We start from the raw sequence: 54,571 nt of genomic DNA, 5'->3' as shown, positions 1-54,571 counted from the left end.
CGCCGCCAGCTGCGGTTCTTCGCGATAATCGCTGGCGCTGAACCAGACCCGCTCGCCGTCGTCGATCAGGCGCAGCTGAAAAAGTGTTCCCAGTAGCGCCGGGTACTGCATCGCCAGGCGCAAAGCGTCACCTAAGGTGGCACTGGAGAGCAGGGCGTAACCGAGCATGCCGTAGCAGGAGACATGCATGCGCCGGCCCAGCTCCAGGCCCACTTCGCGGCGCTGGCCACGGCATTGGCACACACCAGCATCTCCTGGCGGGTGGTGATGCGTGAGTCGGCGCGGCCCAGGTCTGCCGGGCTGATGCCGCTGCCGGCAAGCAGCGCTTCATCGCCGGGGCCCTGGCCTTGAAAGGCCTGCAGAACCAGGGACACGGCGTTGAGGGTGGTGAGGTGTGAATGGAGCATGCTCGGCTTCTTTCGGCAGGTTGGCCAAACAAGTCGAGCAATTTGTATGCCTTCAGTCGCTTATAGCAATTCCCCGCAAAGATCCTGCTCCACCAGGCGCCGAACCTCGGCAACCGGCAAACCGCTGCCCAGCAACAGCTGCAACTTGCCGAACAGTGCTTCACGGGTCATGCCGCCTCCCGACAGCACACCGACCTGGCGCAAGCGGCTGCCGGCCTGGTAGACATCCAGTTCAACCCCGCCTTCATGGCACTGGGTGATGGCGACCACGACGATGCCACGTGCCTGAGCCTCGGCCAGGGCGGCGAGAAAGTCGGGGTTGTCGGACGGGCCGGTGCCACTGCCAAAGCATTCCAGGATCAAGCCTTGTGCGCCGCTGGCCAGCGCGGCCTGCAACAGGGGGGCGCCAAACCCTGGCACCAGGGGCAGCACCGCGACATTGGCGACCTGTTTCGGTTGGCGATAGTCGAGCGCGGCGGGCAGGGGTTGCGGCGCGCCAGCGCCGGCAAAACGCTTGAGGGTAACGAACGGATGACGGCCAAAGCTGCGCACCTTGGCGGTATGGTGCGGGGCCAGCAGTTCACCGTGAAAGAACAGTTGCACACCGGGCGGGACGCCTGCAGCCAGGGCCTGTAGCGCCCCGGTGAGATTTTCCCAGGCATCGCTGTCGGCGACACCGGCTGGCAGCATGGAGCCGGTGAACAGCACCGGGATCTGCAGGCCCAGCAACTGGAAGCCCATGGCCGCAGCGCTGTAAGCCAGGGTATCGGTACCGTGCAGCACCAGCACGGCATCGCAGCTTTGCCCGTCGACCGCATCGATGATCGCCGCACGCAGGCGCTGCCAGTAGTGCGGGGTCATGTTGGCGCTGTCGATCAGCGGTAGCAGCTCACGGAACTGCCAGACGGGAATAGCGGCCTGCCCAGCCAGTTGCTCGCGCATCCGTTGCTCGAAGCCCGAGGCGGGGGCCAGGCCGTTGGCGCTGGCTTGCATGCCGATGGTGCCGCCGGTGTACAGCACCAAGATATTGCGGGCTGGTTGCGCAGTTGCCATTCGCCTGTCTCCGTGGTCGGCTTGAGATAAGCCGACCACAGTACGCCATCACTGTGCAGGCTGTCAGCGCTTGGCGTCTTCGACCTTGGCTGGCCAGGCTTTGGTGTCGAGGTCCAGGTCGGCGAACTTGGCCGAATCGAACACCGGCGTTTTTACCCCGGCAGCGCGCTGGTCGTCGTAGTCGCGCAGCACGCGCATGGCCACCTTGAACAGCAGGGCCAGGGCGATCAGGTTGACGAAGGCCAGGCAGGTCATGGTGATGTCGGCGAACGCGAACACCGTGCCCAGGTTCTGCACCGCGCCCCAGAAGATCAGTAGCAACACCAGTGCGCGGTAGCCGATCAGGGCCTTGCGGTTGTCACCGACCAGAAAGCGCAGGTTGCTCTCGCCCAGGTAGTAGTTGTAGAGGATCGAGGTGAACACGAACAGCGCCAGGGCGACGCTGATGAACATCCGTCCCCAGTCACCGACCACGGCAGCCAGCGAGTTCTGGGTCAACGCGATGCCGTCCCCTTCGAAGCCCGGGGTGTAGAAGCCCGAGAGCAGGATCAGCAAGGCCGTGCAGGTGCAGATGATGAAGGTGTCGAGGAATACTGAGAAGGCCTGGACCACGCCCTGGGCAATCGGGTGTTCGACCTGGGCCACGGCGGCGACGTTGGGTGCGCTGCCAAGGCCGGCTTCGTTGGCGAAAACGCCGCGCTTGACGCCCATGATGATGGCGCTGCCGACCAGGCCACCGAAGGCCTGATCCAGGCCGAAGGCGCTTTTGACGATGGTCATCAGCATGCCCGGCACCTGATCGAACTGCAGCACGATCACGTAAATGGTTACGGCGATGTAAACCAGGGTCTTGACCGGTACCAGCAGGTCGGCGACGGCGGCGATACGCTTGATGCCGCCGATGAACACCAGGCCCAGCAGCAGCGCCAGGGCGATACCGGTGTAGGTGGTATCGAACTGGAAGGCGTTGTTCAGCGAGTGGGTCACGGCGTGGGCCTGCAGGCCGTTGAAGGCGAAGCCGAAGGTGACCAGCAGCAGGAAGGCCATGACCATGCCCAGCCAGCGCTTGCCCAGGCCATGTTCGATGTAATACGACGGGCCGCCGCGGTACTGGCCTTCACTGTCGCAGCGTTTGTACAGCTGGCCGAGGGTGCATTCGATGAAGCTGCTGGACATGCCGACCAGCGCGGTTACCCACATCCAGAACACCGCACCGGGGCCGCCGAGGGTCACGGCGATGCCGACACCTGCGATATTGCCCGCACCGACACGGCCGGCGAGGCTGAGCATCAGCGCCTGGAACGAGCTCAGTTGTTCGCTGCTGCTGCGCAGGCTGTCGCGAAATACCGAGAACATATGGGTGAAATAACGCAGCTGAACGAAACGCGAGCGGATCGTGAAGTAACTGCCCAGACCGACAATGAGCACGATCAGTACCTTGCCCGATAGGAAGTCGTTGATGACTTCAAGCATGGAGTGTTCCTCGCTTTTAATGACTTTTACTGCATGTCGCGCCAAGGAGCTGGCACGCAAGAGGGCGGGCACTATACCGATGCGAGCGCCGCGCGTCTGCCTTGGCGTGGCGGATATGCCCTGTGGTCGCCACCGTGGGAGCTGGCGTTGCCAGCGATGCGGCCGACGCGTAGCAGCTGAAACCGTGCTGATTTCATCGCCGGCAAGGCCGGCTCCCACAGGGATTGAAGGTGCGGCAGGAGGGCATAAAAAAAGGGCCCGGGGAATGATCCCTGGGCCCTCAAAAGGTGAGAGGTGTCTAGTCCCTCGACCTGGTGAGCGTGTTACAGCATCGGTTACGCCTTGAGCGGCACCAGACGCGGAGCAATCATGTTTTCCGGACGCAGGATGTCGTTGAGCATCTCTTCGTCCAGCAGGCCTTCTTCACGTACCAGTTCCAGCACGCCACGGCCGCTTTCCAGGGCGATGGCAGCGATACGGGTAGCGTTTTCATAGCCGATGTACGGGTTCAGGGCGGTGACCAGGCCGATCGAGTGCTCGACCAGTTCACGGCAGCGTTGTTCGTTGGCGGTGATGCCGACGATGCAGTGCTCGCGCAGCATGTCCATGGCGCGTTGCAGCAGGCGGATCGAGTCGAAGATCTTGTAGGCGATCAGCGGCTCCATGACGTTCAGCTGCAGTTGGCCACCTTCGGCCGCGACGGTCAGGGCCAGGTCGTTGCCCATGATGGCGAAGGCCACCTGGTTGACCGCTTCCGGGATAACCGGGTTGACCTTGCCTGGCATGATCGAGCTGCCTGGCTGACGCGCTGGCAGGTTGATTTCGTTGATGCCGGTGCGTGGGCCGCTGGACAGCAGGCGCAGGTCGTTGCAGATCTTCGACAGCTTGACCGCAGTACGCTTGAGCATGCCCGAGAACAGGACGAAGGCGCCCATGTCCGAGGTGGCTTCGATCAGGTCGGCAGCCGGTACCAGCGGCTGGCCGCTGATGGTGGCCAGGCGCTGAACGGCCAGGGCCTGGTAGCCAGGGTCGGCGTTGATGCCGGTACCGATGGCGGTACCCCCCAGGTTGATTTCGGTCAGCAGCTCTGGCGCCAGGGAACGCAGACGGTTGAGGTCTTCGGTCATGGTGGTGGCGAAGGCGCGGAATTCCTGGCCCAGGGTCATCGGCACAGCGTCCTGCAGCTGGGTACGGCCCATCTTCAGTACGTGATCGAATTCCTGACCTTTGGCAGCGAAGGCCTGGATCAGGCTGTCGAGGCTGGCCAGCAGGGCGTCGTGACCCAGCAGCAGACCCAGACGGATCGCGGTCGGGTAGGCGTCGTTGGTCGACTGCGCCATGTTCACGTCGTTGTTCGGGTGCAGGTACTTGTACTCGCCCTTCTGGTGGCCCATGGCCTCCAGCGCGATGTTGGCGATCACTTCGTTGGCGTTCATGTTGGTAGACGTACCAGCACCGCCTTGAATCATGTCGACCACGAACTGCTCGTGGTAGTCGCCGCGGATCAGACGGGCGCAAGCCTCGCTGATGGCAGCGTGCTTGGCATCGCTCAGGTGACCCAGCTCGCGGTTGGCGTCGGCAGCAGCCTGTTTGACCATGGCCAGGGCCACAACCAGTTTAGGGTAGTGCGACAGCGGAACGCCGGAGAGGTGGAAGTTGTTGGCAGCACGCAGAGTCTGGATACCGTAGTAGGCATCAGCAGGGACTTCGAGGGTGCCAAGCAGATCTTTTTCGACACGGAACGATGCAGCAGCGGACATGATAGATATCATCTCGAGTTTGACCCGGCACATGCCGGAATGGCGCCAATCCTAGGCTTGCGCCGATTTTGCGGCCAATGCTGTTACACGCTAACCTATGCATAAACGGCATACGGGTTGATGTGACGTCAACTGCCGATCGAGCGTGTTCAATTTTGGTGCATGCCTGGAGAGCTCATGAACCTTGAGAGCAAATGGCTGGAAGATTTCAGTGCCCTGGCCGCGACCCGCAGCTTTTCCCAGGCCGCCGAGCGCCGCTTCGTCACCCAGCCGGCCTTCAGCCGGCGTATTCGCAGCCTTGAGGCGGCGCTGGGGCTGACCCTGGTCAACCGCTCGCGTACGCCTATTGAGTTGACGGCGGCGGGGCAATTGTTCCTGGTGACGGCGCGTACGGTGGTGGATCAGTTGGGCGAAGTGTTGCGCCACCTGCATCACCTGGAAGGCGGGCAGGGCGAGGTGATCCAGGTGTCGGCGGCGCACTCGCTGGCGCTGGGGTTCTTTCCGCGCTGGATCGCGCAACTGCGCAACGACGGCCTGAACATCGCCACGCGCCTGGTGGCAACCAACGTCGGCGATGCGGTGCATGCCCTGCGTGAAGGCGGCTGCGACCTGATGCTGGCCTTCTACGACCCCGATGCAGCCTTGCAAATGGATGCGGAGATCTTCCCGTCGCTGCATCTGGGCCATACCGAGATGCTGCCTGTGTGCGCCGCCGATGCCGAGGGCAAGCCGCTGTTCGATCTGGAAGGCGAGGGCAGTGTGCCGTTGCTGGCCTACAGCGCCGGGGCGTTTCTCGGTCGTTCGGTCAATCTGTTGTTGCGTCAGCGCAACCTGCGTTTTACCACCGTCTATGAAACGGCGATGGCCGACAGCCTCAAGAGCATGGCCCTTGAAGGCCTGGGTATCGCCTGGGTGCCACGGCTGTCGGCGCGGGCCGAGCTTGAGCGCGGTGAGCTGGTGATTTGCGGCGGTAGCCAGTGGCATGTGCCGCTGGAAATCCGCCTGTATCGCTGCGCCCTGGTGCGCAAGGCCAACGTGCGCCTGCTGTGGCGCAAGCTTGAGGGCGGTTCGCCAGCAGCCGGGGCTTGACCCAAAAGTCAGCCAAAGCCCCGAAAAATAAGGCCGACAGTTGGTCGTCAGGGTGCATCCAAGGCGTTGCTTTGCGGTATACTGCGCGGCCTTCGGTCGGCATGCCCGGCCCTAATTCGTATAACAAGCCACGCCGGTCGTCCCGCGTGGCTTGTTGTTTTTTGACGCGCCTGCGGGCGCCCAAGAGAAGAGGCTCGACGATGAGTGCACTGGTTGGCGTGATCATGGGCTCCAAGTCCGATTGGTCCACCCTTAGCCACACCGCCGATATGCTGGAAAAACTCGGCATTCCCTACGAGGTCAAGGTGGTGTCTGCCCACCGGACCCCGGACCTGCTGTTCCAGTATGCCGAAGAGGCCGAAGGCCGTGGCATCGAGGTGATCATCGCCGGCGCCGGTGGCGCTGCCCACCTGCCAGGCATGTGTGCGGCCAAGACCCACCTGCCGGTGCTGGGCGTGCCGGTACAGTCGTCGATGCTCTCCGGGGTCGACTCGCTGCTGTCGATCGTGCAGATGCCAGCCGGTATTCCGGTTGCCACCCTGGCCATTGGCAAGGCCGGCGCGATCAACGCCGCGCTGCTCTCGGCAAGCATCCTTGGCGCCAAGCACCCGCAGTTCCACACGGTGCTCAAACAGTTCCGCGCTGAGCAGACAGACAACGTTCTGGACCATCCAGATCCGCGCCAGGCTTGAGGTCAAAAGCATGAAAATCGGTGTAATCGGTGGCGGCCAGCTGGGCCGCATGTTGGCTCTGGCGGGTACTCCGCTGGGCATGAACTTCGCTTTCCTCGACCCGGCTCCAGATGCCTGCGCGGCGCCTCTGGGCGAGCACCTGCGTGCCGATTACGGTGACCAGGACCACCTGCGACAGTTGGCCGACGAAGTTGACCTGGTGACCTTCGAATTCGAAAGCGTCCCGGCTGAAACCGTGGCCTTCCTGTCGCAGTTCGTGCCGGTCTACCCGAGTGCCGAATCCCTGCGTATCGCCCGCGATCGCTGGTTCGAAAAGAGCATGTTCAAGGACCTGGGCATTCCCACCCCGGCCTTCGCCGATATCCAGTCGCAAGCCGACCTGGATACCGCCGTTGCCAGCATCGGCCTGCCTGCCGTACTCAAGACCCGCACCCTGGGTTATGACGGCAAGGGGCAGAAAGTGCTGCGAACTGCCGAGGATGTTGTGGGTACCTTCGCCGAACTGGGCAGCGTCCCGTGCCTGCTCGAAGGCTTCGTACCGTTCACCGGCGAAGTGTCGCTGATCGCCGTGCGCGCCCGTGATGGCGAAACCCGTTTCTACCCGTTGGTGCACAACACCCACGAGAGCGGCATCCTGCGCCTGTCGGTGGCCAGCGAAGACCACTTGCTCCAGAACCTGGCCGAAGACTACGCCGGTCGCGTGCTCAAGCAGCTCGACTATGTCGGCGTGCTGGCTTTCGAGTTCTTTGAAGTCGATGGTGGCCTCAAGGCCAACGAGATTGCTCCACGGGTGCATAACTCCGGGCACTGGACCATCGAAGGCGCCGAGTGCAGCCAGTTCGAAAACCATCTGCGTGCCGTTGCCGGTTTGCCGCTGGGTTCGACCGCCAAGGTCGGCGAAAGCGCGATGCTCAACTTCATCGGTGAAGTGCCGGCGGTCGACAAGGTGATTGCCATCGACGAATGCCACCTGCACCACTACGGCAAGGCCTTCAAGGTCGGGCGCAAGGTTGGCCACGCCACCCTGCGTTGCGACGACCTGGCGACCCTGGAACAAAAAATCCAGCAAGTCGAAGCCCTGATCAAGGGCTGAAGGGAACCTTCCCGCTCCGCTATCCCTCTGATGGCAGGATGCCAAAGCGCTGGCTAGGCTTTGGCATGCGCCATTTAACTCAGAGGGATTGCCATGGGTATCATCGGAACCATCTTCATCGGCCTGATCGTCGGTCTGCTGGCACGCTTTCTAAAGCCTGGCGACGACAGCATGGGCTGGATCATGACCATTCTGCTGGGTATTGCCGGTTCGCTTGCCGCGACCTACGGCGGCCAGGCGCTGGGCATCTATCAGGCCGGAGAGGGTGCGGGTTTCCTCGGCGCGCTGGTGGGCGCGATTGTCCTGTTGGTGATCTACGGCCTGGTCGTCAAAAAGAGCTGACGGCAGGCTAGAATGCTCGGCACCGAACTCCTTCGTTGCCGAGCTTTTTCATGCGCCGTGTATTACTCCTCTCCCTATTGCTGCTGAGCGGCCTGGCCCGGGCTGAAATGCCGGAAACCGACTGGCTGGAACTGATGCCCAAGTCGGACCAGAAAGCCCTCGAGCAGATGCCCGAAATCGACCATAACTCTCCGGAAGCCATGGGCACCTTCACCGAAAAGGGTGGCCTGAAGCAGAGCCAGGGCCTGCCGGCGGTCATGTATTCGACCAAGACCGTGGCAGCCATGAACGGCAAGCAAATTCGCTTGGGCGGCTATCCGGTACCGCTGGAAACCGACGCCAAGGGCAACAGCACGCTGTTCTTCCTGGTGCCTTACCCGGGCGCCTGTATCCATGTGCCGCCACCGCCACCGAACCAACTGGTGCTGGTGCGCTATCCCAAGGGCTTGAAGCTCGACGATATCTACACGCCGCTGTGGGTCAACGGTACCTTGAAGGTGGAGAAGGTCAGCAATGACCTGGCCGATGCGGCCTATGCAATGGATGCGGCCAAGGTGCGGGTGGTGGAGGACGCTGATCTGTGAATGATCGCGGGGCAAGCCCGCTCCTGCAGGAGCGGGCTTGCCCCGCGATAGCGATCTAGAGCGCTTCGCTAGCGATTGTCAGGCTCAGCGAATGGGTCGCGCCCGGCGCCAGTGTGACCAGGTCATCCACCACGTTGGCGGTTTCGATGCAGAGCATGCGCTGCCAGCCATCGTCGGCCATGTCTGGCAGTTCGGCGGCGCGCGCGGTCCAGGGGTTCCAGACCACGGCCGTACGCGAACCCTGCGCGGTTAGCACAATGCGCCGCTGCCAGGCCGGGTCGACAATACTCAGTTGGTCCGGCGCCTGCAGGTAGATGCGGTCGGTCTCGCCGGCAAAACCAAGATGGCCTTGCTGCTTGCGTTGCTCCCAGTTGGCCAGGGTCTCGATGTAGTCAAGGCCATCGACACCTTCAACCTGCACCTGACGCACATCGCCGACGGCGAAGTAGCTGTGCAACGCCTGGCTGAGGGTGACCGCAACGTTGTCGAGGTTGTAGCTGGAGAGGGTAATGCTCAGTTGCTCGCCCATGACAATGCTCAGCGTGAGCTCGACATTATGGGGCCAGCCGGGGAGGTCGCCCTGGGTCTCGGGCAGGGTGAATTCGACGCGGATATCGTCGTCGCCGCTGGTGATCCCCAGCAATTGCCAGTCACGACCGCGGACCAGGCCATGGGCAGGGCCGTCTTCCGCGTGATACATGGCCTGCACCGCTTCGGGGTTGCGCTTGAAAATGCCAAACCAGGGCCAGCACACCGGAACACCGGCGCGCACGGATTTGCCCTGCTTGAAGATGGCCTGGTCACTGAGCCACAACAAAGGCGGCTCGCCGAGGCGCTGATAGCTCAGCACCTGCGCGCCCTGCTGGGCTACCAGCAGTTCGGCAGTGTCGCTGGTGATGCGCCAGCAATTGAGCTCGCCGTGCTGTTCGGATTCGACCTTGGGTGTGGACATGCGCTTTATCTCGTTGGTTTGCCGTACGGCTTTGGACCGCTTGCATGCCTTCGAGTTTACCGCGCAGCGGTCTCAGCGACGAGGAGGAACCGAGCGGGTGCGACCGCTGCCGTCGATGGCGACGAACACGAATACCGCTTCGGTAACCTTGCGCCATTCACTGGACAGCGGATCGTCGCTCCATACTTCGACCATCATCTGGATCGAGCTACGGCCAATTTCCAGGGTCTGGGTATAGAAGGACAATTGCGCGCCGACCGCCACTGGCACCAGGAATGCCATGCGATCGATGGCCACGGTGGCGACACGGCCGCCAGCGACACGGCTGGCCATTGCGGTGCCGGCCAGGTCCATCTGGGCGACCAGCCAACCGCCGAAAATATCGCCGAAACCGTTGGTTTCACGGGGCAATGCAGTGATCTGCAAGGCCAGGTCGCCTTGCGGGATAGGATCTTCTTGTTCGAGTTCAATCATGCCGGGGGTGCCTCTGACCCATGACGCTTCGTTGGTTGGCGCTATGAAAGACGCCTCGAAAAACGATTCAGCACAACTATTCTACGCTGCTTTCGCTTTGCCAGGCGGCGAAGGGAAACTCTGCGAAACCGACTAAGCATACCTAGCGGCGTTTTCGCACAACATCCTTCAGAAGACGCAACCCTTTCCTACAAGCGGCCAGTATATAGAGCCGAAAGCGCAGCGACGACCATGCAGTCATGAATACTTGTATTGAATTTGTACTGCTATGTGCTTTTTCCAGCAATTTGCTATCGTTCCAGGCTTCCCAGGCCCAAACCCGCGCGCCAGGCGGCCTGCACCCCCAATAAGAAATGCCAACAAGAGAGCCCTATGACCTCCGTGCCCGGCAGTATCGCGCAGCCTTCGAGGCCGCTGACCCGCAGTGACTACAAGACCCTGTCGCTTTCCGCCCTGGGCGGTGCGCTGGAATTCTACGATTTCATCATCTTCGTGTTCTTCGCCACGGTCGTCGGCAAGCTGTTCTTTCCCGCCGAAATGCCCGAATGGCTGCGTTTGATGCAAACGTTTGGCATCTTCGCCGCCGGCTACCTGGCGCGGCCACTGGGTGGCATCGTCATGGCCCACTTCGGCGACCTGTTGGGGCGCAAGAAGATGTTCACCCTGAGCATCTTCATGATGGCCGTACCGACGCTGATCATGGGCCTGCTGCCGACCTACGCGCAGATCGGCCTGTGGGCGCCGATCCTGCTGCTGGTGATGCGGGTGATCCAGGGCGCGGCGATTGGTGGTGAAGTGCCGGGCGCCTGGGTGTTCGTCTCCGAGCACGTGCCGGCACGCAACACCGGTTATGCCTGCGGCACGCTGACGGCAGGCCTGACCGCCGGGATCCTGCTCGGCTCGCTGGTGGCGACCCTGATCAACACGGTTTATAGCCAGCAGGAGGTCGCCGACTACGCCTGGCGTATCCCGTTCCTGCTCGGTGGGGTATTTGGCCTGTTCGCCGTGTACCTGCGCCGCTGGCTGCATGAAACACCGGTATTCGCCGAGATGCAGGCGCGCAAGGCGCTGGCTGAGGAGGTACCGCTGCGCGCCGTGCTGCGTGATCACCGTGGCGCCATTGTCCTGTCGATGTTGCTGACCTGGCTGCTGTCGGCCGGCATCGTCGTGGTGATCCTGATGACTCCGGCGCTGTTGCAGAGCCTCTATCAGGTCAGCCCCACCGATTCGCTGAAGGCCAATAGCCTGGCCATCGTCCTGCTCAGCCTGGGGTGCATCGGCACCGGGACACTGGCCGACCGTTTTGGCGCTGGCCGGGTGTTTATCGTCGGTAGCCTGGCGTTGCTGGTGACCTCCTGGACCTTCTATCACACCTTGCCCACCCATCCCGAATGGCTGTTCCCCCTGTATGCCCTGACCGGCCTGTGTGTCGGCATTGTCGGCGCCGTGCCTTACGTGATGGTCAAAGCCTTTCCGCCTGTAGTCCGTTTCAGCGGCCTGTCGTTTTCCTACAACCTGGCCTACGCGATCTTTGGCGGTCTGACGCCGATGGTGGTCACCGCGCTGCTCAAGCTCAGCCCGATGGCGCCTGCCTATTATGTCGCTGGCATCTGCGCCATTGGTCTGTTGGTGGGAATTTATCTGACGGCGAAAAAGCGCTGAAAGCGCTCTAAAACAAGCCTCGCAACATTTTGCAAAGGCCATCACCGCTCGCCGGTGATGGCCTTTCATCTAATTGTCACATTCGATTCATAGAGTAGTCATACGGCCTGCAGATACTTGGGCCCGATCCATCTCACCCCAATTCCTGCTAGGAGCAAGGCATGAAACTGAAGCGTTTGATGGCGGCCCTGACTTTCGTCGCCGCTGGCGTTGCCACCGCCAATGCGGTTGCCGCTGTTGACCCTGCTATTCCGACCTACACCAAGACCACCGGTGTGTCGGGCAACCTCTCCAGCGTCGGTTCCGATACCCTGGCCAACCTGATGACCCTGTGGGCTGAGGCCTACAAAAAGGAATATCCGAACGTAAACATCCAGATTCAGGCTGCCGGCTCCTCTACTGCGCCACCCGCGCTGACTGAAGGTACCGCCAACCTCGGCCCGATGAGCCGTAAGATGAAGGACGTCGAGCTGCAGGCCTTCGAACAGAAGTATGGCTACAAGCCAACCGCCATCCCGGTTGCCGTCGACGCCCTGGCCGTGTTCGTGCACAAGGACAACCCGATCAAAGGCCTGACCATGGCCCAGGTCGATGCCATCTTCTCCTCGACCCGCCTGTGCGGTGCCAAGGCCGACGTGAAAACCTGGGGCGACCTGGGCGTGACCGGCGACCTGGCCAACAAGCCAGTGCAGCTGTTCGGCCGTAACTCGGTGTCCGGCACCTATGGCTACTTCAAGGAAGAAGCCCTGTGCAAAGGCGACTTCAAGCCGAACGTCAACGAACAACCGGGCTCGGCTTCGGTCGTACAGTCGATCAGCAGCTCGCTGAACGGCATCGGTTACTCGGGCATCGGTTACAAGACCGCCAGCGTCAAGACCGTGCCTCTGGCCAAGAAAGAAGGCGGTGCCTTCGTTGAAGACAACGAAGCCAACGCCCTGAACGGTACTTACCCGCTGTCGCGTTTCCTCTACGTCTACGTCAACAAGGCGCCGAACAAGCCTCTGGCCCCGCTGGAAGCCGAGTTCGTCAAGCTGGTCCTGTCGCAAGCCGGCCAGCAAGTCGTGGTTAAGGACGGTTACATCCCGCTGCCTGCCAAAGTGGTTGATAAAGCCCTGGCGGACCTGGGTCTGAACCACAACGGCAACGTTGCGAAGAAGTAAGTGAAAGACCGGCGGGGTCGGGTTTTGTCCCGGTCTCGCCACTCATTGCGAGTCCGCTGCCAGGGGTATCTGCGCGGCGGGCTTTTTTGCGTCACTGCATTGTCATGTTTTTGTCATACGGGACCGCTAGGGTGTGCGCATGAATGATCTGGCCAACTCCACAATGACCCAAAATTCTCCCCCCGTGCGGATTGACTTCAATACGCCCGAACTGCAACGCAAGCGGCGCATGCGTGCGCTCAAGGACCGCCTGACCCGCTGGTATGTACTGGTGGGCGGGCTTGCCGTGCTGGCGGCAATCACCCTGATCTTCTTCTACCTGGCCTACGTGGTCGTGCCGCTGTTCCAGGGCGCGACCCTGACCAGCAAGAAGGCCCTGGAGCCGACCTGGCTGCAGCAGGACGCCGGCAAGCCACTGATGATTGCCCTTGAAGAGCAGAACCTGGTCGGCATGCGGGTTTCCGACAAGGGCCAGGCGCTGTTCTTCGACACCAAGACCGGTGCCGAGCTCAAGCGTGTGGATCTGCCGGTGCCTGCCGGTACCCAGGTGACTTCGATCGGTGCCGATCAGCCGGGCAACCCGTTGGTGGTGCTGGGCCTGTCCAACGGCCAGGCGCTGGCGTTCAGCCACAGCTACAAGATCACCTACCCGGACAACAAGAAAACCATCAGTCCGGCCATCGACTTCCCGTATGGCCAGGAGCCGTTCACCCTGGACGACCAGGGCCGCGCGCTGGAACATGTCAGCCTCAACGTCAATGGCGAGACCCTGGTAGTGGCCGGCTCTACCGGTGCGCACCTGCAGGTGGTGTCGCTGAGCCGCGAAGAAAACATGATGACCGGCGAAGTCACCAGCGAGCAGAGCCGCATCGACCTGCCGCAGATGACCGAACCGGTGAAAGCCATCTTCATCGACCCACGTCAGCAATGGCTGTATGTAATCAACGGTCGCGCCCAGGCCGACGTTTTCAGCCTGCGCGACAAGAGCCTCAACGGTCGCTACAAGCTGCTCGACGACGGCAATGCCGAAGTCACTGCCAGCACCCAGCTGGTGGGCGGTATCTCGCTGATCATCGGTGATTCCAAAGGCGGCCTGGCCCAGTGGTTCATGGCCCGCGACCCGGATGGCGAGCAGCGCTTCAAGCGCATTCGCGAATTCCAGATGGGCAAGGCGCCGATCGTGCAGATCGATGCCGAAGAACGCCGCAAGGGTTTCGTCGCCCTCGATGCCGACGGCAAGCTCGGGGTGTTCCACAGCACCGCGCACCGTACCCTGCTGGTCGAACCGGCCGCGGAAGGCGCGGGCATCCTGGCGCTGTCGCCGCGGGCCAACCGCATCATCATCGAAGAAGGCGGCAAGCTGCTGCCGCTGAGCCTGAAGAACCCGCACCCGGAAGTGTCCTGGAGCGCGCTGTGGAGCAAGGTTTGGTACGAGAACTACGACGAGCCCAAGTACGTTTGGCAGTCGACCGCCTCGAACACGGACTTCGAACCCAAGCTGAGCCTGTCGCCGCTGACCTTCGGTACTCTCAAGGCTGCGTTCTACGCGATGATCCTGGCCGCGCCGCTGGCCATTGCTGCCGCCATCTACACCGCCTATTTCATGGCTCCGGGCATGCGCCGCAAGGTCAAGCCGGTGATCGAGCTGATGGAAGCGATGCCGACGGTGATTCTCGGCTTTTTCGCCGGCCTGTTCCTGGCGCCATTCCTTGAAGGTCACCTGCCAGGTGTGTTCAGCCTGTTCCTGTTGATGCCGCTGGGCATCCTGGTCGCCGGCTTCACCTGGAGCCGTCTGCCCGAGTCGCTGCGCCTGCGGGTGCCGGATGGCTGGGAAGCGGCGATCCTGATCCCGGTGATCCTGTTCACCGGCTGGTTTGCCCTGTACATGAGCCCGTTCATCGAGACCTGGTTCTTCGACGGTGACATGCGCCTGTGGATCACCAACGATCTGAAGATCACCTATGACCAGCGCAACGCCCTGGTCGTGGGCATTGCCATGGGCTTCGCGGTGATCCCGAACATCTACTCGATCGCCGAAGACGCCGTGTTCAGCGTGCCGCGCAGCCTGACCCTGGGGTCGCTGGCGCTCGGTGCCACGCCGTGGCAGACCCTGACCCGCGTGGTCATCCTGACCGCAAGCCCGGGGATCTTCTCCGCGCTGATGATCGGCATGGGCCGCGCCGTGGGTGAAACCATGATCGTGCTGATGGCCACCGGCAACACCCCGGTCATGGAAATGAACCTGTTCGAAGGTATGCGCACCCTGGCGGCCAACGTTGCGGTGGAGATGCCCGAATCGGAAGTCGGTGGCAGTCATTACCGCGTGCTGTTCCTCGCCGCGCTGGTGCTGCTGATGTTCACCTTCGTGATGAACACCTTGGCCGAGCTGATTCGCCAGCGTCTGCGCAAGAAATACTCGTCGCTTTGATAGAAAGGTAGCGATCCGTGAAAAAGGATTCCCTCAAAAGCTGGTTCAAGAGCGGCGCCCCTGGCGTCTGGATGAGCGGTGGCGCGGTCGCCATCGCGGTGATCATGACCATTGGTCTGCTCGCCGTGATCGCCGTGCGCGGCCTTGGCCACTTCTGGCCGGCCGACCTGCTGCAAGCCAGCTACAACGTGCCTGGCCAGGCCAACCACATCGTCGTCGGCGAAGTGGTGCAGAAGGAAGAAGTACCTCGCGCGCGTCTGAAGGGTGCCGGCTTGCCGGTGCCTGACGAAGGCCCTGAGTTCATGACCCGCGAGCTGATCAAGATCGGTAACCGCGACCTCAACGGCAGCGACTTCACCTGGGTGGTTGGCGAATGGCTGACCGACCAGCAGAAGCCGGTCGACCTGATCGCCCTGGAGCGCCGCGAGTGGGGCAACTTCTACGGCTACCTGGTCAGCGTCAAGGAGAACGGCAAGGTGGTCGCCGAAGGCCAGGCCGCCTGGAGCGAACTGCAGAACCGCCTCAAGCGTGCCGACAAGCTGGCCGGCGAGCTGCAGAGGCTTGAGAAGAAAGACATCGGTGCGATCAACTACGGCCTTGAGCGCCTGCGCCTGCAGACCCGCAAGCTGGAACTGGATGGCAAGCTGGATGCCGCTGCCCAGGCTGATATCGAAGCCGAGCGCGCCGAGCTGAACAACCGCTACAAGGCCATCGAAGAGCGCCTGGGCGGCCTGCACCAGGACTTCGGCCGCGACAGCCTGGTAGCCAAGGACGGTAATGGTCGTGAGGTGGAAATCAACCTGAGCAAGGTGGTGCACGCCTACCAGCCAAACGGCATGGGCGTATTCACCAAGCTGGGTGTGTACTTTGCCAAGGTCTGGGAATTCCTCAGCGACGACCCGCGTGAAGCCAACACCGAAGGCGGGATCTTCCCGGCGATCTTCGGTACCGTGATGATGACCCTGATCATGGCCGTGATCGTCACCCCGTTCGGCGTACTGGCGGCGGTGTACCTGCGTGAATATGCGCGTCAGGGCCCGGTGACCCGCTTGATCCGTATCGCGGTGAACAACCTGGCGGGTGTTCCGGCAATCGTTTACGGCGTGTTCGGCCTGGGCTTCTTCGTCTATGTGCTGGGTGGCTCGCTCGACCGGTTGTTCTTCCCCGAAGCCTTGCCCGCGCCGACCCTGGGTACCCCGGGCCTGCTCTGGGCTTCGCTGACCCTGGCGCTGCTGGCGGTGCCGGTGGTGATCGTGGCCACCGAAGAAGGCCTGGCGCGGATTCCGCGCACGGTCCGCGAAGGCTCGTTGGCGCTCGGTGCGACCAAGGCCGAGACCTTGTGGAAGATCGTCCTGCCGATGGCCAGCCCGGCGATGATGACCGGCATGATCCTCGCCGTGGCCCGCGCCGCCGGTGAAGTGGCGCCGCTGATGCTGGTGGGGGTGGTGAAGCTTGCGCCTTCGCTGCCGGTGGACGGCAACTACCCGTACCTGCACCTGGACCAGAAGATCATGCACCTGGGCTTCCACATCTATGACGTCGGCTTCCAGAGCCCCAACGTCGAGGCCGCGCGGCCGCTGGTGTACGCCACCGCGTTGCTGCTGGTGCTGGTAATCGCCACGTTGAACCTCTCGGCGGTCTGGATTCGTAACCACCTGCGCGAGAAGTACAAGGCGCTGGATAGTTGACTGAAAGCTATTAGCCATAAGCGGCAAGCTACACGCCGCTTTTGCTCAAACTTGCAGCGTGCAGCTAGAAGCTTGCAGCTACAAACGGAGTGAAATCATGCAACATGAAACCCATTCTCACGGTATCGACATGTCGGCCCTGGGTCGCGACAAACAGAGCCTGCGCCTGGCTGAAGAAACCGTAGCCATCGAAGTGCCTGGCCTGAGCCTGTACTACGGCGACAAGCAAGCCCTGTTCGATGTCAGCATGAACATCCCCAAGCAGCGCGTGACCGCCTTCATCGGCCCGTCCGGCTGCGGTAAATCGACCTTGCTGCGTACGTTCAACCGTATGAACGACCTGGTTGACGGCTGCCGCGTCGAAGGTGCGATCAACCTCTACGGCAACGACATCTACCGCAAGGGCGAAGACGTGGCCGAGCTGCGCCGCCGGGTCGGCATGGTGTTCCAGAAGCCCAACCCGTTCCCCAAGACCATCTACGAGAACGTGGTCTACGGCCTGCGCATCCAGGGCATCAACAAGAAGCGCGTGCTCGACGAAGCGGTTGAGTGGGCGTTGAAGGGCGCGGCACTGTGGGATGAGGTCAAGGACCGCCTGCATGAGTCGGCGCTGGGTCTGTCCGGTGGCCAGCAGCAACGTCTGGTGATTGCCCGCACCATCGCCGTGGAGCCAGAAGTGCTGCTGCTCGACGAGCCCTGCTCGGCACTCGACCCGATCTCGACGCTGAAGGTTGAAGAGCTGATCTACGAGCTCAAGTCCAAGTACACCATCGTCATCGTTACCCATAACATGCAACAGGCGGCACGGGTCTCCGACTACACCGCGTTCATGTACATGGGCAAGCTCGTCGAGTTCGGTGATACCGACACATTGTTCACCAATCCGGCGAAGAAGCAGACCGAAGACTACATCACTGGCCGTTACGGTTAACGGCAGTTGCAAGCTTCAAGCCGCAAGCTGCAAGAAAGTGGCGAGCGTGAAGCCCGGGAACGACACGAACAAACTTGAAGCTTGAAGCTTGCTACTTGAAGCTTTTTCGCGGAGCGAAAGCATGATCGATAAAGACAGCCTTACCCACCATATCTCCCAGCAGTTCAACGCCGAACTCGAAGAGGTTCGCAGCCACCTCCTGGCGATGGGCGGCCTGGTCGAGAAGCAGGTCAACGACGCGGTTACCGCGCTGATCGAGGCCGATTCTGGCCTGGCCCAGCAGGTGCGCGAAGTCGACGAGCAGATCAACCAGATGGAGCGCAATATCGACGAAGAGTGCGTGCGCATTCTTGCCCGGCGCCAGCCGGCGGCGTCCGACTTGCGTCTGATCATCAGCATTTCCAAGTCGGTGATCGACCTGGAGCGCATCGGCGACGAGTCGACCAAGATTGCCCGCCGCGCCATCCAGCTGTGCGAGGAAGGCGAGTCGCCGCGTGGTTATGTCGAAGTGCGTCACATCGGTGACCAGGTGCGCAACATGGTCCGTGATGCCCTCGATGCCTTTGCCCGTTTCGATGCCGACCTGGCACTCTCGGTCGCTCAGTACGACAAGACCATCGACCGCGAGTACAAGACCGCGCTGCGCGAGCTGGTCACTTACATGATGGAAGATCCACGCTCGATCTCGCGTGTTCTCAGCGTGATCTGGGCCTTGCGTTCGCTGGAGCGTATCGGCGACCACGCCCGTAATATCTCCGAACTGGTGATCTACCTGGTACGCGGCACCGATGTGCGTCACCTGGGCCTCAAGCGTATGCAGGAAGAGGTTCAGCGCAGTGGTGAAAGCGCTAATGTTCCGGGCAAATCTGACGATAACTAAGACTGCCCGAGAATGAACGCCCGGCCTTGGCCGGGCGTTTTCGTTTGCGGGTGAGGCAGCCGCGAACGAAACAACGAGTCCCGGCGTGACCCAATGTTTGGCAAATGGCCATCAGTCAGCGTTATGCTAGTCGGGATTCAATAGGAGTGGCGATGAGTAAAGTCAGTGTGTTGGTTGTGGATGATGCGCCGTTCATTCGCGACCTGGTCAAGAAGTGCCTGCGTAACTACTTCCCCGGTATCGTCATCGAAGACGCGGTCAACGGTCGCAAGGCCCAGACCTTGCTGAGCCGTGAGACTTTTGACCTGGTCCTGTGCGACTGGGAAATGCCGGAAATGTCCGGTCTTGAACTGCTGACCTGGTGCCGCCAGCAGGAGTCGATGAAGACCTTGCCGTTCATCATGGTCACCAGCCGCGGCGACAAGGAGAACGTCGTCCAGGCGATTCAGGCCGGGGTTTCGGACTTTGTCGGCAAGCCATTCACCAACGAGCAACTGCTGACCAAGGTGAAGAAAGCCCTGACCAAGGTTGGCAAGCTCGACACCTTGCTGGCCAGTGCGCCGACCCGCGCCAGTTCGGCCTTTGCCAACGACTCGCTGAGCGCCCTGACCGGCGGCCGTGCCGAAACGGTCAAGCCGACAGCGCCAGCGGCCCCCGTGGCAGCGGCCAAACCGTTGGTGAGCGCTCCCAAGCCTGGCGCTGCGGCACCGGCAGGTCGTGGCCAGGGCCAACTGCGTTTGCCAAGCGGCGTTCAGCCGTGCGTGATCAAGGCGCTGAGCCTCAAGGAGGCGCTGCTGGTGGTGCGTCGTGGCGAAACCCTGCCACAGGTACTGGAAGGTGCGGTACTCGACCTGGAGCAGGGCGAGAACGCCGAGATCGCGCGTCTTAACGGCTACCTGCATGCGATTGCCGCGCTGGAGCCCAAGCCGGACAGCGACTGGCTGCAACTGACCTTCAAGTTTGTTGACCAGGATGCGCAGAAGCTCGACTACCTGTCGCGCTTGATCGCCCGCGGATCGGCGCAGAAGCACTTCGTACCGGGGGCCTGACGGCCCTGTGGGAGCGGGCCTTGCCCCGCGATCGAGCGCGCAGCGGTCGCAATCCAGACAACACCTGATGTATTGACTGGGCTGGCCTCCTCGCGGGGCAAGCCCGCTCCTACAGGAGCCGGCCTTGCCGGCGATCAATGCACCGCTCGTCTCCTGGCACACCCCTGAAACACTCTCGCCGCATCCCCGCCAAAATCTGCTGCTAGGCTTCGACAGACCATCAACTGTCAAAAAGCCACTACTCATGCCTGCACGCACGCTGCTGTTCTGCGCCTTGCTCACGGCTTGCAGCCCTGTGCTGGGCATCACCCTGTACAAAAGTACCGACGCTTATGGCGTGGTGTCTTATTCCGATCGCCCGATTCCCGGCAGCCGGGCATTTGTCTTTGGCGACAGGATGGTCGAACAGCTGGACACCCAGGTGCAGTTGCAGGTCAGCCGGTTTGCCGGTGGTGTGCGCTTCAGTGCGCGCAACGACACTTACGCGCCAGTCGAGGTGGAGCTGCGTTTGCAGCGCATGGGCAATGTGCAGGGTGGGGCGTCACGGCTGGTACGGGGGGTAATACCGGCGCGCACGACGATGCCGTTGACCCTGCTAAGTGCGCGGCAGCCCGGCAGGCCGGTGAGCTACAAGGAGAAATTCTCTTACGCCCTGGGCAACCCGGGCCAGCGCCAACTGGCCTTCCGCTATCCCTTGCCCTGGCGTGGCGGGCCCTTTCGCCTGTCCCAGGGGCCCAATGGCCGCTACAGCCACTTCGGGCCCAAGGGTCGCTATGCCATGGACATCGCCATGCCCGAGGGCACGCCGATCATCGCCGCCAGGGCAGGGGTGGTAATCAAGACTGAAAACAGCCAGAGCGGCCGTGGCAGCCATCCTTCGGGCAATTTCGTACGGATCCTCCACGAAGACGGCACCATGGGCGTGTATCTGCACCTGATGCGCGGCTCGGTGGTGGTCAGGGAAGGGCAGCGGGTGGTGTATGGCACGCCGCTGGCCAAGTCCGGCAATACCGGCAACAGCAGCGGGCCGCATCTGCATTTTGTGGTGCAGCGCAACGTCGGGCTGGCGCTGGAGTCGATTCCCTACCAGTTCAACCAGCCCGTCGGTGGGTTGCCGAATTTTACCGCCGGCAACCCCTGAGGCGGCTCAATCGAGCTTGAGCACCTTGGCCAGGACGATCTTCGGGCCTTTCATCTTCTTGATGATGATGCGCAGGCCTTCGACTTCCAGCAGCTCTTCCTCTTCCGGCACCCGCTTGAGGGTCTCGTAGACCAGGCCGGCGAGGGTTTCCGCTTCGATATGGTCAAGGTCCACGCCGAGCAGGCGCTCGACCTTGAACAACGGGGTGTCGCCGCGCACCAGCAGCTTGCCCGGCTGGTAGGCAAGGATGCCGCGTTCGGCCTTGCGGTGTTCGTCCTGGATATCGCCGACCAGCACTTCCAGCACGTCTTCCATGGTCAGGTAGCCGATGACTTTGCCGTCGGCTTCCTCGACCAGGGCGAAATGCGCGCCGCCCTTGCGGAACTGTTCGAGCAGATGGGCCAGCGGCATGTGCCGCGACACGCGCTCCAGCGGGCGGGTCAGCTCGGCCAGGTTGAACGACTCGGGGATATGGTCGAGGTCGGCCAGCTCCAGCAGCAGGTCCTTGATGTGCAGCAGGCCGATGAACTCCCCGCGCTCGGCATCGAGCACCGGGTAGCGGCTGAACTTGTGCCGGCGGAACATCGCGAGGATTTCCTTGAGCGGCGCATTGGCATCGAGGCAGACCATGTCTTCACGGGAGTTGGCCCAGTCGACGACTTCCAGCTCGCCCATTTCCACCGCGGACGCCAGCACCCGCATACCCTGGTCGCTGGGGTCCTGGCCACGGCTGGAGTGCAGGATCAGCTTGAGCTCTTCACGGCTGTAATGGTGTTCGTGGTGCGGCCCGGGCTCACCTTGGCCTGCGATACGCAGGATGGCGTTGGCGCTGGCGTTGAGCAGGTAGATCGCCGGGTACATCAGCCAGTAGAACAGGTACAGCGGCACCGCCGTCCACAACGACAGCAGTTCGGGCTTGCGGATCGCCCAGGACTTGGGCGCCAGCTCGCCGACGACGATGTGCAGGTAGGAGATGACGAAGAAGGCACTGAAGAACGAGATGGCCTTGATGACTTCCGGCGATTCGACGCCGACCGCACCCAGCAGCGGCTCGAGCAGGTGGGCGAAGGCTGGTTCACCCACCCAGCCCAGGCCCAGCGAGGCGAGGGTGATACCCAGTTGGCAAGCGGACAGGTAGGCGTCCAGCTGGCTGTGCACGGTGCGCAGGATTTGCCCGCGCCAGCCATGCTGCTCGGCAATCGACTCGACCCGGGTCGAGCGCAATTTGACCATGGCGAACTCGGCGGCAACGAAAAAGCCGTTGAGCAGAACCAGCAGCAGAGCAAAAAGAATCATGCCGAAATCGGCGAAAAGTGCAGCGAGGTTGAAACCAGGGGAAGGGTCCATGATGGAGTTTTACGGGGTCCGTCTTCTAAGAAAGGGAGTACAGCAATGCCAGCACGTGCTGGCGCGAGTCAGCCAATGTAGCGGCTGACTGCGCAAATTTAAAGGGCGGCGGCTCAGGAGGCCTGGCGCACCGCCATCTGGGCAGGGGCGAAATGGCAGGTAAAGGTGCTGCCATGGCCCGGCACGCTGCTGATTTCCAGGCGCGCCCGATGGCGCAACAGCACATGCTTGACGATTGCCAGGCCCAGGCCGGTGCCGCCGGTATTGGAGGCGCGGCTGGAGTCGACCCGGTAGAAGCGTTCGGTCAGGCGTGGCAAATGCTTGGGGTCTATGCCGATGCCCGAGTCCTGCACGCTCAGGTGCGCACCTTGCTCGTCGGCCCACCAGCGGATGCGGATCTGGCCTTCATCCTGGGTGTACTTGACCGCATTGAACACCAGGTTGGAGAAGGCGCTGCGCAGCTCCGCCTCGCTGCCCTTGAGGCGGATACCCGGCTCGGCTTCCAGGCTGATGCGCTGGTTGCGTTGCCCGGACAGCGCCTGGGCGTCGCCCTTGATCGATTGCAACAGGGTATCGACGGCCACCGGCTGGTTGTCCGAGGGGTAATCGGTGGCTTCCAGCTTGGCCAGCAACAGCAGGTCATTGAGCAGGGTCTGCATGCGTCCGCCTTGCTGCTGCATCTGCTGCAGCGCGCGAACCCAGCGTGGGTTCACCTCTTCGACGTTGTCGAGCAGGGTTTCCAGGTAGCCGGCAATCACCGTCAGCGGCGTGCGCAGTTCGTGGGAGACGTTGGCGACGAAGTCTTTGCGCATTTGTTCCAGCTGATGGATGCGGGTGACATCGCGCACCAGCATCAGGTGCTCGTTGTTGCCATAGCGGGTGATATGCAGCTGCACACGCATGCGGTCATTGATCGGCGAGGGGATTTCCAGTGGTTCGAGGTAGTTCTCCTGTTCGAAGTACTCCTTGAAACGCGGGTGGCGCACCAGGTTGGTCACTGGCTGGCCGCTGTCCTGTGGGGTCTTGAGGCCCAGCAGGGTTTCCGCCGCGCGGTTCCACCACTCCAGGTTGCCATCGCTGTCGAGCATGATCACCGCATCCTTGAGTGCGGCGGTGGACTCCTGCACCCGGTCGATCACCGCCTGCAGGCGCCCGCGCACGCGCTGGTCGCGGCGTTGCAGGTGATAGATGCTGTCGAACACCTCGCCCCACAGGCCATAGCCGTCGGGCGGTGCTTCATCGGGTTTGTGCAGACGCAGCCATTCGTGCAGGCGCAGCAGTTGCTTGAGGGTCCAGCCCAGGTAGATCGCCAGGCCCAGGGCCAGGCTCCAGCCATAGTAGCCGCTGATCAGGCCGGCCAGCAGGCAGACAGTGATCAGCAACAGCATGTGGCGAATCAGGGTGCCATGCCAGTTCTGGTTCAATTGGGATCCTTAGCGGATCAGCCGCACGTTGCAAGCTACAAGCTGCAAGGTTGAAGCGGATCTGCGTTTGCTTTTGCTCTTTCTTGCAGCTTGCAGCGTTCTCAACTCTTGGTAGAGAAGCGGTATCCAGTGCCGCGGACGGTTTGTACCAGATTTTCGTAGGCATCACCCAGCGCCTTGCGCAGGCGGCGGATATGCACATCGACGGTGCGCTCTTCGACATAGACGTTACCGCCCCAGACCTGATCCAGCAGCTGCCCACGAGTGTAGGCGCGTTCCTGGTGGGTCATGAAGAACTGCAGCAGGCGGTATTCGGTCGGGCCCATTTCGGCCGGCTTGCCGTCGATGGTCACCCGGTGGCTGATCGGGTCGAGCAGCAGGCCGCCGACTTCGATCGGCGCCTCGCCATCGCTTGGGCCTGCGCGGCGCAGCACGGCCTTGAGCCGGGCCACCAGCTCGCGCGGCGAGAATGGCTTGGTGATGTAGTCGTCGGCACCGACTTCCAGGCCCTGGATCTTGTTGTCTTCCTCACCCTTGGCGGTGAGCATGATGATCGGGATGTCGCCAGTCAGCTCATCACGCTTGAGACGCCGGGCCAGTTCTATGCCGGACGTGCCCGGGAGCATCCAGTCGAGCAGGATCAGATCGGGTTTGCGGTCGACGATGATGGCATGGGCCTGCTGGGAATTCTCGGCTTCCAGGCAGTCATAGCCGGCCATTTCCAATGCAACGGCGATCATCTCGCGAATTGGCGCTTCGTCGTCAACGATCAGAATGTTTCTGCCAACCATGCTTAAACCTCTTCCATTAAAGGTGTCTTGGCCCGCATTAGATAACGGAATTATTGCAGTCGTGTGACAGCTCGGGGGCCGTTGCAGCAACATTCTGTTACTGGGCTAGGCTTAAATTCCCTTTCCCGAGCTTTACGGTGAATCCAATGACACGACATACGCTGAACTGGATGGCTCTATTCACTGCAGTTGTCTTGGCGCTGCCGGGAGTGGCTCTGGCTGATCATGCCATGGAGAAGAACGGCATGCTGGTCGATCATTCCGACATGACGCTTTACACCTTTGACAAGGATACCGGAGGCAAATCCATGTGCAGTGGCGAGTGTGCCAAAAACTGGCCGCCATTGATGGTCAAGGCAGGAGAAAAAGCCGAGGGCAAGTGGACGCAGATCAAGCGTGATGACGGCTCGATGCAATGGGCCTACGACGGCAAGCCGTTGTATACCTTCGTTAAAGACAAGAAGGCGGGGGACACCATGGGCGATGGCATGAAAGATGTCTGGCACGTTGCCAAACCCTAGTGGCTTCATCGCGGGGTAAACCGGCTCCTGTAGGAGCAGGCTTGCCCCGCGAAACAATCAGAAGCTGTAATCCAGTACGATGCCAATAAAGATCAGCAGCCCCGCCCAGTGGTTGTGCAGGAAGGCCTTGAAGCACGACTCGCGGTCCAGCTTGCGCGTTGACCAGAACTCCCAGGCAAAGCACAGCAACGCCGCCACCAGCCCCAGGTGGAACCAGCCGCCCAGTTCGAAGCGGTTGCCGGCCAGCAGCAGGCAGCCCAGCGACAGCACCTGCAAGGTCAGAATGATCACCCGATCGGCTTCGCCGAACAGGATGGCAGTGGATTTGACCCCGATCTTGAGGTCGTCATCGCGGTCGACCATGGCGTAGTAGGTGTCGTAACCCACGGTCCACAGCAGGTTGGCGATGTACAGCAGCCAGGCAATGGCCGGCAGCTCGCCGGTGGCGGCGGTGAAGGCCATGGGGATGCCCCAGGAATAGGCCGCCCCCAGTACTACCTGTGGGTAGTAGGTGTAGCGCTTCATGAACGGGTAACAGGCCGCCAGCGCCACGGCACCGAACGACAGCCACACCGTGGTGGCGTTGGTGCACAGCACCAGCAAGAAGCTCACCCCGACCAGCGTGGCAAACAGAATCAGCGCCTCGCGGGCATTGATCCGCCCAGCAGCCAGCGGACGGTCGGCGGTGCGTTTGACGTGGCCATCGACCTTGCGGTCGGCAAAGTCGTTGATTGCGCAACCTGCGGCACGCATCAGTACCACGCCGAGGGTGAAAATCAGCACATTGGCGACGGTCGGCGTGCCCTTGGCGGCAATCCAGACTGCCGAGAGGGTCGGCCACAGCAGCAGGTAGATGCCGATCGGGCGGTCCATCCGGCTCAGCTGGATGAAGTCCCAGGCCCGGGGATGCAGACGATTGAACGACTTGAGCAGCTGCAGGTACATCAGCGGTTCTCCGAGGGTTTATCGGCAGCAATCCACAGCGTAGGCAAGAACACTTCAGCCACCAGCACGCTCAAGGTGCCACGGTCGAAGCGTGAGCGACGTCCCCACAAGCCTTCATGGCGTTGCTCCGCCGGCAGCCAGGCGTGTGGGTAGTGACAGACCTCGATGGGCCGCCGAGCAAATCCCTTTTCGCAGAACAGCAGTTCACCCAGTGAGCGGCTGCCCAGTGCTGCCAGGTCCAGGCCGCCGCTTTCCAGCGAGCTGCGCGCGGCCACGCTGCGGGCAAACACCCAGGGCTGGCCATGGCCGCGCAGGTACACCTCGCGCACCCAGCCTTCGCTGCCCAGGGGCAGATCAAGGGCCAGGCATTCATCGTCGCGCAAGCGCTGCCAACCCTCGCAAAGAGGTGTAACAGAAAAGTGATCGGCGGATAATTGAATCAGGCGGCGGGTCAGGGAGCCCTGGTCGAACAACCAGTCGAGGGTCGCGGGCGGGGTGTTGTCTGCCACGTCAGGGTGCTGCAGCCAGAATGCAGCGGGCGCTTGCAATGTTTCGTACGGCACGGCGGTATCGAATAACAGGCCAGAGAGACGCCGAGCTTAGCATGATTGCCCGATCCGGCTTGCATGCTGGCACCTCGCTCCAGTACAAAGCCCCTCTTTGATGGTCGCCATTGTAATGTTCACCAGAGCGGCCACTCCAAAGCCTGAGTTCTTTGAGGAAGTGCGTAATGAAAAAGTGGCAATGTATCGTCTGTGGCCTGATCTACGATGAGGCCGAGGGCTGGCCGGATGACGGTATCGCTCCAGGGACCAAGTGGGAAGACGTACCCGCAGACTGGCTGTGCCCGGACTGCGGCGTCGGCAAAATGGACTTCGAAATGATCGCCATCGGCTGATCCCCTCCAAACAGATTCAAGGAAAGCAGCGCATGACGGCTCCAGTGGTGATTGTCGGTACAGGTCTGGCGGGTTACAACCTGGCCCGCGAATTTCGCAAGCTCGACGGCGAAACGCCGCTGCTGCTGATCACTGCCGACGACGGCCGCTCCTATTCCAAGCCGATGCTCTCCACCGGTTTTGCCAAGAACAAGGATGCCGACGGCCTGAGCATGGCCGAGCCCGGCGCCATGGCCGAGCAACTCAAGGCCGAAGTGCGCACCCACACCCGCATCAGCGGCATCGACCCCGGCCACAAGCGCCTGTGGATCGGCGAGGAGCAGGTGCCCTATCGGGACCTGATCCTGGCCTGGGGCGCCGAAACCGTGCGGGTGCCGGTCGAAGGCGACGCTGCCGACCTGATTTTCCCGATCAACGACCTCGAAGACTACGCCCGTTTCCGTGTCGCGGCAGCCGGCAAGCAACGGGTGCTGATCCTCGGTGCCGGCTTGATTGGTTGTGAATTTGCCAATGACATGAGCCTGGGCGGCTATCAGGTCGCGCTGGTGGCGCCGTGCGAGCAGGTCATGCCGACCTTGCTGCACCCGGCGGCCGCTGCCGCCGTACAGCTTGGCCTGGAGGGGCTGGGCGTGCGTTTCCACCTGGGGCCGGTGCTGACCCGCCTGCAGCGGCTGGAGCAGGGCCTGGAGGCGCACTTGTCAGACGGCAGCGTGATCGCTTGCGACCTGGTGGTTTCGGCGGTCGGCCTGCGACCACGCATCGACCTGGCCTCGGCAGCGGGGCTGCAGGTCAACCGCGGCGTGGTGGTCGACCGTCAGCTGCGCACTTCTCACGACAATATCTTCGCCCTGGGCGACTGCGCCGAAGTCGATGGCCTCAACCTGCTGTACGTAATGCCCTTGATGAGCTGCGCCCGGGCATTGGCGCAAACCCTGGCCGGTAACCCGACAGCGGTTGCCTATGGGCCGATGCCGGTCACGGTGAAAACCCCGGCCTGCCCGCTGGTGGTTTCGCCCCCGCCCCATGGCCGCGAAGGCCAGTGGAGCGTTGAAGGGCTGGGTGCGGACCTCAAGGTGCTCTGTCACGATGCGGACGGCCAGTTGCTGGGCTATGCCCTGACCGGCACTGCGGTCATGGAGAAGCTGGCTCTAAATCGGCAACTTCCGGCGCTGATGGCGTAAATAACCGGCGTTCTGTCGGATTTCCCCTGCCTTTGCCCCAACAATGGCCGCCCAGAGACTGGCGCGGCCCCTGAGGGCATGCCATTCTCACTCCCGTCTGCCGCAGTTTAGAGCCTGCGGTGCCTTGGGCGCTGTTCTTGAAGAGCAGCACGGCATAACAACAAAAAAACCGTCAAAGAGGCTTCACTATGCGTAAACCAGAACTCGCCGCCGCCATTGCGGAAAAGGCCGATCTCACCAAAGAGCAAGCTAACCGCGTGCTCAACGCCGTGCTCGAAGAAATCACTGGCGCCCTGCATCGCAAGGACAGCGTGACGCTGGTCGGCTTCGGTACCTTCCTGCAGCGCCACCGCGGTGCCCGCACTGGTAAAAACCCGCAAACCGGCGAACCGGTCAAGATCAAGGCCAGCAACACCGTTGCTTTCAAACCAGGCAAATCCCTGAAGGACAGCGTCAATCCGTGATGCCTCGCACAGATCGATTGCAGTAAAAAACGGGCACCGCACAAGGTGCCCGTTTTTTATTGCCGCCGCCCTGGCATCTGGCTAGCATACGCGGCCCCCGTCGCAACGATGGGAGTGTCCAGGGAGGGCCGTGATGAAGATCGAAGGATTCGCAGTAACCGCTAGCGCAGGGCAACGCCATGTATGACGGTCTGACCTTGCCCAACTACCTGGCGAGTGTCGCCGACAGCAACCTGTTCGGTAGCCTGGCCTTTGTCTGCCTGGTATTGATACTCACCGGCCTGCACCGGCGCTGGCGTGACCAGCTCTGGCATCGCCTGCTGACGTTCATTTGCCTGACCACCGTGGTGGTCATGGAACTGGTGGGCTCCTACTACGCGAACCTGCCACCGGCATGAGCAAAGGCAGATGGTTCGCTCTGGCGTTGCTGGTACTCCTGCTGCTGCCAGGCGTTACCACGCAGTTGTACTGGAACGCGCTGCTGCTATGGATGGAACCTGACAACTTCATCCCCGCCGAGTCCTCAATGCTGACCTTCGAGCCCTACCAGATTTCCCAGGGCTCCTCGTCGTACTGGCTGTACGGTCAGGACAAGCACAACTACTACCACTTCACCTACGAAACCGCGCACCCCTATCGCTATATCGCCCGCGACAACAACTGCCCCGGCTTCGACAGGAACGATGTGCGCAGTTGGTGCCAGGCCTTACAAGGAAATGCCCGATGACCCGCCGCTGGCTGATTGCCCTGGTCGCGCACGCGCTGGCCTGTTTGCTGTTCCTGCTGCTCAACGACATCGGGGTCGATTACTACAAGCAGGTCTACGGCGGCTTCACCGCCCGCGGCGTGGCGTCTGGCGCCATTGTCTGGTTGGTGTTCGACGTGATGGTGATCTTCAGCCTGGTGATTGCCCATGTGCCGCAGCTCAAGCACAAACTCATGCTCAATGCCGCGCTGGTGGCGCTGATCATCTACTGGCTGATGCCGGACCACCCGGTGCGCACGATGTTCTTCAGCCCCCTGGCCGGTGGCCTGACCTTGCTGGCGATACTGATCACCCATTGGCTGGGCCCGCTGCCAGCGGCCAAAGAGGTGCAGTCTTGAATCGTCGGCGCTATTTCGTCCTGGCGGCGGTCGGGGCATTGGTCCTGTGGGTGGGGTACAACATTCAGGTGCTGATCGACCGGCCCAGTGCATACGGAGTGGTCAGTGAGTCTGGCCGCTATCGCATGGAGAACATACCGGTGGGTGGCTGGCTGGTGCCTTTCGATGACCTGGCCTACCTGCGCATCACTGACCGCAGCAACGGCCATCAGGTCTATCGCACCCCCCTGTACTCACAGACCCCCCTGGACATGCGCGACTATGAAGACAGCGGCACCGTCGGCATTGTCTGGATCAGATTCTTCAAGGCCGATCAGCACTTCGAGATCGAAATGCCCAACTGGGAGCCCCATTGGCTCAACTATTTCATCAGCAATACGCCCTACGAGGTGGCCGACGAACAGGCCGATTGCCGCAAGCCGGAACATGCCTTGCGCTTTATCTGGGATGTGCTGAGTTACTGGCTGGGGTTCAGTGATTACTGGTGCACTCAAACCCAACAGCTGATCGACAGAGGAAAATCATGAAAGGCTTGGCGATGGCCTGGTGTCAGCGGCTCTGTTCGCTTCTGCTGCTGGCCGGTGCAACAACCTGCGTGGCCGCGCCGGCGGACATGCCGGATTGTTCCGACAATGACTTCGGCGCCTTCTTCGCCGCATTTGCCAAGAGCGAAGCGCTGCAGCAGTCGCTGGTAGCCGACCCGCTGATCGAGCAACGGATCTACCCCGGGCGCAAGCAACCGCGTGTGTCGATTCGCAAGCTGACCCCCGAACAACGCCCGTCCCTGGCGTTGCTGCAGCCGGCCAAGCGTGCCGAACTGGGCCTGGTGGTCGAGCAGGAGGGCATACGGCAAGTGGTGTTGCACGACACCAAGGGCGAACTGCTCAAGGTCTACACCTTTTCCCGTGGCCAGTGCTGGGTGTTGCAGCGGATCGACGACTGGTCCCTGGAAGGCTTCTTCACCGGGCGCAAGGAGAAGGTCGCCGGCGAGCTGGATGTCGAGCGTGCCAGGCTCTATGAGGACCTGGGCAGGGCAGGGCTCTACGACAACCCTGGGCAACTGATGAACGCCGCCCTCAACAGCCTGCTCAGTGCCGCTGCCAAGGGCAACAACGAAGCGGCGGTGCAGGCGGTCATCCTGATTTTTTCGGGAGAGGCCGAACGGCTGCCGGACGCGACCATCGTGCAACTGCTGGAATCGGCCATGAGCACTGAACGCGACGCCGGCGCCATGCTGGCGCACTTTGTTTGCTACGGCGAAGAGTATGCCGAGAACTTGACCTGCCAAAACCCGGGCAAAGCGCTACAAGCCTTGCAGCAATCGGCGAAACTGGAGTCGCCGAGGGGGCTGGTGGACCTTGGTTACGCCTATGAGAATGGCAAGCTTGGCCAGCAGGACAATGCCCGCGCCATGGCTTGCTACCAGCAAGCTGCGCTTGAGGCGAGCGGTTACCGCGATAGCGCCGTGGACGGCATCAAGCGCCTGAGCGACAAAGGCGTGGTCGAGGATGTGGTGCAGAAATGCCTGTAACTCGCCCCTATCGCCTGGCAATCGCCCTGACTGTGCACGTGTTGGCCATTGTCACTTACCTGTTGCTGCACAATACCGGCATGACGATGTACAGGCAGATGGCCGGTGGGTTGATGTCACGCGGGGTCGCGATTGGCATGGGCATGTACCTGATCTTCTACTTCGTGGTGCTGATGAACCTGGTGATCGCGCTGGTGCCTCGGCTCAAGTGGCGGTTGCTGCTGGCGGCCGCCATTCCTGCTGCGATCCTCTTGTACCTGCTGCCGCAGCATCCGCTGCGCGCGCTGTTTTGCAGCGTGCTGGGGTTTTTCACGGCATTGGCGGCAATCGGCGCGAACCAGCTGGTTTTGCACCTGCTGAGCAAGGTCAGGCGCCAGTGAACAACCCGGTTGCAAGGCAATCAGCGGCTATCATCGGGTAAAGCGCAGAGAACTATGGCGTTTTTGTAGCGAGACTATAAACTGCTTCGCCAGTCACTTTTTAGCCGAGGCGTGCACATGAAGTTTCGCTTTCTCCTTTGGGCCATGGGCTTGCTGATGGCCAAGGCCAGCCGCAACAACCCTGCCTTCCAGCAGCAACTGGCCGACAAGGACCTGGTGTTCCAGCTGCAGACCCTCGATGGCAAGGCGGCGCGCCATTTCATCGTCAAGGACCTGCGCATCAGCAGCAAGTCCGGCAGCCACCCTGCGCCGGCCTTTGCCATCGCCTTCAAGGATGCTGCGTTCGGCTTTGCCACCCTGCAGGCCAAGAACAAGCAGTTGGCTTTCATGCAGGGGATTCAGGACAAGAGCATCCAGATCAAGGGCAACCCGGCGCTGGTGATCTGGTTCCAGGGGCTGATGAAGTACCTGAAACCGAAAAAGAAGGCCTGACCGCCAGGGTCAGGCTCATGCCTCAGTGCTGGCTGAACTGCGAGGCCAGCTCACGCAGCATGGCTTCGGCTTCCAGTACCTTGTTGACGACATCCTCGGCCTTCTCACGGGTCAGGTTCAGGCGCTCGAGCAGCTCATCGGGGATGCTTTCCTGCGGCCCCGAGCCGATCCCGCGCGAACGCAGCAGGCGCACCGCCAGGCATACCAGGTTGGGGAAGGCGGCGTAGTCGCCGGCGTAGGTCGGGTCGTGCTGGAAGCGCAGGGCGGTGGACAGCTCCTCCGGCATGTCCCAGTAGCGCATCAGCCAGGCGCCGATCTGCTCGCGGCTGATGCCCAGCAGGTGCTGTTCGACGTAGCTGTGGCACAGGTGCGGATTGACCTCCAGGTGCCGGCAGATCAGCGAGAAATGCGGCGGGAACACATGTGCCAGCAACAGGTAACCGAAGTTGTGCAGCAGCCCGGCCAGGTAGGTCAGGCCTGATTCCGGGCGCTCGGCCCGGGGCATGGCGCGGGTCAGGCCTTCGATCACCGCAGCGGTGTAGATCGATTGCTGCCAGTAAGGCGTGGTCTGTTGCGGGTGGTCCTTGGGCAGGCTCAGGGTCTTGCCCAGCGCCAGGCCGAGGGCCAGGTTGATCACCAGGTCAAAGCCCAGCACGCGAACGATAGCGTCTTCCACCGAGCGGATCTTGCCCGGTGACGCGTAATAGGGCGATGCCGCCCAGCTGACCACTTGCGCGGCCAGTGCCGGGTCGGTTTCGACCACGCCAGTGATGTCGTCGATGGTGGCGTTGGGGTCGACCCGCAGTTTGATGATCTTCTGTGCGGTTTCCGCCAGCGGCGGGATCTCGATGGTGCTTTCCAGGCGCTGCTGGATACGCCTGGCGGTGAACGCCTGGACGGCCTGGGAGATCTCCTCGCGGTCGTCATGGGGGCGGTCAAGGTTGGGGCGGATGCTGCTCAGCAATTCGCCGAAGTTGCCGGCGCTGGCTTTGCTGAGCATCTTCTTGAAGTCGTCGCGCTCGATTTCCAGTAACAGGCCGGCTTCGCCAGAATGAATCAGCAGGCGCTCGGGCCGTAGCAGGTTCTCTTCGTACAGGCACGGTGAGCTGGTCAGCGCCGGAATCCCCGGGAGCAGCTTCAGGCCGTGCTTTTCCAGCATGTGCCGCAGGCGTTCCAGCGGCACGGCGGCCAGCTTGCGCCCGGTCAGCTCGGTCAGGCGGCTGAGGTCCAGCAACTGGTTCTGCGGGAACAGCACCATCAGCGCGCCGATTTCGTCATCCAGCAGTACGGCCTGCACTTTGGCGGCGGCCGGCAGCTGCGGGTGTTCGCTCACTTCGCGGTAGGCGATGCCGAGCTTGTCGAGCAGCAACCGGATAACAGACGGAGCGTGGGGGGTTGCGGTGTCCAGAGCAACTTCAGTCATGGTCTGTATCCAAAATTTTTTCAATCGCATGAGTATAACCAGCTTGAACCTTGGGCTGGCTGCAATCTGGGACGGCCGTCACACTTGGCCATATTGCTGGCCGTGACGCAGCCAGCGCTCCAGCAACGGGCTCACGTGCGACGGCCAACGCGCCAGCAGGGCCTGGGCGGCATCGCGCACGGCGGGCAGCAGATCGGCATCGCGCATCAGGTCGGCGACCTTGAATTGCAGCAGGCCGGTCTGGCGGGTGCCGAGCATTTCGCCGGGGCCGCGCAGCTCCAGGTCCTTTTCGGCGATGATGAAGCCGTCGTTGGTTTCGCGCATGATCCCCAGGCGTTCGCGGCCGATCTGCGACAGCGGCGGGTGATACAGCAGCACGCAGTGGCTCACCGCGCTGCCGCGGCCAACCCGGCCGCGCAGCTGGTGCAACTGTGCCAGGCCCAGGCGCTCGGGGTTCTCGATGATCATCAGGCTGGCGTTGGGCACGTCGACCCCCACCTCGATCACCGTGGTCGCCACCAGCAGTTGCAGGTTGCCCTGCTTGAACTCGGCCATCACCGCGGCTTTTTCCGCAGGCTTCATGCGCCCGTGAATCAGGCCGACGCGCAATTCGCCCAAGGCGCTGCTGAGCTCCTCGAAGGTGGTCTCGGCGGCCTGGCAGGTAAGCTCTTCGGACTCTTCGATCAGGGTGCATACCCAGTAGGTCTGACGCCCTTCGGCACAGGCCGCACGGACCCGCTCGACCACCTCGAAACGCCGGCTGTCAGCCACCAGCACGGTATTGACCGGGGTGCGGCCTGGCGGCAGCTCGTCGAGGATTGACGTATCCAGGTCGGCATAGGCGCTCATTGCCAGGGTGCGCGGGATCGGCGTGGCGGTCATGATCAACTGGTGTGGGCAAAGTTGGCCGCCCACGCCTTTCTGGCGCAGGGCCAGGCGCTGTTGCACGCCGAAGCGGTGCTGTTCGTCGATGATCGCCAGGGCCAGGTTGTTGAACTTCACCTCTTCCTGGAACAAGGCATGGGTGCCGACCACCATCGGTGCGCCGGCGGCGATCTGCTCCAGGGCGCTGGCGCGCGCCTTGCCCTTGAGCTTGCCGGCCAGCCAGGCGACTTCGATGCCCAGCGGCTCCAGCCAGCGCTTGAAGGTGATGAAGTGTTGTTCGGCGAGGATCTCGGTGGGCGCCATCAGCGCCACCTGGTAACCGGCCTCCAGCGCCTGCAGCGCGGCCAGGGCGGCGACCACGGTCTTGCCCGCGCCAACGTCTCCCTGGACCAGGCGCAGCATTGGCTCCGGCTGGCTGAGGTCGTAGGCAATCTCGTTGCCGACCCGCTGCTGTGCGCCTGTCGGCGCAAAACCGAGGTTGGCCAGGTACTGCTGTGGCAAGCGGCTGGCCTTGGGCAGTACCGGCGCACGCTGGGCACGCAGGCTTTCGCGCAGGCGCTGCTGGGACAGCTGGTGGGTCAGCAGTTCTTCGAATGCCAGGCGGTGCTGGGCCCAGTGCTGGCCTTCGGCAAGCTCGTCGACATCGGCATCGGCGGGTGGGTGATGCAGGTAGCGGATCGCGTCGTCCAGCGGTGCCAGTCGATAGTCCCGGGCCAGTTCTTCCGGCAGCCAGTCCGGCAGGCTGCGCGGGCCCAGCAGCGCCAGGCTCTGTTGGCACAGCTGGCGCAGGCGCTGCTGGGTCAGGCCTTCGGTGGTCGGGTAGATCGGTGTCAGGGTCTGTTCCACCGGGGCCGGCTCGTCGCCGGTCAGCGCGCGGTACTCCGGGTGGTAGATTTCCAGGCCCGAGGCACCTGGGCGGGCTTCACCGTAGCAGCGCAAGTGGGTGCCACGCTTGAGGCCTTCCTTCTGGGCGTTGCTGAAATGGTAAAAGCGCAGGCTGAGCACGCCGCTGCCGTCGCCCAGGCGCACCAGCAGGCTGCGGCGCTTGCCCATGACCACGTCGGTGCCACTGACCACGCCTTCGATCACTGCATCCTGGCCCGGACGCAGGGCGCCGATGGGCACCACGCGAGTACGGTCCTGATAGCGCAGCGGCAGGTGGAACAGCACGTCCTGAAGGTTTTCCAGGCCGACCTTGGCGAGCTTCTCGGCCATGGCCTCGCCGACACCCTTGAGCGCGGTCACCGAGACCTGGGACAACTCCGGCATGGCGCTTTCCTACTGGCTCGCGGCGGGTTTGGCGACCGAGCACAAGCGGATCGAGTCAGCGAGGATCTCGATCGCCTTGGGCCGCGGGAAGCTGGCGCGCCAGGCGATGGCGACGGTACGAAACGGTGCCGGTGGGCTCAGGGGGCGCACTTCGATCACGCCCGGGGCGTAATGATGGCTGTGCACTGCCGACAGCGGCAGGATCGACACACCGAGGCCTGAAGCGACCATGTGACGAATGGTCTCCAGCGAGCTGGATTCGACCGTGGTGTGTTTGGCGCCGTCGCTGCCCTTGGCCAGGGTCGGGCAGGCTTCGAGCACCTGGTCACGGAAGCAGTGGCCTTCACCGAGCAGCAGCAGGCTCTTGTCGTTGAGCATGCCGGCGTCGATGGTCTCTTTCTGGGTCCATGGATGCTCGCTGGGCATCAGTACGTAGAAAGGTTCGTCGTACAGCGGCAGCGTCAGCACATCGGCCTCGTTGAACGGCAGGGCGATGATCACTGCGTCCAGCTCCCCGTTGCGCAGCTTGTCGCGCAGTACATGGGTGAAGTTTTCTTCGATGTACAACGGCATCTGCGGGGCGACCCGGTGCAGTTGCGGGATGAGGTGCGGGAACAGGTAGGGGCCGACGGTGTAGATCGCGCCGACTTTCAGCGGGGCAGTCAGCTGGTTCTTGCCGGCCTGGGCCAGCTCGCGAATGCCCTGGGCCTGCTCAAGCACCTTTTGCGCCTGGGCAACGATGCCTTCGCCGACCGGGGTCAGGCGCACCGCGCTTTTGCTGCGCTCGAAGATCAGTACACCCAGCTCGTCCTCAAGCTTCTTCACGCCGACCGACAGCGTCGGCTGACTGACGTGGCAGCGCTCGGCGGCATGGCCGAAGTGCTGCTCCTGGGCGAGGGTGACGATGTAGCGCAATTCTGTGAGGGTCATAACGTGCGTCCATGAAGTTGCGGCCCCAGCATAGCGGCTGCAATCGATAGACGCACGTTATCAGACTTGCTCGTTTGTGACAGAAACAAAGCGTTAGCGTTTGTCCAGCGAGTAGACGAAAGGCGCGATCACTTCAATGCTGCCGTTGTTGAGCAATTCCTTTGGTGGCGGTGGTACCGGTTGCGCGCGGCGGATCATCTCCAGGGTCGCCCGATCCAGTGCCGCGCTGCCCGAACCACCGGCCAGGGCGTAGGAAAGGATCTTGCCCTCGCCATCGACCACAAAGCGCAGACGGTTGATGCCTTCCATACGCAGGCGCCGGGCGTTTTCCGGGTAGCGCTTGTACTTCGCCAGGTGACGCAGCAGGTCGCTTTGCCAGGTCGGCAAGGCATTGCTGTTGGTGGCGATGCTCGGTGCCGGGGCCGCCGATTTCTGTGCCGGTGCGGTAGTTGGCGGTGTATCGACCACTTCCTCGTCGGCGGGCTTCTCCTGCGGCGGCTCAGGCTTTTTCTCAGGCTTGGGCGGCTGCGGTTTGGCCTTCGGTTTGACCGGCTTGGCGATGGCGATTTTCGGTTTTGGCGCCTCGGCCAGTTTCGGCAGCGGCGGTTCTTCGACCGGCGCTGGCGGCTGTGGCGGTGTGACCACCTTCGGTGGAGGTGGCGGTGCCGGTTCGGGCATCGGTGCCATTTCGATCATCATTGCCGCAGGCGGCAACTCGATCGCTTGGGGTACCGACCAATTGAGCGTCAGCAACACGGCAACGGCATGGATACCCAGCACAATCGCCAGACTACTGCTGTAACGCGCCAGCTTATGCCGCGTCTTGATCATTTCTTGGCTGCCGTCTCAAGGCCGACCAGACCGACTTTCAGGTAACCGGCCGCGCGCAGCGTGTTCATGACTTCCATCAGATCGCCGTAATCCACGCCTTTGTCAGCCTGGAAGAAGATCGTGGTGTCCTTGTCGCCCTTGGTCTTGGCGTCGAGAATCGCCCCGAGCTGGTCAGGCTGGACCTGATCGTCGCCGACGTAGAGTTTCTGGTCAGCCTTGACGCTGAGGAACACCGGTTTCTCGGGCCTCGGCGCAGGTTTGGCGGTCGAGGCTGGCAGGTCGACCTTGATGTCGACGGTTGCCAGTGGCGCTGCCACCATGAAGATGATCAGCAGGACCAACATCACGTCGATGAACGGCGTAACGTTGATTTCGTGGTTTTCGGCGAGGTCGTCGCCACCTTCGTTCAGATGCAGGCCCATGGCTTAGCCCGCTTTGACCATGTGAGGTGCAACTGCGCGTTCGCCTGGCTGGTGATCCAGGTCGCGGCTGACCAGCAGCAGGACCTCGGCCGAGGCATCGGACACCTGGGCCTTGTAGCCGGCGATGGAGCGGGCGAAGACGTTGTAGATGACCACGGCAGGAATTGCTGCAACCAGGCCCAGGGCGGTCGCCAGCAATGCTTCGGCGATACCTGGGGCAACCACGGCAAGGTTGGTGGTCTGGGTTTTGGCGATGCCGATGAAGCTGTTCATGATGCCCCAGACGGTACCGAACAGACCGACGAACGGTGCGGTGGAACCGATGGTGGCCAGCACGCCGGTGCCGCTGCTCATGTTGCGGCCGCTGGCGGCGACCAGGCGCTCGAGGCGGAAACTGACGCGCTCCTTGATGCCTTCTTTCTCGCGGGAATTGGCCGAGAGGCGCATTTCATCCAGGGCATCGTGGACCAGGACATGGGCCAGGGTGCCTTCTTTGCTGGCACTGTCGCTGGCTTCCTTGAGGGTGGTCGCGCGTTTGAGTGCAGCGATCTCGCCCCGCAGGCGGCGCTTGGCGCCCAGCAGCTCGAAGCCTTTGGCGATCCAGATGGTCCAGGTGATGATCGAGGCGATAGCCAGGCCGATCATGACAATCTTGACCACGATGTCGGCGTTTTTGTACATGCCCCACGGCGACAGGTCGTGGGCCATTCCCAGGCTGGTGTCTTCAACCAGTGCTTCAACGCTTTCGTCGGCAGGGTTGGCTACCTGGCCATCGATCGGTGCAGCGGCAGGCGCGGCAGCCGGGTCGGTCGCTGCAGCCTGTTCGGCGCCTGGCGCGGCCGGTGCTACAGCAGCGGCTGGAGTGGCGGGAGCGGTAGTTGGCTCATCGGCCAGAGCGACGGGTGCCATCACCAGGCTGAACATCAGCGCGGCAATGGCGCGCCATGCGCGCGACATGGTTGGCGAAGCGGAAGGTTGGATACGTGTCATGCTGGCCTGACCTGATGAAGAAGAAAGAGGTGGTTGTCCTTCCAGGCCTCGAGACAGGCCGAGAACAAAATTGGGTAGCCATTATTGCAAGTAATTCTTGTTAGCAGAAGTAATAAAGTTACTTTTTTTCCACCATAGCTAGCCGCCTATCGATTTATTTGGATAGGCTGGGCCTTTGATTTACGGAGTTTCGGGATGTCTGCGCCCTCAGTTCTGATCGTCGGTTGTGGCGATGTCGGTGGCCGTCTGGCCAAGCAATTGCTGGCTTCTGGCTGGCCGGTGAGCGGCCTGCGCCGCAGTGTTGGCCAATTGCCAGAAGGGGTGGCGGCCATCGCGGCCGACTTGAACGATCCGCGCTGTCCGGCCGCCTGGCCGGTTGACGCGCCGGATTACCTGGTCTACAGCGTCGCGGCGAGCCAGCATGACGAAGCCGGCTATCAAGCTGCTTATGTTGACGGCCTGCGCAACGTGCTGGGCTGGCTGGCCGAGCGCAAGCAAGCGCCGCGGCGTCTGCTGTTTGTCTCGAGCAGCAGCGTGTATGCGCAGAAGGACGGTGAGTGGATTGATGAAAGCGCTGCCGTGGAGCCTGAAGGCTATTCGGGCAAGGTCATGCTCGAAGCCGAGCGCCTGGCCTTGGCCAGCGGTATTCCCGCTACCATCGTGCGCCTCACCGGCATCTACGGGCCGGGCCGCGAATGGTTGCTGAGCCAGGTCCGCCAGGGCTATCGGGTGACGGAAGAGCCACCGCTGTACGGCAACCGCATTCATGCTGAAGATGCGGCCGGGCTGCTGGCTTTTCTGCTCAAGGCCGATCACCGGGGCGATGCCCTGGACGATTGTTACATCGGCGTCGACGACGCGCCGGCGCCATTGTTTGACGTGGTCGCCTGGCTGCGTGAGTACATGGGCGTTACCCAGTGGTCGGAACAGGAGCGGGTGCGGCGCACCGGCAGCAAGCGTTGCAGCAACGCCCGGGCCCGGGCACTGGGCTGGGCGCCACAGTACCCAAGCTACAAGGAAGGCTATGCCGCCATCCTTGCCGGCAGCCTTTAACCCTTACTGACGCTCAAGCAGCCAGCGACGGGTGCCAGGATGCAGATCCGGCATCTCGTCGGCCTTGGCCTGGTTGACGGCCTGGAAGATTTCCAGTTGTTTGCCGTCACGCTTGAAGATCCACGGATTGCCCTGCTGGTTGCGTTCCAGCCACAGGCTGTCGTACTCGCCGCTCATGGCCGCGCAATCGCCGGCCAGGCACAGGGCGTAGCGATCCAGGCCGGGCAGGCCATCGAGGCTGCCGTTGGCGCGAAAATGTGCCACCGCTCCCTGTCCCGGGCCCTCGACAATCTTCCAGTCGCCACCCAGGTAGGCGCTATAAAGCGCAGTTTCAAAGGTGGTGCCGACGGGGGCGTCGATGGGGGCCGGTGTTTCAGCGCGCTGGAAACTCTGCTGGCCATTGGCGTCGCTGGCGGCTTGCACCAGTTCATCGCCATCCAGGTTCAGGGTTTCGGCGTAGTTGCCGTAGAAGTCAACTTCCCACTGGCCGTCCTTGAGCGCCTTGAGCTTGCCATCGCCGGCTTCGAAGCCATTGCTGTAGGCGGCCTGGCCAGCAGCGATATTGACCTTCCACTCAAGGTTCGGGCCATTGGCGAGCAGGGCCTGGCGCAAGTTGGAGCCTTTGGCGGCGGTGTCGATGGCGTTTTGATTGATCCAGGTACCGTTGAGGTCTTCCGGGCTGTGGCTGGCGCAGCCGCTCAACAGGGTGGCGAGCAGCGACAGGGCGAGCGCGTAGCGCATGGCGGGGGTCCTTGCAGGGGCGGGGGATGAAGGCGCGCCGGGCGACGCGCCTTCGCAGGTGTTACTCGATGACCAGGATGGCATCCATTTCAACCTGCGAACCCTTCGGCAGGGCAGCAACGCCGATGGCGGCGCGGGCCGGGTACGGCTGGTCGAAGTACTTGCCCATGATCTCGTTGACCTTGGCGAAGTGGCTCAGGTCGGTGAGGAAGATGTTCAGCTTGACGATGTCCTTGAACGAACCGCCAGCAGCTTCAGCAACGGCCTTGAGGTTTTCGAAGACCTGAACGGTCTGGGCTTCGAAGCCTTCGACCAGCTCCATGGTTTTTGGGTCCAGCGGGATCTGCCCGGACATGTACACCGTGTTGCCGGCCTTGATCGCCTGGGAGTAGGTGCCGATGGCGGCCGGGGCCTTGTCACTGGTGATGACGGTCTTGGTCATGATGACTCCTTGCTGTTATTGGGCTACGCACGCATGCGGGTGATTCGGATCACACCGGCCAGGGCGCGCAGTTTCTTGATCACGCGTGCCAGGTGCACGCGGTCGTGCACGCTGACCACCAGTTGGACCACGCTGATGCGACCATCGCGTTCATCCATGCTGATTTTCTCGATATTGCCGTCGGCGGCGTTGACGCTGCTGGCCAGCAGGGCGATCAGGCCGCGCTGGTGCTCAAGCTCCACGCGCAGCTCGACGTTGAATTCGCCAGTGACATCCTTGGCCCAGGACAGCTGGATGCACTTTTCCGGGTTGTGGCGGATTTCGCTGATGTTGCGGCAGTTTTCCAGGTGCACCACCATGCCTTTGCCGGCCGACAGGTGGCCGACAATCGGGTCGCCCGGGATCGGGGTACAGCATTTGGCGTAGCTCAGCACCAGGCCTTCGGTGCCGCGGATCGCCAGCGGGCCTTCCGGGCTTGGCAATTGCTCGCCCTCGGTGGACAGCAGGCGGCGGGCCACCACGTAGGCCATGCGGTTGCCCAGGCCGATGTCTTCGAGCAGGTCTTCGATCAGCTCCAGGCGGTATTCGCCGAGCATGGCCTGGATGCGTTCCTGGGGGATCTTGTCCAGGGCGCTGTCGAAACCGTTGAGGACCTTGTTCAGCAGGCGTTCGCCCAGGCTGATGGATTCCGAGCGGCGCTGCAGCTTGAGCGCATGGCGGATGTGCGTGCGTGCCTTGCCGGTCACCACGAAATTGAGCCAGGCCGGGTTCGGTCGCGCGCCCGGGGCGCTGACGATCTCGACCGTCGAGCCGCTTTGCAGTGGCTCGGACAGCGGTGCCAGGCGGCGGTTGATGCGGCAGGCGATGCAGCTGTTGCCGACGTCGGTGTGCACCGCGTAGGCGAAGTCGACCGCCGTGGAGCCTTTGGGCAGCTCCATGATCCGGCCCTTGGGCGTGAACACGTAGACCTCGTCCGGGAACAGGTCGATCTTCACGCTCTCGATGAATTCGAGGGAGTTGCCTGCGCGTTGCTGCATTTCCAGCACGCCTTTGACCCACTGGCGCGCCCGGGCATGGGTGCCCTTGGGCTGCTCGTCGTCACTGGACTTGTACAGCCAGTGGGCGGCGATGCCGTTGTTGGCCATCTCTTCCATTTCGCGGGTGCGGATCTGGATCTCGATGGGCACGCCGTGCATGCCGAACAGCGTGGTATGCAGCGACTGGTAACCGTTGGCCTTGGGGATCGCGATGTAATCCTTGAAGCGCCCCGGTAGCGGCTTGTACAGGTTGTGCACGGCGCCGAGCACGCGGTAGCAGGTGTCGACCTTGTCGACGATGATGCGAAACGCGTAGACGTCCATGATCTCGTTGAAGGCCCGGCGTTTGCCGCGCATCTTCTTGTAGATGCCATAGAGGTGCTTCTGCCGGCCGCTGACTTCGCCCTCGATGCCGTCGACCGCCAGGCAGTGAGCCAGCGATTCTTCGATCTTGTTGACGATTTCCTTGCGGTTGCCGCGGGCGCGCTTGACCGCCTGGTAGATGCGCGCCGAGCGCATCGGGTGCATGGCCTTGAAACCGAGGTCTTCGAACTCTACGCGCACACTGTGCATGCCCAGGCGGTTGGCGATGGGCGCGTAGATTTCCAGGGTCTCTTTGGCGATGCGCCGGCGTTTTTCGCCGGACAGTACCTCGAGGGTACGCATGTTGTGCAGGCGGTCGGCCAGCTTGACCAGGATCACGCGGATATCCCGGGCCATGGCCATGGCCATTTTCTGGAAGTTCTCCGCCTGGGCTTCGGCCTTGGTTTCGAAGTTCATCTGGGTCAGCTTGCTGACGCCGTCGACCAGTTCGGCCACGGTTTCGCCAAATTGCGAGCTGAGCGCTTCCTTGGCGATGCCGGTGTCTTCGATCACGTCATGCAGCATGGCCGCCATCAGGCTCTGATGGTCCATGTGCATGTCGGCAAGGATGCTTGCCACCGCCAGCGGATGCGTGACGTAGGCTTCGCCGCTGCGACGGCGCTGGCCGTCGTGGGCTTGTTCGGCGTAGAAATACGCCCGGCGCACCAGGTTGACCTGGTCGGCGCCGAGGTAGGTCGACAAGCGATCGGCGAGGGCGTCTATGCTCGGCATGGGGTTACCTCCTGCCGAGGGACGGGGACCGGCGCCGTACTACGTCGACCAGGCATGGGCTTAGACCGCCTCGTTGGCCTCTTCCTCACCGAATGCGGCGAAGACCGGCTCTTCGTGACGGATCTCTTCTGCGGCCATGAACTCTGGAGTGCAGATGCCTTCAGCGATTTCGCGCAGGGCGACGACGGTAGGCTTGTCGTTTTCCCATGCCACTTTCGGCTCTTTGCCGCCGGTGGCCAGTTGACGAGCACGACGAGTCGAGAGCATGACCAGCTCAAAACGGTTATCCACGTGTTCTAGGCAGTCTTCAACGGTTACGCGGGCCATGGTCTTCCTCAAGTAGCAAATGCGGTGTTCAGCCCGAATGGGCGAGCGGACTCGATAGTTTAAAAAATCACCAGCCTTTAGGGAAGCGTTGATTTCATTTCCAGTCCTTGATACCTCGACGATACCTAGTTAAAGGCCTCTAACACAACTGTCTTGAATTTTACTGTCGGCCCAGGGCATCCCGCAGGCGTGGGGTCAATTCGTCGAACAGCGTCTGCACCGAACGCAAAGCCCGACAATCCGGACGGGTCAGCAGCCACAGTTCGGTGTCGCAGCCAGGCAGCGGATCGCTCAGTCGCTCCACCCCCGGCAGGGTATGGGCCATGTAGTCGGGCAGGGCGGCAACGCCCAGGCCGGCGCTGACCAGTTGGGCTATCGCCGAGATGCCACTGCAGCGGTACTTGGGCATCACGCCGGGCATGTGCTCGCTGCGCCAGACCACCGTTGGGTGATCCTGCATGGCATCGTCCGGGGCGATCCACGCAACGCTGGTGGGGTTTTCGGCCAGGCGTTGACGAAACTCCTCGCGACCGCAGATCACATAAGACGCCGCGCCCAGGCAACGTCCTACCAGGTGTTCCGGCGGCGTATTGGTCAGGCGCAGGGCCAGGTCGGCATCACGCCGGCTGAGGTTGGCAAAGGTGTTGGAGGTCGCCAGCTCCAGCGATAGCGCCGGGTAGGCCGGCATGAACTCGGCCAGCGCCGGCAGCAGCAGGCTGTGCAGCACGGCGTCGGTGCAGGTCAGGCGCACCGTGCCGCTGACCACTTGCTCACCGTGCTCCAGCGCCACCCGCGCGGCATCCAGCGCCTGCTCGGCGCGCTCGGCCTGTTCGGCCAGGGCCTGGGCGGTGCCGGTGGGGATGTAACCCTTGCGGCTTTTGACGAACAACGCGGTACCCAGGGCGGCTTCCATGCGCCGAATCGAACGAAAAACAGTCGATACATCGACCTTCAGCAGCTCGGCTGCCTTGGCCAGGGAGCGGCCGCGAACCAGTGCGAGCACCAGAGAAAGGTCGGCGTGGCTGATCTGATATTGCATGGATGCACTCTTTACTTGCCTAAATGCCAATGTCTGTTGCGTGGGGGCCATTCTATAGTGAGGCGGCAGTCGCGAATCAAGTCACGATGTTTACAGAAGAATCTGGAACGTCCGTGCGAAGCCGCGGCGCCCAGCTGTTCCCCACGATGGGACCACTTAAAAGAACAAATGAAACCATCGCCGCTCCCGATAGCGCAGTAGTACCTCCTCCATGTCGTTCGATAAAAAATCAAAGGATGCCTAGCCATGACGTCGGTCTCCCCGTGCGCCATCCCTCTCGATGAGATGGGTGAATTTCTCCAGGCCCACCCTGAGGTGCAATTTGTCGATCTGCTGATTGCAGACATGAACGGCGTGGTGCGTGGCAAGCGCATCGAGCGTGCAAGCCTGGTCAAGGTCTACGAAAAAGGCATCAATCTGCCGGCTTCACTGTTTGCCCTGGACATCAACGGCTCGACCGTCGAAAGCACCGGCCTGGGCCTGGACATCGGCGATGCCGACCGCATCTGCTATCCGATCCCCGGCACCCTTGCTTATGAGCCCTGGCAGAAACGCCCGACCGCGCAATTGCTGATGACCATGCACGAGCTGGACGGCACGCCATTCTTTGCCGACCCGCGGGAAGTGCTGCGTAGCGTGGTGGAGAAGTTCGACGCGCTGGGCCTGGACATCTGCGCGGCGTTCGAGCTTGAGTTCTATCTGATCGACCAGGACAACCTCAATGGCCGTCCGCAACCACCGCGCTCGCCGATCTCCGGCAAGCGCCCGCAGTCGACCCAGGTGTACCTGATCGACGATCTTGATGAATACGTCGATTGCCTGCAGGACATGCTCGAAGCCGCCAAGGAGCAGGGCATTCCGGCGGATGCGATCGTCAAGGAAAGCGCCCCGGCACAGTTCGAGGTCAATCTGCACCACGTCGCCGACCCGATGAAGGCCTGCGACTACGCGGTGTTGCTCAAGCGCCTGATCAAGAACATCGCCTACGACCATGAAATGGACTCCACCTTCATGGCCAAGCCCTACCCGGGCCAAGCCGGCAACGGCCTGCATGTGCACATTTCGTTGCTGGACAAGAAAACCGGCAAGAACATTTTCACCAGCGAAGACCCCGAGCAAAGCGAAACCCTGCGCCACGCCATCGGTGGCGTGCTGGAGACCATGCCGGCGTCGATGGCCTTTCTGTGCCCGAATATCAACTCCTACCGGCGTTTCGGTGCCCAGTTCTATGTGCCCAATGCGCCAAGCTGGGGCCTGGACAACCGTACCGTCGCCGTCCGCGTGCCGACCGGCAGCAGCGATGCCGTGCGCATCGAGCACCGTGTCGCCGGCGCTGACGCCAACCCCTACCTGATGATGGCGGCGATTCTCGCCGGTATCCATCACGGCCTGACCAACCAGATCGAGCCGGGAGCGCCTATCGAAGGCAACTCCTACGAGCAGTTGGAACAGAGCCTGCCGAACAACCTGCGCGATGCGCTGCGTGAGCTCGATGACAGTGAAGTGCTGAACAAATACATCAGCCCGGACTACATCGATATTTTTGTCGCCTGCAAGGAAAGCGAGATGGCTGAGTTCGAAGTGTCGATTTCCGACCTCGAATACAACTGGTACCTGCACACGGTGTGACGCCGGAGAGAACAACAATGACAACAGCACCACGCCAACACTGGGAACAGCTTTTCCAGAGCCTGACCATCGAAGGCCGCGCCTTTATCGACGGCCAGTACTGCGCCAGTGTGTCCGGCGAGACCTTCGAGTGCGCAAGCCCGGTCGACGGCCGCCAACTGGCACAGATCGCCAGCTGTGACAGCGCCGACGCCGAACGTGCGGTGGCCGCTGCCCGGCGCAGTTTCGACAGCGGCATCTGGGCTGAGCAGGCCCCGGCCCAGCGCAAGCGGGTGCTGATCGCCTTTGCTGATTTACTTCTGGCAAATGCCGAAGAACTGGCATTGCTGGAAACCCTGGACATGGGCAAGCCGATTGCCGATTCCCTGAGCATCGACATTCCGGCCGCGGCCAACGCCATCCGCTGGAATGCCGAAGCCATCGACAAGATTTACGACGAAGTTGCTGCGACCCCGTCCGACCAGCTGGGTTTGGTCACCCGCTCGCCGGTCGGCGTGGTCGCGGCCATTGTTCCGTGGAACTTTCCACTGATGATGGCCTGCTGGAAACTCGGCCCGGCCCTGGCCACCGGTAACTCGGTGATCCTCAAGCCGTCCGAAAAGTCGCCGCTGACCGCCATTCGCATCGCCCAATTGGCGATCGAAGCGGGTCTGCCGGCCGGTGTACTCAACGTGCTGCCAGGCTACGGCCATACCGTCGGCAAGGCCCTGGCCCTGCATATGGATGTCGACACCCTGGTGTTCACCGGCTCCACCCGTATCGCCAAGCAACTGATGGTCTACGCCGGTGAGTCGAACATGAAGCGGGTCTGGCTCGAAGCCGGTGGCAAGAGCCCGAACATCGTCTTCGCCGACGCGCCGGACCTGCAGGCGGCCGCCGAAGCCGCGGCCAGCGCTATCGCCTTCAACCAGGGCGAGGTGTGCATTGCCGGTTCGCGCCTGCTGGTCGAGCGCAGCATCAAGGCGCGCTTCCTGCCAATGGTGGTCGAGGCTCTCAAGGCCTGGAAGCCTGGCCATGCGCTGGACCCGGACACCCGGGTCGGTGCCCTGGTGGACACCACCCAGCTGGATACCGTGCTTGGTTACATCGAAGCCGGTAAGGCTGACGGTGCCACCCTGGTCACCGGCGGTGAGCGAGTACTGGAAGACACCTGCGGCGTGTATGTGCAGCCGGCGATCTTCGACGGCGTCACCAATGCCATGCGTATCGCCCGCGAAGAAATCTTCGGCCCGGTGCTGTCGGTGATCACCTTCGACAGCCCTGAAGAAGCCATCGCCATCGCCAACGACTCGCCTTTCGGCCTGGCTGCGGCGGTATGGACCAGCAACATTTCCCGTGCCCACAACACCGCTCGCGCCCTACGTGCTGGCAGCGTCTGGGTCAACCAGTACGATGGCGGCGACATGACCGCCCCGTTCGGCGGCTTCAAGCAGTCGGGCAATGGCCGGGACAAATCGCTGCACGCTCTCGACAAATACACCGAACTCAAGGCGACCTGGATCAAGCTGTAAGGGAGGGTGAACCCATGCAAACTACCGCCGCAATGTCGCCTTTGATTGGCGTTTCCGCTTGCCGCCAGCAACTGGGCAAGAACTCGTCGCACACCGTTGGCGACAAATATGTCGAGGCCGCAGGCTTTGCCGGGATCCCCCTGATCCTCCCGGCAAGGGCAGAGCCCAGCGACCCGCGCCGTGTGCTAGAGCGGCTCGATGGCATTCTTTTTACCGGTTCGCCTTCAAATGTCGAGCCGCATCATTACAATGGCGCCCCCAGCGTGGAAGGGACCAAGCACGACGTGTTTCGCGATCGGCTGACCCTGCCGCTGCTGCAGGCCGCGATTGCCGACGGCGTGCCGGTGTTCTGCATCTGCCGTGGTTTCCAGGAACTCAACGTGGCCCTCGGCGGTACCTTGCACCAGCGCGTGCAGGAGCTGCCGGGCTACCTGGATCATCGCGAGCCGCAGGATGCCCCGCTGGAAGAACAGTACAGCCCCCGTCACCTGGTCATTGTCCAGCCCGGCGGGCTGTTCGAGCGCCTGGGGATGGAGCACAGCTTCATGGTCAATTCGCTGCACGGCCAGGGTATCGATCGCCTGGCCGACGGCTTGCGAGCCGAAGCATTGGCCCCCGATGGACTGGTCGAAGCGGTGTCCATGGATGACGCCCCAGGCTTTGTGGTCGGTGTGCAATGGCACCCCGAGTACCGCTTTGCCGACAACCCGGTCTCGCTGCGCCTGTTCCAGGCGTTCCGTGAGGCATGCCTGGCCCGTGCCACGGGTGAGCAGATCCGGGAGAAGACCCTATGAGGTCAGCCGGTTGATCCGGGCTTGAAGTACCACGCAACAAGTTTCAGTGAGTGAAAGCGGACATCCCGCGGGGTGTCCTGAAAAACAATACCAATATTGGCGGCAACTACTCATGAGTGAACACAAAGCAGGCCTGTCTCCAGGTGAGGGCGGGCGATCCAAGGGGCTGGCCAAGGGCCGGCTCGGACTGCTGGCCAGCATCGTGCTGGGCATTTCCACCATTGCCCCGGTTTATACCCTGACTGGCGCGCTGGGCCCGACCGTGCGTGAAGTCGGGGCTCATCTGCCGGCGGTATTCATCGTTGGCTTCCTGCCGATGCTGCTGGTGGCCCTGGGTTATCGTGAGCTGAATGCGGCCGAGCCGGACAGCGGTACTTCCTTTACCTGGTCGGCGCGGGCATTCGGCCCGATGATCGGTTGGATCGGCGGCTGGGGGCTGGTCACCGCGACCACCATCGTGCTGTCAAACCTGGCCGGGGTGGCCGTCGACTTCTTCTATTTATTCCTTGGGCAGATCTCCGGCAGCCACGAGGTGGCTGCGCTGAGCGACAACCTGCTGGTCAATGTGGTCACCTGCTGCGTGTTCATCGCCATGGCGGTGTGGATCTGCTGTCGCGGCATCGCCACGACCATGACCGTGCAGTACGGTCTGGTGGCGTTGCAACTGGTGGTGTTGGTGGGCTTTGCCATGGCCGCGTTTGGCGAGTCTTCGGCGACGCCGCCGCTGGCGTTCGATCTGGACTGGTTCAACCCCTTCGGTGTTGAGTCGTTCTCGGCTTTTACCGCCGGCCTGTCGCTGTCGATTTTCATCTTCTGGGGCTGGGACGTGTGCCTGAGCATCAGTGAAGAATCGGTGGGCAGCGGTGATACCCCCGGCCGCGCGGCGACCCTGACGGTGCTGCTGATCCTGGGGTTGTACCTGGTCACGGCGATTGCCACGCTGCAGTTTGCCGGTATCGGTGATATCGGCCTGGGCCTGAACAACCCACGCATCCAGGAAAACGTCTTCGCCCACCTGGCCGGTCCGGTGATGGGGCCGTTGGCGATCCTGATGTCGATCGCCGTGCTGGCCAGTACTGCTGCTTCACTGCAGTCCACCTTCGTGTCGCCGGCGCGTACATTGCTGGCCATGGGGTATTACGGCGCTGTGCCGGAGCGCTTCGCCAGCGTCTGCCCGCGCTCGAAAACCCCGCGGTACGCCACCATCTGCGCTGGCATGGCAGCAGGGGTGTTCTATGTGACCATGCGGACCCTGAGCGAAAACGTTCTGGCCGACACCATCACCGCCCTGGGCATGATGATCTGCTTCTACTATTCGCTGACCGCCTACGCCTGCGTCTGGTACTTCCGCCACAGCCTGTTCGACAGCCTGCGGCACTTCCTGATGCGTGGCCTGTGCCCATTGCTCGGTGGCGGCATTCTCTCGGTGATCTTTCTGCAGACAGCCATCGACAGCGCCTCGCCGTCGTTCGGCAGCGGTTCACATGTGGGTGGGTTGGGCCTGGTGTTCGTGATCGCGATGATCATCACCGTGCTCGGCCTGGTGCTGATGCTGCTGTCACGCCTGCGTGCGCCGGCGTTTTTCCTGGGCATGACCCTGCATCGTCACGCCACGGTCTCCAGCCGCCGCTAAGCGGCTGGAGTGGCCGGTTGCTCAGGCAAGCAGTTGCTTGAGCAGCTGGCCATGACGCTGCTGCTGGTTGGCCTGCAGCAAGCGATTGGCGCGGAACACCGCCTTGAGGTCTTCCAGTGCCGTGGCGAAGTCATCATTGATGATGACGAAGTCATACTCGTCGTAGTGACTCATCTCGCTCACCGCTTCACGCATCCGTCCTTCGATGATCTCGTCGCTGTCCTGGCCGCGGTTGGTCAGGCGTTGGCGCAGGGCCTCCTGGGTCGGTGGCAGGATGAAGATCGAGCGCGCCCCGGGCATCAGCTTGCGCACCTGCTGGGCGCCTTGCCAGTCGATCTCGAGGATCAGGTCCTGGCCCTGGTCGAGCGCCTGTTGCAGCGCGCTGCGCGAGGTGCCGTAGAAGTTACCGAAGACCTCGGCCTGTTCGAGGAAGTCGCCTTGCTCGATCATCAGCTTGAACGCGGTGTGCTCGACGAAGTGATAGTTCACGCCGTGCACTTCGCCTGGGCGCATGGCCCGGGTGGTGTGCGAGACCGAGACCTGGATGCTGCTGTCAGCGTCGATCAGGGCTTTGACCAGGCTGGTCTTGCCGGCGCCGGAGGGGGCCGAAACGATGTAGAGGGTGCCGCTGCTGTGATTCATGGTCGGGGTGGCCTTACTCAATGTTCTGTACTTGTTCACGCATCTGCTCGATCAGTACCTTGAGGTTGACCGCGGACTGGGTGCTGCGTGGGTCGAAGGCTTTGGAGCCCAGGGTGTTGGCTTCTCGGTTGAGCTCCTGCATCAGGAAGTCCAGGCGCCGGCCGGCGGCGCCGCCGGACTTGAGCACCCGGCGCACTTCGGTGACGTGGGTGCTCAAACGGTCGAGCTCTTCGGCAACGTCGCTCTTTTGCGCGAGCAGGACCATTTCCTGTTCCAGTCGCTGCGGGTCGAGCTCGGCCTGCATGTCGGTGAAGCGGTCGAGGATCTTCTGCCGTTGCGCGGCGAGCATCTGCGGTACCAGCGCGCGCAAGGTGGTGACCTCGCTGGCCATGCTGTCCAGGCGCTCGTTGATCAACCGGGCGAGCTCGCTGCCTTCGCGGTTGCGGCCGTTCTTCAGCTCGTTCAGGGCTTCTTCGAACAGGGTCATGGCCTCGTTGTTGAGCGCCTGCGGGTCGCTGGCATCGGCCACCAGTACACCAGGCCAGGCCAGTACTTCGAGTGGGTTGAGCGGCGCCGGCTGCTTGATCAGGCTGGCCACCGTCTCGGCGGCGGCAACCAGTTGCGCGGCCCGCTCGCGGTCGACCTGCAAGGCCTTGCCGTTGTTCTCTTCGTTGAAGCGCAGGGTACACTCGACCTTGCCGCGCGACAGGCCCTGGCGCAGGCTTTCGCGTACGGCGCCTTCGAGGTCGCGGAAGGCTTCCGGGAGGCGCAGGTGCGGCTCCAGGTAGCGATGATTGACCGAGCGCAGTTCCCAGATCAGGGTGCCCTGGCTACCGGCGCGCTCGACACGAGCAAAAGCGGTCATGCTGTGCACCATGGGAAGTACCTCGCGCAATAGATGAAAGAAAGCCAACGGCTGAAGGCGCAGGATTGTAGCGCAGTGCGGCGCTGGCTCCCAATCCACTGATGTTACAAACAGTCAGGGCGCCTCTGGAAAAACCTGACCTGCGGCCCTGGGCCCCCTGTTTCGGGCCCTGCGACAATAGGCGTGTCCTCAGCGCCCGGCGCGCTCTATAATGCTGGGCAGATTCAAGTCCAGTACAGGTATCCCAAATGAAACGTCCAAGTGGTCGCGCTGCCGATCAGCTCCGCTCGATCCGCATCACCCGCAACTACACCAAACACGCCGAGGGGTCAGTACTGGTCGAGTTCGGTGACACCAAAGTCATCTGCACCGTCAGTGTCGAGAACGGTGTCCCGCGCTTCCTCAAGGGCCAGGGCCAGGGCTGGCTGACTGCCGAGTACGGCATGCTGCCGCGCTCTACCGGTGAGCGTAACCAGCGCGAAGCCAGCCGCGGCAAGCAAGGCGGCCGCACCCTCGAAATCCAGCGCCTGATCGGCCGCTCCCTGCGCGCTGCGCTGGACATGAGCAAGCTGGGCGACATCACCCTGTACGTCGACTGCGACGTGATTCAGGCCGATGGCGGCACCCGTACCGCTTCGATCACCGGCGCCATGGTCGCCCTGGTCGACGCCCTGCGCGTGGTCAAAAAGCGTGGTGGCCTGAAGGGCGGTGACCCGCTCAAGCACATGATCGCTGCCGTTTCGGTGGGCATGTACCAGGGTGAGCCGGTGCTCGACCTGGACTACCTCGAAGACTCGGCCGCCGAGACCGACCTGAACGTGGTGATGACCAGCCAGGGTGGCTTCATCGAAGTACAGGGCACCGCCGAAGGCGCGCCATTCCAGCCTGAAGAGCTCAATGCCATGCTGGCGCTGGCGCAAAAGGGCATGATCGACCTGTTCGAACTGCAGAAGGCCTCGCTGGCCGACTGATCCGCACATGGCAAGGAGCAGAGCATGACCGAGCAACCGTTGCAGTTGCCCACCCCCAACACCGAGATCCGGCAATGGGCAATGTTCTGCCACCTCGCTGCCTTGCTCGGCCTGGTCTTTCCGCTGGGCAACCTGCTGGGACCGTTGGTGATGTGGATCTGGAAGAAAGACCTGGATCCGTTCATCGATGCCCAGGGCAAGGAAGCGCTGAACTTTCAGATCACCGTGTTCCTGGCCTCGATCATCTGCTTTGCGCTGATGTTCGTGCTGGTGGGTATCGTACTGTTCGGCATGCTGATGGTTGCCGTGCTGATCCTCACTATTGTTGCCGGGGTCAAAGCCAACGAAGGTCAGCCGTATCGCTACCCGCTGACCTGGCGGCCGATCAAATAATGATCAGCTAAAAGTTCCAGCCACAAAAAAGCCGACGCGAAGTCGGCTTTTTTGTGGCTGGAACCATCAGATGGTCAGCGTCCAGTCGTAGTCCACGATCAGCGGCGCATGCTGGGAGAAGCGCGGCTGGCGTGGCAGACGTGCGCTGCGCACGAAGCGGCGCAGGCCTGGCGTCAGCAACTGGTAGTCGAAACGCCAGCCCAGGTTGAGCATCTCGGCCTGTTCGTTGTCTGGCCACCAGCTGTACTGGTCGCCTTCACGGCTGACTTCGCGCAGGGCATCGACATAACCCATGTTGCCGACAATCTCGTCCATCCAGGCGCGTTCCGGCGCCAGGAAGCCTGGAGACTGCTGGCCATCGCGCCAGTTCTTGACGTCGAGCTTCTGCTGCGCCACGTACAACGAGCCGCAATAGATGTATTCACGACGTTTGCGCCGTTGCTTGTCCAGGTACTTGGCGAAGTCGTCCATCAACTTGAACTTCTGGTTCAAGTCTTCATCGCCGTTCATTCCCGAAGGTAGCAACAGGGTTGCGATACTTACCTTGTCGAAATCGGCCTGCAGGTAACGTCCGTAGCGGTCGGCTGTCTCGAAGCCCAGGCCGCTGATGACTGCCTTGGGCTGCAACCGCGAATAAAGTGCCACGCCGCCTTGGGCGGGAACTTCTGCGTCGCAGGCATAAAGGAAGTAGCCATCGAGCTGGAAAGCTGGGTCGTCGAGTTCAAAGGCCGAGGCGCGGGTATCCTGAAGGCAGATGACGTCAGCATTCTGGGCTTGTAGCCAGCTGAGCAAACCACGCTCAACGGCAGCCTGAATGCCATTAACGTTCACACTGATGATCCGCATAAATGGCCCCAAAAATCTCGTGCGTGTATGATACCCGAGCTGTACTCAATTAGCTAAATCCGTGGTATCCGGGACTCTTCATGCAGCCGTATCAGCGCGACTTCATTCGTTTTGCCATCGACCGCGGGGTTCTGCGCTTCGGTGAGTTCACCCTCAAGTCCGGGCGCACCAGCCCGTACTTCTTCAATGCCGGCCTGTTCAACAGTGGTTCGGCCCTGGCTCAGCTCGGGCGTTTCTATGCTGCGGCGATCGTCGACAGCAAGATTCCCTTCGACGTGCTGTTCGGCCCGGCCTACAAGGGTATCCCCCTGGCGGCGGCTACTGCCGTGGCCCTGGCCGAGCACCATGACCTCGACCTGCCATGGTGCTTCAATCGCAAAGAGGCCAAGGCCCATGGTGAAGGCGGCAGCCTGGTGGGCGCACCGCTGACCGGTGATGTGCTGATCATCGACGATGTGATCACTGCCGGCACTGCCATCCGCGAAGTCATGCAGATCATCCAGGGCCAGCAAGCCAAGGCTGCTGGCGTACTGATCGCATTGAACCGCCAGGAGCGCGGCAATGGCGAGCTGTCAGCCATCCAGGAAGTGGAGCGTGACTTCGGCATTCCGGTGGTGAGCATCGTCTCGCTGACCCAGGTGCTGGAGTTCCTCGCCGACGACCCGGCGCTCAAGCAGCACTTGCCGGCCGTCGAGGCCTACCGGGCGCAGTACGGTATCTGAAGCCAATAAAAAAAGGCGACCATAGAGTCGCCTTTTTTTGTGCCTCATCGCGGGTCAAGCCCGCTCCCACAGGCTCTGTAGGAGCGGGTTTGAGCCGCGAAAGGGTTTAACGCGGCTTGTGATTGGTAATCAAAGTACCCACACC

Annotated in this window: 57 protein-coding genes and 1 pseudogene (2 of these 58 cut by a window edge); 32 read left to right on the top strand and 26 right to left on the bottom strand. The window is 62.3% G+C overall.

Annotated features, from left to right (window positions below; translation table 11 throughout):
- From KHO53_RS10260 to aspA, 4 genes and pseudogenes are all read right to left on the bottom strand, one after another.
- Window positions 1-407, bottom strand: a pseudogene (locus KHO53_RS10260) (AraC family transcriptional regulator); it reaches 585 nt to the left of the window's first position.
- A 60-nt stretch (window positions 408-467) separates the two neighbouring features.
- Window positions 468-1,460, bottom strand: a complete 993-nt coding sequence (locus tag KHO53_RS10255) for an asparaginase (RefSeq protein WP_213570267.1) — start codon at window positions 1,458-1,460, stop codon at window positions 468-470.
- Window positions 1,461-1,523: 63 nt separating this feature from the next.
- Window positions 1,524-2,933 carry an alanine/glycine:cation symporter family protein gene (locus tag KHO53_RS10250; protein ID WP_010222802.1) on the bottom strand — a complete coding sequence of 470 codons (1,410 nt, stop codon included), beginning with the start codon at window positions 2,931-2,933 and terminating at the stop codon, window positions 1,524-1,526.
- 335 nt (window positions 2,934-3,268) lie between these two features.
- Entirely contained in the window at window positions 3,269-4,693 is a 1,425-nt protein-coding gene (aspA, locus tag KHO53_RS10245; RefSeq protein ID WP_010222803.1) for an aspartate ammonia-lyase, read from the bottom strand.
- Between the two features lie 177 nt (window positions 4,694-4,870).
- On the opposite strand from aspA, the gene KHO53_RS10240 reads away from it, so the two are divergent.
- From KHO53_RS10240 to KHO53_RS10220, 5 genes are all read left to right on the top strand, one after another.
- Window positions 4,871-5,782: a LysR substrate-binding domain-containing protein gene (locus KHO53_RS10240; protein WP_010222804.1), complete on the top strand. Its 912-nt coding sequence runs from the start codon at window positions 4,871-4,873 to the stop codon at window positions 5,780-5,782.
- Between the two features lie 200 nt (window positions 5,783-5,982).
- Window positions 5,983-6,474 carry a 5-(carboxyamino)imidazole ribonucleotide mutase gene (gene purE, locus KHO53_RS10235; RefSeq protein ID WP_010222805.1) on the top strand — a complete coding sequence of 164 codons (492 nt, stop codon included), beginning with the start codon at window positions 5,983-5,985 and terminating at the stop codon, window positions 6,472-6,474.
- A gap of 10 nt (window positions 6,475-6,484) precedes the next feature.
- Window positions 6,485-7,567: a 5-(carboxyamino)imidazole ribonucleotide synthase gene (locus KHO53_RS10230; RefSeq protein WP_036995259.1), complete on the top strand. Its 1,083-nt coding sequence runs from the start codon at window positions 6,485-6,487 to the stop codon at window positions 7,565-7,567.
- Window positions 7,568-7,660: 93 nt separating this feature from the next.
- Window positions 7,661-7,909: a GlsB/YeaQ/YmgE family stress response membrane protein gene (locus KHO53_RS10225; protein ID WP_010222807.1), complete on the top strand. Its 249-nt coding sequence runs from the start codon at window positions 7,661-7,663 to the stop codon at window positions 7,907-7,909.
- Between the two features lie 50 nt (window positions 7,910-7,959).
- Entirely contained in the window at window positions 7,960-8,493 is a 534-nt protein-coding gene (locus KHO53_RS10220) for a DUF3299 domain-containing protein (RefSeq protein ID WP_026001294.1), read from the top strand.
- Between the two features lie 55 nt (window positions 8,494-8,548).
- Here the strand turns inward: KHO53_RS10220 and KHO53_RS10215 are convergent, their stop codons facing one another.
- Entirely contained in the window at window positions 8,549-9,445 is an 897-nt protein-coding gene (locus KHO53_RS10215; RefSeq protein ID WP_213570266.1) for a D-hexose-6-phosphate mutarotase, read from the bottom strand.
- Between the two features lie 72 nt (window positions 9,446-9,517).
- The gene (locus KHO53_RS10210; RefSeq protein ID WP_009402429.1) at window positions 9,518-9,919 is read right to left on the bottom strand and encodes an acyl-CoA thioesterase; all 402 of its coding nucleotides are present in this window, start codon (window positions 9,917-9,919) and stop codon (window positions 9,518-9,520) included.
- A gap of 372 nt (window positions 9,920-10,291) precedes the next feature.
- Between KHO53_RS10210 and KHO53_RS10205 the strand changes: the two genes are divergently transcribed.
- From KHO53_RS10205 to KHO53_RS10170, 8 genes are all read left to right on the top strand, one after another.
- Complete coding sequence (locus KHO53_RS10205) at window positions 10,292-11,581, top strand: MFS transporter (RefSeq protein WP_010225948.1); 1,290 nt, start codon at window positions 10,292-10,294, stop codon at window positions 11,579-11,581.
- A gap of 161 nt (window positions 11,582-11,742) precedes the next feature.
- Window positions 11,743-12,741, top strand: coding sequence for a phosphate ABC transporter substrate-binding protein PstS (locus KHO53_RS10200; RefSeq protein WP_010225946.1), 999 nt, complete (start codon window positions 11,743-11,745; stop codon window positions 12,739-12,741).
- A 139-nt stretch (window positions 12,742-12,880) separates the two neighbouring features.
- A complete protein-coding gene (locus KHO53_RS10195; protein WP_026001473.1) occupies window positions 12,881-15,169 on the top strand; it encodes an ABC transporter permease family protein in 2,289 nt (762 codons plus the stop codon).
- 71 nt (window positions 15,170-15,240) lie between these two features.
- On the top strand, window positions 15,241-16,857 hold the full coding sequence (gene pstA / locus KHO53_RS10190; RefSeq protein ID WP_174242345.1) for a phosphate ABC transporter permease PstA: 1,617 nt from the start codon (window positions 15,241-15,243) through the stop codon (window positions 16,855-16,857).
- Between the two features lie 97 nt (window positions 16,858-16,954).
- Window positions 16,955-17,788, top strand: a complete 834-nt coding sequence (pstB, locus tag KHO53_RS10185; protein WP_010225943.1) for a phosphate ABC transporter ATP-binding protein PstB — start codon at window positions 16,955-16,957, stop codon at window positions 17,786-17,788.
- A 121-nt stretch (window positions 17,789-17,909) separates the two neighbouring features.
- On the top strand, window positions 17,910-18,668 hold the full coding sequence (gene phoU / locus KHO53_RS10180; RefSeq protein WP_010225942.1) for a phosphate signaling complex protein PhoU: 759 nt from the start codon (window positions 17,910-17,912) through the stop codon (window positions 18,666-18,668).
- A gap of 152 nt (window positions 18,669-18,820) precedes the next feature.
- Window positions 18,821-19,717, top strand: a complete 897-nt coding sequence (locus KHO53_RS10175; RefSeq protein WP_010225941.1) for a response regulator — start codon at window positions 18,821-18,823, stop codon at window positions 19,715-19,717.
- Window positions 19,718-19,961: 244 nt separating this feature from the next.
- Complete coding sequence (locus KHO53_RS10170; protein WP_010225940.1) at window positions 19,962-20,858, top strand: peptidoglycan DD-metalloendopeptidase family protein; 897 nt, start codon at window positions 19,962-19,964, stop codon at window positions 20,856-20,858.
- 6 nt (window positions 20,859-20,864) lie between these two features.
- Here the strand turns inward: KHO53_RS10170 and KHO53_RS10165 are convergent, their stop codons facing one another.
- From KHO53_RS10165 to phoB, 3 genes are all read right to left on the bottom strand, one after another.
- Window positions 20,865-22,205, bottom strand: coding sequence for a hemolysin family protein (locus tag KHO53_RS10165; protein ID WP_036995255.1), 1,341 nt, complete (start codon window positions 22,203-22,205; stop codon window positions 20,865-20,867).
- A 113-nt stretch (window positions 22,206-22,318) separates the two neighbouring features.
- Entirely contained in the window at window positions 22,319-23,593 is a 1,275-nt protein-coding gene (gene phoR, locus KHO53_RS10160) for a phosphate regulon sensor histidine kinase PhoR (RefSeq protein WP_232531903.1), read from the bottom strand.
- A 137-nt stretch (window positions 23,594-23,730) separates the two neighbouring features.
- Window positions 23,731-24,420, bottom strand: coding sequence for a phosphate regulon transcriptional regulator PhoB (gene phoB, locus KHO53_RS10155; protein ID WP_010225936.1), 690 nt, complete (start codon window positions 24,418-24,420; stop codon window positions 23,731-23,733).
- A 146-nt stretch (window positions 24,421-24,566) separates the two neighbouring features.
- Here phoB and KHO53_RS10150 point away from each other — a divergent pair, with 146 nt between their 5' ends.
- Window positions 24,567-24,941: a COG4315 family predicted lipoprotein gene (locus tag KHO53_RS10150; protein ID WP_036995254.1), complete on the top strand. Its 375-nt coding sequence runs from the start codon at window positions 24,567-24,569 to the stop codon at window positions 24,939-24,941.
- A gap of 57 nt (window positions 24,942-24,998) precedes the next feature.
- Here KHO53_RS10150 and ubiA read toward each other — a convergent pair whose 3' ends face one another.
- Window positions 24,999-25,886 (bottom strand): 4-hydroxybenzoate octaprenyltransferase, encoded by an 888-nt coding sequence (gene ubiA, locus KHO53_RS10145; protein ID WP_100781871.1) that lies wholly within the window; start codon window positions 25,884-25,886, stop codon window positions 24,999-25,001.
- Window positions 25,886-26,449, bottom strand: a complete 564-nt coding sequence (locus KHO53_RS10140) for a chorismate lyase (RefSeq protein ID WP_026001472.1) — start codon at window positions 26,447-26,449, stop codon at window positions 25,886-25,888. The genes ubiA and KHO53_RS10140 overlap by 1 nt, the downstream gene beginning before the upstream one ends.
- A 167-nt stretch (window positions 26,450-26,616) precedes the next feature.
- On the opposite strand from KHO53_RS10140, the gene rubA reads away from it, so the two are divergent.
- The 10 genes from rubA (at window position 26,617) to KHO53_RS10090 (ending at window position 31,936) form a co-directional block, all read left to right on the top strand.
- Window positions 26,617-26,784, top strand: a complete 168-nt coding sequence (rubA, locus tag KHO53_RS10135; RefSeq protein WP_010225928.1) for a rubredoxin RubA — start codon at window positions 26,617-26,619, stop codon at window positions 26,782-26,784.
- Between the two features lie 32 nt (window positions 26,785-26,816).
- The gene (locus KHO53_RS10130) at window positions 26,817-27,965 is read left to right on the top strand and encodes an NAD(P)/FAD-dependent oxidoreductase (protein ID WP_036995248.1); all 1,149 of its coding nucleotides are present in this window, start codon (window positions 26,817-26,819) and stop codon (window positions 27,963-27,965) included.
- 188 nt (window positions 27,966-28,153) lie between these two features.
- On the top strand, window positions 28,154-28,429 hold the full coding sequence (locus KHO53_RS10125; protein WP_003213368.1) for an HU family DNA-binding protein: 276 nt from the start codon (window positions 28,154-28,156) through the stop codon (window positions 28,427-28,429).
- 179 nt (window positions 28,430-28,608) lie between these two features.
- A complete protein-coding gene (locus KHO53_RS10120; protein WP_213570265.1) occupies window positions 28,609-28,827 on the top strand; it encodes a hypothetical protein in 219 nt (72 codons plus the stop codon).
- Window positions 28,824-29,156 (top strand): hypothetical protein, encoded by a 333-nt coding sequence (locus tag KHO53_RS10115; RefSeq protein ID WP_010225924.1) that lies wholly within the window; start codon window positions 28,824-28,826, stop codon window positions 29,154-29,156. The genes KHO53_RS10120 and KHO53_RS10115 overlap by 4 nt, the downstream gene beginning before the upstream one ends.
- On the top strand, window positions 29,153-29,533 hold the full coding sequence (locus KHO53_RS10110; RefSeq protein WP_010225923.1) for a hypothetical protein: 381 nt from the start codon (window positions 29,153-29,155) through the stop codon (window positions 29,531-29,533). Before KHO53_RS10115 ends, KHO53_RS10110 begins: the two co-directional genes overlap by 4 nt.
- Window positions 29,530-30,060 carry a hypothetical protein gene (locus tag KHO53_RS10105; protein WP_010225922.1) on the top strand — a complete coding sequence of 177 codons (531 nt, stop codon included), beginning with the start codon at window positions 29,530-29,532 and terminating at the stop codon, window positions 30,058-30,060. Before KHO53_RS10110 ends, KHO53_RS10105 begins: the two co-directional genes overlap by 4 nt.
- A complete protein-coding gene (locus KHO53_RS10100; protein WP_036995246.1) occupies window positions 30,057-31,064 on the top strand; it encodes an SEL1-like repeat protein in 1,008 nt (335 codons plus the stop codon). Before KHO53_RS10105 ends, KHO53_RS10100 begins: the two co-directional genes overlap by 4 nt.
- Window positions 31,055-31,444 (top strand): hypothetical protein, encoded by a 390-nt coding sequence (locus KHO53_RS10095; RefSeq protein WP_010225920.1) that lies wholly within the window; start codon window positions 31,055-31,057, stop codon window positions 31,442-31,444. The genes KHO53_RS10100 and KHO53_RS10095 overlap by 10 nt, the downstream gene beginning before the upstream one ends.
- A 117-nt stretch (window positions 31,445-31,561) precedes the next feature.
- On the top strand, window positions 31,562-31,936 hold the full coding sequence (locus tag KHO53_RS10090; RefSeq protein ID WP_010225918.1) for a helicase: 375 nt from the start codon (window positions 31,562-31,564) through the stop codon (window positions 31,934-31,936).
- A 22-nt stretch (window positions 31,937-31,958) separates the two neighbouring features.
- Here KHO53_RS10090 and KHO53_RS10085 read toward each other — a convergent pair whose 3' ends face one another.
- The 6 genes from KHO53_RS10085 to exbB all read right to left on the bottom strand — a co-directional run bounded on the left by KHO53_RS10085 (window position 31,959) and on the right by exbB (window position 38,686).
- Entirely contained in the window at window positions 31,959-33,359 is a 1,401-nt protein-coding gene (locus tag KHO53_RS10085) for an aminoacyl-tRNA deacylase and HDOD domain-containing protein (RefSeq protein ID WP_010225916.1), read from the bottom strand.
- A 78-nt stretch (window positions 33,360-33,437) separates the two neighbouring features.
- Entirely contained in the window at window positions 33,438-35,513 is a 2,076-nt protein-coding gene (recG, locus tag KHO53_RS10080) for an ATP-dependent DNA helicase RecG (protein ID WP_010225915.1), read from the bottom strand.
- A gap of 9 nt (window positions 35,514-35,522) precedes the next feature.
- The gene (locus tag KHO53_RS10075; protein WP_213570264.1) at window positions 35,523-36,443 is read right to left on the bottom strand and encodes a hydrogen peroxide-inducible genes activator; all 921 of its coding nucleotides are present in this window, start codon (window positions 36,441-36,443) and stop codon (window positions 35,523-35,525) included.
- A 93-nt stretch (window positions 36,444-36,536) separates the two neighbouring features.
- Window positions 36,537-37,274: an energy transducer TonB gene (locus tag KHO53_RS10070; RefSeq protein ID WP_036995244.1), complete on the bottom strand. Its 738-nt coding sequence runs from the start codon at window positions 37,272-37,274 to the stop codon at window positions 36,537-36,539.
- Window positions 37,271-37,696: a TonB system transport protein ExbD gene (gene exbD, locus KHO53_RS10065; protein ID WP_010225911.1), complete on the bottom strand. Its 426-nt coding sequence runs from the start codon at window positions 37,694-37,696 to the stop codon at window positions 37,271-37,273. The genes KHO53_RS10070 and exbD overlap by 4 nt, the downstream gene beginning before the upstream one ends.
- A gap of 3 nt (window positions 37,697-37,699) precedes the next feature.
- Window positions 37,700-38,686, bottom strand: a complete 987-nt coding sequence (gene exbB, locus KHO53_RS10060; RefSeq protein WP_213570263.1) for a tonB-system energizer ExbB — start codon at window positions 38,684-38,686, stop codon at window positions 37,700-37,702.
- A gap of 195 nt (window positions 38,687-38,881) precedes the next feature.
- On the opposite strand from exbB, the gene KHO53_RS10055 reads away from it, so the two are divergent.
- A complete protein-coding gene (locus tag KHO53_RS10055; RefSeq protein ID WP_010225909.1) occupies window positions 38,882-39,739 on the top strand; it encodes an SDR family oxidoreductase in 858 nt (285 codons plus the stop codon).
- A gap of 3 nt (window positions 39,740-39,742) precedes the next feature.
- On the opposite strand, the gene KHO53_RS10050 is transcribed toward KHO53_RS10055, so the two are convergent.
- From KHO53_RS10050 to KHO53_RS10030, 5 genes are all read right to left on the bottom strand, one after another.
- Window positions 39,743-40,480: a hypothetical protein gene (locus tag KHO53_RS10050; protein WP_213570262.1), complete on the bottom strand. Its 738-nt coding sequence runs from the start codon at window positions 40,478-40,480 to the stop codon at window positions 39,743-39,745.
- Window positions 40,481-40,541: 61 nt separating this feature from the next.
- Window positions 40,542-40,922, bottom strand: a complete 381-nt coding sequence (gene ridA, locus KHO53_RS10045) for a deaminase RidA (RefSeq protein ID WP_003229509.1) — start codon at window positions 40,920-40,922, stop codon at window positions 40,542-40,544.
- Between the two features lie 23 nt (window positions 40,923-40,945).
- Complete coding sequence (gene spoT, locus KHO53_RS10040) at window positions 40,946-43,054, bottom strand: bifunctional GTP diphosphokinase/guanosine-3',5'-bis pyrophosphate 3'-pyrophosphohydrolase (protein WP_010225903.1); 2,109 nt, start codon at window positions 43,052-43,054, stop codon at window positions 40,946-40,948.
- A 60-nt stretch (window positions 43,055-43,114) separates the two neighbouring features.
- Window positions 43,115-43,381 carry a DNA-directed RNA polymerase subunit omega gene (gene rpoZ / locus KHO53_RS10035; protein WP_010225901.1) on the bottom strand — a complete coding sequence of 89 codons (267 nt, stop codon included), beginning with the start codon at window positions 43,379-43,381 and terminating at the stop codon, window positions 43,115-43,117.
- 160 nt (window positions 43,382-43,541) lie between these two features.
- Window positions 43,542-44,420, bottom strand: coding sequence for a LysR family transcriptional regulator (locus KHO53_RS10030; protein ID WP_010225899.1), 879 nt, complete (start codon window positions 44,418-44,420; stop codon window positions 43,542-43,544).
- Between the two features lie 246 nt (window positions 44,421-44,666).
- Here KHO53_RS10030 and KHO53_RS10025 point away from each other — a divergent pair, with 246 nt between their 5' ends.
- From KHO53_RS10025 to KHO53_RS10010, 4 genes are all read left to right on the top strand, one after another.
- Window positions 44,667-46,049 (top strand): glutamine synthetase family protein, encoded by a 1,383-nt coding sequence (locus KHO53_RS10025; RefSeq protein ID WP_010225896.1) that lies wholly within the window; start codon window positions 44,667-44,669, stop codon window positions 46,047-46,049.
- Window positions 46,050-46,066: 17 nt separating this feature from the next.
- Window positions 46,067-47,560, top strand: a complete 1,494-nt coding sequence (locus KHO53_RS10020; RefSeq protein ID WP_036995239.1) for an aldehyde dehydrogenase — start codon at window positions 46,067-46,069, stop codon at window positions 47,558-47,560.
- Window positions 47,561-47,574: 14 nt separating this feature from the next.
- Window positions 47,575-48,354: a gamma-glutamyl-gamma-aminobutyrate hydrolase family protein gene (locus KHO53_RS10015; protein ID WP_100781864.1), complete on the top strand. Its 780-nt coding sequence runs from the start codon at window positions 47,575-47,577 to the stop codon at window positions 48,352-48,354.
- A 112-nt stretch (window positions 48,355-48,466) separates the two neighbouring features.
- Window positions 48,467-49,987, top strand: coding sequence for an APC family permease (locus tag KHO53_RS10010; RefSeq protein WP_010225890.1), 1,521 nt, complete (start codon window positions 48,467-48,469; stop codon window positions 49,985-49,987).
- 21 nt (window positions 49,988-50,008) lie between these two features.
- Here KHO53_RS10010 and gmk read toward each other — a convergent pair whose 3' ends face one another.
- Window positions 50,009-50,629, bottom strand: a complete 621-nt coding sequence (gene gmk / locus KHO53_RS10005) for a guanylate kinase (RefSeq protein WP_036995236.1) — start codon at window positions 50,627-50,629, stop codon at window positions 50,009-50,011.
- Between the two features lie 13 nt (window positions 50,630-50,642).
- Complete coding sequence (locus KHO53_RS10000; protein ID WP_010225886.1) at window positions 50,643-51,506, bottom strand: YicC/YloC family endoribonuclease; 864 nt, start codon at window positions 51,504-51,506, stop codon at window positions 50,643-50,645.
- A gap of 236 nt (window positions 51,507-51,742) precedes the next feature.
- On the opposite strand from KHO53_RS10000, the gene rph reads away from it, so the two are divergent.
- Together rph and KHO53_RS09990 are read left to right on the top strand one after the other, a co-directional pair.
- The gene (gene rph / locus KHO53_RS09995; protein WP_010225884.1) at window positions 51,743-52,465 is read left to right on the top strand and encodes a ribonuclease PH; all 723 of its coding nucleotides are present in this window, start codon (window positions 51,743-51,745) and stop codon (window positions 52,463-52,465) included.
- A 24-nt stretch (window positions 52,466-52,489) separates the two neighbouring features.
- Complete coding sequence (locus tag KHO53_RS09990) at window positions 52,490-52,858, top strand: DUF4870 domain-containing protein (protein ID WP_010225882.1); 369 nt, start codon at window positions 52,490-52,492, stop codon at window positions 52,856-52,858.
- A 66-nt stretch (window positions 52,859-52,924) separates the two neighbouring features.
- Here KHO53_RS09990 and crc read toward each other — a convergent pair whose 3' ends face one another.
- Window positions 52,925-53,704: a catabolite repression control protein Crc gene (crc, locus tag KHO53_RS09985; RefSeq protein ID WP_010225880.1), complete on the bottom strand. Its 780-nt coding sequence runs from the start codon at window positions 53,702-53,704 to the stop codon at window positions 52,925-52,927.
- An 80-nt stretch (window positions 53,705-53,784) separates the two neighbouring features.
- Between crc and pyrE the strand changes: the two genes are divergently transcribed.
- Complete coding sequence (pyrE, locus tag KHO53_RS09980) at window positions 53,785-54,426, top strand: orotate phosphoribosyltransferase (protein ID WP_010225878.1); 642 nt, start codon at window positions 53,785-53,787, stop codon at window positions 54,424-54,426.
- Between the two features lie 106 nt (window positions 54,427-54,532).
- Here pyrE and argB read toward each other — a convergent pair whose 3' ends face one another.
- Window positions 54,533-54,571 carry the final stretch of an acetylglutamate kinase gene (gene argB / locus KHO53_RS09975; RefSeq protein WP_010225876.1) on the bottom strand. 867 nt of this gene lie beyond the right edge of the window, so only the last 39 of its 906 coding nucleotides appear in the window; its start codon lies off the right edge, out of view; it ends in the stop codon at window positions 54,533-54,535.

The sequence above is a fragment of the Pseudomonas sp. RC2C2 genome (genome assembly GCF_018390435.1).
GTDB classification, from domain to species: domain Bacteria; phylum Pseudomonadota; class Gammaproteobacteria; order Pseudomonadales; family Pseudomonadaceae; genus Aquipseudomonas; species Aquipseudomonas donghuensis.
This window is presented reverse-complemented; position numbering and strand designations above follow the sequence as displayed.

What these genes read in the sequence shown, in the direction of transcription:
- KHO53_RS10020 (WP_036995239.1), top strand. Translation starts at nt 46,067, where the DNA reads ATGACAACAGCACCACGCCAACACTGGGAACAGCTTTTCCAGAGCCTG.
- KHO53_RS10170 (WP_010225940.1), top strand. Translation starts at nt 19,962, where the DNA reads ATGCCTGCACGCACGCTGCTGTTCTGCGCCTTGCTCACGGCTTGCAGC.
- KHO53_RS10205 (WP_010225948.1), top strand. Translation starts at nt 10,292, where the DNA reads ATGACCTCCGTGCCCGGCAGTATCGCGCAGCCTTCGAGGCCGCTGACC.
- KHO53_RS10250 (WP_010222802.1), bottom strand. Translation starts at nt 2,933, where the DNA reads ATGCTTGAAGTCATCAACGACTTCCTATCGGGCAAGGTACTGATCGTG.
- KHO53_RS10030 (WP_010225899.1), bottom strand. Translation starts at nt 44,420, where the DNA reads ATGCAATATCAGATCAGCCACGCCGACCTTTCTCTGGTGCTCGCACTG.
- rph (WP_010225884.1), top strand. Translation starts at nt 51,743, where the DNA reads ATGAAACGTCCAAGTGGTCGCGCTGCCGATCAGCTCCGCTCGATCCGC.
- ridA (WP_003229509.1), bottom strand. Translation starts at nt 40,922, where the DNA reads ATGACCAAGACCGTCATCACCAGTGACAAGGCCCCGGCCGCCATCGGC.
- KHO53_RS10240 (WP_010222804.1), top strand. Translation starts at nt 4,871, where the DNA reads ATGAACCTTGAGAGCAAATGGCTGGAAGATTTCAGTGCCCTGGCCGCG.
- crc (WP_010225880.1), bottom strand. Translation starts at nt 53,704, where the DNA reads ATGCGGATCATCAGTGTGAACGTTAATGGCATTCAGGCTGCCGTTGAG.
- pstA (WP_174242345.1), top strand. Translation starts at nt 15,241, where the DNA reads ATGAGCGGTGGCGCGGTCGCCATCGCGGTGATCATGACCATTGGTCTG.
- rubA (WP_010225928.1), top strand. Translation starts at nt 26,617, where the DNA reads ATGAAAAAGTGGCAATGTATCGTCTGTGGCCTGATCTACGATGAGGCC.
- KHO53_RS10115 (WP_010225924.1), top strand. Translation starts at nt 28,824, where the DNA reads ATGAGCAAAGGCAGATGGTTCGCTCTGGCGTTGCTGGTACTCCTGCTG.
- aspA (WP_010222803.1), bottom strand. Translation starts at nt 4,693, where the DNA reads ATGTCCGCTGCTGCATCGTTCCGTGTCGAAAAAGATCTGCTTGGCACC.
- phoU (WP_010225942.1), top strand. Translation starts at nt 17,910, where the DNA reads ATGATCGATAAAGACAGCCTTACCCACCATATCTCCCAGCAGTTCAAC.
- KHO53_RS10095 (WP_010225920.1), top strand. Translation starts at nt 31,055, where the DNA reads ATGCCTGTAACTCGCCCCTATCGCCTGGCAATCGCCCTGACTGTGCAC.
- KHO53_RS10130 (WP_036995248.1), top strand. Translation starts at nt 26,817, where the DNA reads ATGACGGCTCCAGTGGTGATTGTCGGTACAGGTCTGGCGGGTTACAAC.
- KHO53_RS10195 (WP_026001473.1), top strand. Translation starts at nt 12,881, where the DNA reads ATGAATGATCTGGCCAACTCCACAATGACCCAAAATTCTCCCCCCGTG.
- KHO53_RS10225 (WP_010222807.1), top strand. Translation starts at nt 7,661, where the DNA reads ATGGGTATCATCGGAACCATCTTCATCGGCCTGATCGTCGGTCTGCTG.
- recG (WP_010225915.1), bottom strand. Translation starts at nt 35,513, where the DNA reads ATGCCGGAGTTGTCCCAGGTCTCGGTGACCGCGCTCAAGGGTGTCGGC.
- KHO53_RS10110 (WP_010225923.1), top strand. Translation starts at nt 29,153, where the DNA reads ATGACCCGCCGCTGGCTGATTGCCCTGGTCGCGCACGCGCTGGCCTGT.
- exbB (WP_213570263.1), bottom strand. Translation starts at nt 38,686, where the DNA reads ATGACACGTATCCAACCTTCCGCTTCGCCAACCATGTCGCGCGCATGG.
- KHO53_RS10165 (WP_036995255.1), bottom strand. Translation starts at nt 22,205, where the DNA reads ATGGACCCTTCCCCTGGTTTCAACCTCGCTGCACTTTTCGCCGATTTC.
- KHO53_RS10120 (WP_213570265.1), top strand. Translation starts at nt 28,609, where the DNA reads ATGTATGACGGTCTGACCTTGCCCAACTACCTGGCGAGTGTCGCCGAC.
- KHO53_RS10050 (WP_213570262.1), bottom strand. Translation starts at nt 40,480, where the DNA reads ATGCGCTACGCGCTCGCCCTGTCGCTGCTCGCCACCCTGTTGAGCGGC.
- KHO53_RS10010 (WP_010225890.1), top strand. Translation starts at nt 48,467, where the DNA reads ATGAGTGAACACAAAGCAGGCCTGTCTCCAGGTGAGGGCGGGCGATCC.
- KHO53_RS10255 (WP_213570267.1), bottom strand. Translation starts at nt 1,460, where the DNA reads ATGGCAACTGCGCAACCAGCCCGCAATATCTTGGTGCTGTACACCGGC.
- KHO53_RS10210 (WP_009402429.1), bottom strand. Translation starts at nt 9,919, where the DNA reads ATGATTGAACTCGAACAAGAAGATCCTATCCCGCAAGGCGACCTGGCC.
- KHO53_RS10175 (WP_010225941.1), top strand. Translation starts at nt 18,821, where the DNA reads ATGAGTAAAGTCAGTGTGTTGGTTGTGGATGATGCGCCGTTCATTCGC.
- KHO53_RS10085 (WP_010225916.1), bottom strand. Translation starts at nt 33,359, where the DNA reads ATGACTGAAGTTGCTCTGGACACCGCAACCCCCCACGCTCCGTCTGTT.
- pstB (WP_010225943.1), top strand. Translation starts at nt 16,955, where the DNA reads ATGCAACATGAAACCCATTCTCACGGTATCGACATGTCGGCCCTGGGT.
- spoT (WP_010225903.1), bottom strand. Translation starts at nt 43,054, where the DNA reads ATGCCGAGCATAGACGCCCTCGCCGATCGCTTGTCGACCTACCTCGGC.
- KHO53_RS10055 (WP_010225909.1), top strand. Translation starts at nt 38,882, where the DNA reads ATGTCTGCGCCCTCAGTTCTGATCGTCGGTTGTGGCGATGTCGGTGGC.
- KHO53_RS10200 (WP_010225946.1), top strand. Translation starts at nt 11,743, where the DNA reads ATGAAACTGAAGCGTTTGATGGCGGCCCTGACTTTCGTCGCCGCTGGC.
- KHO53_RS09990 (WP_010225882.1), top strand. Translation starts at nt 52,490, where the DNA reads ATGACCGAGCAACCGTTGCAGTTGCCCACCCCCAACACCGAGATCCGG.
- KHO53_RS10125 (WP_003213368.1), top strand. Translation starts at nt 28,154, where the DNA reads ATGCGTAAACCAGAACTCGCCGCCGCCATTGCGGAAAAGGCCGATCTC.
- rpoZ (WP_010225901.1), bottom strand. Translation starts at nt 43,381, where the DNA reads ATGGCCCGCGTAACCGTTGAAGACTGCCTAGAACACGTGGATAACCGT.
- KHO53_RS10150 (WP_036995254.1), top strand. Translation starts at nt 24,567, where the DNA reads ATGACACGACATACGCTGAACTGGATGGCTCTATTCACTGCAGTTGTC.
- KHO53_RS10090 (WP_010225918.1), top strand. Translation starts at nt 31,562, where the DNA reads ATGAAGTTTCGCTTTCTCCTTTGGGCCATGGGCTTGCTGATGGCCAAG.
- exbD (WP_010225911.1), bottom strand. Translation starts at nt 37,696, where the DNA reads ATGGGCCTGCATCTGAACGAAGGTGGCGACGACCTCGCCGAAAACCAC.
- KHO53_RS10025 (WP_010225896.1), top strand. Translation starts at nt 44,667, where the DNA reads ATGACGTCGGTCTCCCCGTGCGCCATCCCTCTCGATGAGATGGGTGAA.
- purE (WP_010222805.1), top strand. Translation starts at nt 5,983, where the DNA reads ATGAGTGCACTGGTTGGCGTGATCATGGGCTCCAAGTCCGATTGGTCC.
- phoR (WP_232531903.1), bottom strand. Translation starts at nt 23,593, where the DNA reads ATGCTGTTGCTGATCACTGTCTGCCTGCTGGCCGGCCTGATCAGCGGC.
- KHO53_RS10000 (WP_010225886.1), bottom strand. Translation starts at nt 51,506, where the DNA reads ATGGTGCACAGCATGACCGCTTTTGCTCGTGTCGAGCGCGCCGGTAGC.
- KHO53_RS10100 (WP_036995246.1), top strand. Translation starts at nt 30,057, where the DNA reads ATGAAAGGCTTGGCGATGGCCTGGTGTCAGCGGCTCTGTTCGCTTCTG.
- ubiA (WP_100781871.1), bottom strand. Translation starts at nt 25,886, where the DNA reads ATGTACCTGCAGCTGCTCAAGTCGTTCAATCGTCTGCATCCCCGGGCC.
- KHO53_RS10070 (WP_036995244.1), bottom strand. Translation starts at nt 37,274, where the DNA reads ATGATCAAGACGCGGCATAAGCTGGCGCGTTACAGCAGTAGTCTGGCG.
- KHO53_RS10075 (WP_213570264.1), bottom strand. Translation starts at nt 36,443, where the DNA reads ATGACCCTCACAGAATTGCGCTACATCGTCACCCTCGCCCAGGAGCAG.
- gmk (WP_036995236.1), bottom strand. Translation starts at nt 50,629, where the DNA reads ATGAATCACAGCAGCGGCACCCTCTACATCGTTTCGGCCCCCTCCGGC.
- KHO53_RS10230 (WP_036995259.1), top strand. Translation starts at nt 6,485, where the DNA reads ATGAAAATCGGTGTAATCGGTGGCGGCCAGCTGGGCCGCATGTTGGCT.
- KHO53_RS10015 (WP_100781864.1), top strand. Translation starts at nt 47,575, where the DNA reads ATGCAAACTACCGCCGCAATGTCGCCTTTGATTGGCGTTTCCGCTTGC.
- KHO53_RS10215 (WP_213570266.1), bottom strand. Translation starts at nt 9,445, where the DNA reads ATGTCCACACCCAAGGTCGAATCCGAACAGCACGGCGAGCTCAATTGC.
- pyrE (WP_010225878.1), top strand. Translation starts at nt 53,785, where the DNA reads ATGCAGCCGTATCAGCGCGACTTCATTCGTTTTGCCATCGACCGCGGG.
- phoB (WP_010225936.1), bottom strand. Translation starts at nt 24,420, where the DNA reads ATGGTTGGCAGAAACATTCTGATCGTTGACGACGAAGCGCCAATTCGC.
- KHO53_RS10220 (WP_026001294.1), top strand. Translation starts at nt 7,960, where the DNA reads ATGCGCCGTGTATTACTCCTCTCCCTATTGCTGCTGAGCGGCCTGGCC.